General features: G+C 32.7%; 56 protein-coding genes, 1 tRNA gene and 2 pseudogenes (1 of these 59 running past the window's edge). 43 read left to right on the plus strand and 16 right to left on the minus strand.

The features are described from left to right. From J3U57_RS06815 to J3U57_RS06910, 21 genes and pseudogenes are all read left to right on the plus strand, one after another. Positions 1 to 289: pseudogene (locus J3U57_RS06815) on the plus strand (hypothetical protein); the annotation flags it as partial. Between the two features lie 183 nt (positions 290 to 472). Continuing rightward, positions 473 to 697 carry a hypothetical protein gene (locus J3U57_RS06820; RefSeq protein ID WP_267344161.1) on the plus strand — a complete coding sequence of 75 codons (225 nt, stop codon included), beginning with the start codon at positions 473 to 475 and terminating at the stop codon, positions 695 to 697. Between the two features lie 39 nt (positions 698 to 736). After that, positions 737 to 1,051, plus strand: coding sequence for a hypothetical protein (locus J3U57_RS06825; protein WP_267344160.1), 315 nt, complete (start codon positions 737 to 739; stop codon positions 1,049 to 1,051). Between the two features lie 438 nt (positions 1,052 to 1,489). Beyond that, a complete protein-coding gene (locus tag J3U57_RS06830) occupies positions 1,490 to 1,681 on the plus strand; it encodes a hypothetical protein (protein WP_267332769.1) in 192 nt (63 codons plus the stop codon). Positions 1,682 to 1,976: 295 nt separating this feature from the next. Beyond that, the gene (locus J3U57_RS06835; RefSeq protein ID WP_267344159.1) at positions 1,977 to 2,420 is read left to right on the plus strand and encodes a hypothetical protein; all 444 of its coding nucleotides are present in this window, start codon (positions 1,977 to 1,979) and stop codon (positions 2,418 to 2,420) included. Between the two features lie 174 nt (positions 2,421 to 2,594). Beyond that, positions 2,595 to 3,191, plus strand: a complete 597-nt coding sequence (locus J3U57_RS06840) for a hypothetical protein (protein WP_267344158.1) — start codon at positions 2,595 to 2,597, stop codon at positions 3,189 to 3,191. A 115-nt stretch (positions 3,192 to 3,306) separates the two neighbouring features. Beyond that, positions 3,307 to 3,903, plus strand: coding sequence for a hypothetical protein (locus J3U57_RS06845; protein ID WP_267344157.1), 597 nt, complete (start codon positions 3,307 to 3,309; stop codon positions 3,901 to 3,903). A 115-nt stretch (positions 3,904 to 4,018) separates the two neighbouring features. Continuing rightward, positions 4,019 to 4,615 carry a hypothetical protein gene (locus J3U57_RS06850; RefSeq protein ID WP_267344156.1) on the plus strand — a complete coding sequence of 199 codons (597 nt, stop codon included), beginning with the start codon at positions 4,019 to 4,021 and terminating at the stop codon, positions 4,613 to 4,615. A gap of 517 nt (positions 4,616 to 5,132) precedes the next feature. Then, positions 5,133 to 5,672 (plus strand): imm11 family protein, encoded by a 540-nt coding sequence (locus tag J3U57_RS06855; RefSeq protein ID WP_267344155.1) that lies wholly within the window; start codon positions 5,133 to 5,135, stop codon positions 5,670 to 5,672. A 70-nt stretch (positions 5,673 to 5,742) separates the two neighbouring features. Beyond that, positions 5,743 to 6,186 (plus strand): annotated as a pseudogene (locus tag J3U57_RS12825) (RHS repeat-associated core domain-containing protein); the annotation flags it as partial. Next, positions 6,160 to 6,336 carry a hypothetical protein gene (locus J3U57_RS12830; RefSeq protein ID WP_416379664.1) on the plus strand — a complete coding sequence of 59 codons (177 nt, stop codon included), beginning with the start codon at positions 6,160 to 6,162 and terminating at the stop codon, positions 6,334 to 6,336. The pseudogene J3U57_RS12825 and the gene J3U57_RS12830, both read left to right, overlap by 27 nt. A gap of 244 nt (positions 6,337 to 6,580) precedes the next feature. Beyond that, positions 6,581 to 7,078 (plus strand): immunity 26/phosphotriesterase HocA family protein, encoded by a 498-nt coding sequence (locus J3U57_RS06865; protein ID WP_267332780.1) that lies wholly within the window; start codon positions 6,581 to 6,583, stop codon positions 7,076 to 7,078. Between the two features lie 201 nt (positions 7,079 to 7,279). Next, positions 7,280 to 7,480: a hypothetical protein gene (locus J3U57_RS06870; RefSeq protein WP_267358447.1), complete on the plus strand. Its 201-nt coding sequence runs from the start codon at positions 7,280 to 7,282 to the stop codon at positions 7,478 to 7,480. Between the two features lie 948 nt (positions 7,481 to 8,428). Then, positions 8,429 to 8,890: a hypothetical protein gene (locus J3U57_RS06875; RefSeq protein WP_267332782.1), complete on the plus strand. Its 462-nt coding sequence runs from the start codon at positions 8,429 to 8,431 to the stop codon at positions 8,888 to 8,890. Between the two features lie 328 nt (positions 8,891 to 9,218). Then, complete coding sequence (locus J3U57_RS06880; RefSeq protein WP_267332783.1) at positions 9,219 to 9,653, plus strand: hypothetical protein; 435 nt, start codon at positions 9,219 to 9,221, stop codon at positions 9,651 to 9,653. A gap of 251 nt (positions 9,654 to 9,904) precedes the next feature. Next, complete coding sequence (locus tag J3U57_RS06885) at positions 9,905 to 10,279, plus strand: SMI1/KNR4 family protein (RefSeq protein ID WP_267332784.1); 375 nt, start codon at positions 9,905 to 9,907, stop codon at positions 10,277 to 10,279. 245 nt (positions 10,280 to 10,524) lie between these two features. Further along, entirely contained in the window at positions 10,525 to 11,199 is a 675-nt protein-coding gene (locus J3U57_RS06890) for a hypothetical protein (RefSeq protein WP_267344154.1), read from the plus strand. Between the two features lie 190 nt (positions 11,200 to 11,389). Then, positions 11,390 to 11,815: an NTF2 fold immunity protein gene (locus tag J3U57_RS06895; protein WP_267332786.1), complete on the plus strand. Its 426-nt coding sequence runs from the start codon at positions 11,390 to 11,392 to the stop codon at positions 11,813 to 11,815. Between the two features lie 513 nt (positions 11,816 to 12,328). After that, the gene (locus J3U57_RS06900; RefSeq protein ID WP_267344153.1) at positions 12,329 to 12,682 is read left to right on the plus strand and encodes a hypothetical protein; all 354 of its coding nucleotides are present in this window, start codon (positions 12,329 to 12,331) and stop codon (positions 12,680 to 12,682) included. Between the two features lie 318 nt (positions 12,683 to 13,000). After that, positions 13,001 to 13,300 carry a hypothetical protein gene (locus tag J3U57_RS06905; protein ID WP_267344152.1) on the plus strand — a complete coding sequence of 100 codons (300 nt, stop codon included), beginning with the start codon at positions 13,001 to 13,003 and terminating at the stop codon, positions 13,298 to 13,300. 184 nt (positions 13,301 to 13,484) lie between these two features. After that, a complete protein-coding gene (locus J3U57_RS06910; protein WP_267344151.1) occupies positions 13,485 to 14,381 on the plus strand; it encodes a LysR family transcriptional regulator in 897 nt (298 codons plus the stop codon). Between the two features lie 342 nt (positions 14,382 to 14,723). Here J3U57_RS06910 and J3U57_RS06915 read toward each other — a convergent pair whose 3' ends face one another. Both J3U57_RS06915 and J3U57_RS06920 read right to left on the minus strand, forming a co-directional pair. After that, complete coding sequence (locus tag J3U57_RS06915; protein ID WP_267344150.1) at positions 14,724 to 15,524, minus strand: PQQ-binding-like beta-propeller repeat protein; 801 nt, start codon at positions 15,522 to 15,524, stop codon at positions 14,724 to 14,726. A gap of 49 nt (positions 15,525 to 15,573) precedes the next feature. Continuing rightward, a complete protein-coding gene (locus J3U57_RS06920) occupies positions 15,574 to 16,782 on the minus strand; it encodes an MFS transporter (protein WP_267344149.1) in 1,209 nt (402 codons plus the stop codon). An 805-nt stretch (positions 16,783 to 17,587) separates the two neighbouring features. On the opposite strand from J3U57_RS06920, the gene J3U57_RS06925 reads away from it, so the two are divergent. Continuing rightward, positions 17,588 to 18,028 carry a putative T6SS immunity periplasmic lipoprotein gene (locus tag J3U57_RS06925; protein WP_267344148.1) on the plus strand — a complete coding sequence of 147 codons (441 nt, stop codon included), beginning with the start codon at positions 17,588 to 17,590 and terminating at the stop codon, positions 18,026 to 18,028. Between the two features lie 322 nt (positions 18,029 to 18,350). Here J3U57_RS06925 and J3U57_RS06930 read toward each other — a convergent pair whose 3' ends face one another. Beyond that, positions 18,351 to 19,199, minus strand: coding sequence for a LysR family transcriptional regulator (locus J3U57_RS06930; protein ID WP_267344147.1), 849 nt, complete (start codon positions 19,197 to 19,199; stop codon positions 18,351 to 18,353). Between the two features lie 126 nt (positions 19,200 to 19,325). Between J3U57_RS06930 and J3U57_RS06935 the strand changes: the two genes are divergently transcribed. The 3 genes from J3U57_RS06935 (at position 19,326) to J3U57_RS06945 (ending at position 21,349) form a co-directional block, all read left to right on the plus strand. Beyond that, positions 19,326 to 20,018: an HAD family hydrolase gene (locus J3U57_RS06935; protein ID WP_267344146.1), complete on the plus strand. Its 693-nt coding sequence runs from the start codon at positions 19,326 to 19,328 to the stop codon at positions 20,016 to 20,018. Between the two features lie 271 nt (positions 20,019 to 20,289). Then, the gene (locus tag J3U57_RS06940; RefSeq protein ID WP_267344145.1) at positions 20,290 to 20,730 is read left to right on the plus strand and encodes a hypothetical protein; all 441 of its coding nucleotides are present in this window, start codon (positions 20,290 to 20,292) and stop codon (positions 20,728 to 20,730) included. Between the two features lie 412 nt (positions 20,731 to 21,142). After that, positions 21,143 to 21,349: a hypothetical protein gene (locus J3U57_RS06945; RefSeq protein WP_065632932.1), complete on the plus strand. Its 207-nt coding sequence runs from the start codon at positions 21,143 to 21,145 to the stop codon at positions 21,347 to 21,349. 5 nt (positions 21,350 to 21,354) lie between these two features. On the opposite strand, the gene J3U57_RS06950 is transcribed toward J3U57_RS06945, so the two are convergent. Continuing rightward, on the minus strand, positions 21,355 to 21,564 hold the full coding sequence (locus tag J3U57_RS06950) for a hypothetical protein (RefSeq protein WP_065632933.1): 210 nt from the start codon (positions 21,562 to 21,564) through the stop codon (positions 21,355 to 21,357). Positions 21,565 to 22,616: 1,052 nt separating this feature from the next. Here J3U57_RS06950 and J3U57_RS06955 point away from each other — a divergent pair. Both J3U57_RS06955 and J3U57_RS06960 read left to right on the plus strand, forming a co-directional pair. Further along, on the plus strand, positions 22,617 to 22,997 hold the full coding sequence (locus J3U57_RS06955; protein ID WP_065632876.1) for a helix-turn-helix transcriptional regulator: 381 nt from the start codon (positions 22,617 to 22,619) through the stop codon (positions 22,995 to 22,997). Positions 22,998 to 23,655: 658 nt separating this feature from the next. After that, positions 23,656 to 24,078 carry a hypothetical protein gene (locus J3U57_RS06960; protein ID WP_267332802.1) on the plus strand — a complete coding sequence of 141 codons (423 nt, stop codon included), beginning with the start codon at positions 23,656 to 23,658 and terminating at the stop codon, positions 24,076 to 24,078. 439 nt (positions 24,079 to 24,517) lie between these two features. Here J3U57_RS06960 and cmoB read toward each other — a convergent pair whose 3' ends face one another. Both cmoB and cmoA read right to left on the minus strand, forming a co-directional pair. Next, positions 24,518 to 25,486, minus strand: a complete 969-nt coding sequence (cmoB, locus tag J3U57_RS06965; RefSeq protein ID WP_267344144.1) for a tRNA 5-methoxyuridine(34)/uridine 5-oxyacetic acid(34) synthase CmoB — start codon at positions 25,484 to 25,486, stop codon at positions 24,518 to 24,520. Between the two features lie 36 nt (positions 25,487 to 25,522). Beyond that, entirely contained in the window at positions 25,523 to 26,293 is a 771-nt protein-coding gene (gene cmoA, locus J3U57_RS06970; RefSeq protein WP_267332804.1) for a carboxy-S-adenosyl-L-methionine synthase CmoA, read from the minus strand. 32 nt (positions 26,294 to 26,325) lie between these two features. On the opposite strand from cmoA, the gene J3U57_RS06975 reads away from it, so the two are divergent. Together J3U57_RS06975 and rnd are read left to right on the plus strand one after the other, a co-directional pair. Continuing rightward, a complete protein-coding gene (locus J3U57_RS06975) occupies positions 26,326 to 27,474 on the plus strand; it encodes a metallophosphoesterase (RefSeq protein ID WP_267344143.1) in 1,149 nt (382 codons plus the stop codon). A gap of 19 nt (positions 27,475 to 27,493) precedes the next feature. Then, entirely contained in the window at positions 27,494 to 28,585 is a 1,092-nt protein-coding gene (rnd, locus tag J3U57_RS06980) for a ribonuclease D (RefSeq protein ID WP_267344142.1), read from the plus strand. Between the two features lie 25 nt (positions 28,586 to 28,610). Here the strand turns inward: rnd and J3U57_RS06985 are convergent, their stop codons facing one another. Together J3U57_RS06985 and J3U57_RS06990 are read right to left on the minus strand one after the other, a co-directional pair. Continuing rightward, positions 28,611 to 29,234, minus strand: coding sequence for a TRIC cation channel family protein (locus J3U57_RS06985; protein WP_267344141.1), 624 nt, complete (start codon positions 29,232 to 29,234; stop codon positions 28,611 to 28,613). Next, positions 29,231 to 29,923: a 5'-methylthioadenosine/adenosylhomocysteine nucleosidase gene (locus J3U57_RS06990; RefSeq protein ID WP_267344140.1), complete on the minus strand. Its 693-nt coding sequence runs from the start codon at positions 29,921 to 29,923 to the stop codon at positions 29,231 to 29,233. The genes J3U57_RS06985 and J3U57_RS06990 overlap by 4 nt, the downstream gene beginning before the upstream one ends. Before the next feature lie 101 nt (positions 29,924 to 30,024). Here J3U57_RS06990 and J3U57_RS06995 point away from each other — a divergent pair, with 101 nt between their 5' ends. Together J3U57_RS06995 and J3U57_RS07000 are read left to right on the plus strand one after the other, a co-directional pair. Then, positions 30,025 to 30,795, plus strand: coding sequence for an SDR family oxidoreductase (locus tag J3U57_RS06995; protein ID WP_267344139.1), 771 nt, complete (start codon positions 30,025 to 30,027; stop codon positions 30,793 to 30,795). Positions 30,796 to 30,821: 26 nt separating this feature from the next. Beyond that, positions 30,822 to 31,691: a co-chaperone YbbN gene (locus J3U57_RS07000; protein ID WP_267332810.1), complete on the plus strand. Its 870-nt coding sequence runs from the start codon at positions 30,822 to 30,824 to the stop codon at positions 31,689 to 31,691. 205 nt (positions 31,692 to 31,896) lie between these two features. Here J3U57_RS07000 and map read toward each other — a convergent pair whose 3' ends face one another. Next, on the minus strand, positions 31,897 to 32,685 hold the full coding sequence (gene map / locus J3U57_RS07005) for a type I methionyl aminopeptidase (RefSeq protein WP_065634177.1): 789 nt from the start codon (positions 32,683 to 32,685) through the stop codon (positions 31,897 to 31,899). A 215-nt stretch (positions 32,686 to 32,900) separates the two neighbouring features. Here map and rlmC point away from each other — a divergent pair, with 215 nt between their 5' ends. From rlmC to J3U57_RS07035, 6 genes are all read left to right on the plus strand, one after another. Continuing rightward, a complete protein-coding gene (rlmC, locus tag J3U57_RS07010; RefSeq protein WP_267344138.1) occupies positions 32,901 to 34,094 on the plus strand; it encodes a 23S rRNA (uracil(747)-C(5))-methyltransferase RlmC in 1,194 nt (397 codons plus the stop codon). A 297-nt stretch (positions 34,095 to 34,391) separates the two neighbouring features. Then, the gene (locus J3U57_RS07015; protein WP_267344137.1) at positions 34,392 to 36,587 is read left to right on the plus strand and encodes a TonB-dependent hemoglobin/transferrin/lactoferrin family receptor; all 2,196 of its coding nucleotides are present in this window, start codon (positions 34,392 to 34,394) and stop codon (positions 36,585 to 36,587) included. A gap of 82 nt (positions 36,588 to 36,669) precedes the next feature. Further along, a complete protein-coding gene (locus J3U57_RS07020; protein ID WP_267344136.1) occupies positions 36,670 to 38,346 on the plus strand; it encodes an ABC transporter ATP-binding protein/permease in 1,677 nt (558 codons plus the stop codon). A 56-nt stretch (positions 38,347 to 38,402) separates the two neighbouring features. Beyond that, positions 38,403 to 38,921 carry a HugZ family protein gene (locus tag J3U57_RS07025; protein WP_267332814.1) on the plus strand — a complete coding sequence of 173 codons (519 nt, stop codon included), beginning with the start codon at positions 38,403 to 38,405 and terminating at the stop codon, positions 38,919 to 38,921. 294 nt (positions 38,922 to 39,215) lie between these two features. Then, positions 39,216 to 40,778: a glutamate--cysteine ligase gene (gene gshA, locus J3U57_RS07030; RefSeq protein WP_267332815.1), complete on the plus strand. Its 1,563-nt coding sequence runs from the start codon at positions 39,216 to 39,218 to the stop codon at positions 40,776 to 40,778. Position 40,779: 1 nt separating this feature from the next. Continuing rightward, complete coding sequence (locus J3U57_RS07035) at positions 40,780 to 41,559, plus strand: endonuclease/exonuclease/phosphatase family protein (RefSeq protein WP_267344135.1); 780 nt, start codon at positions 40,780 to 40,782, stop codon at positions 41,557 to 41,559. Here the strand turns inward: J3U57_RS07035 and J3U57_RS07040 are convergent. The 3 genes from J3U57_RS07040 to rnhA form a co-directional block, all read right to left on the minus strand. Next, positions 41,540 to 42,799, minus strand: a complete 1,260-nt coding sequence (locus J3U57_RS07040; protein WP_267332817.1) for a transglycosylase SLT domain-containing protein — start codon at positions 42,797 to 42,799, stop codon at positions 41,540 to 41,542. The genes J3U57_RS07035 and J3U57_RS07040 overlap by 20 nt on opposite strands. 42 nt (positions 42,800 to 42,841) lie before the next feature. Beyond that, on the minus strand, positions 42,842 to 43,570 hold the full coding sequence (gene gloB, locus J3U57_RS07045) for a hydroxyacylglutathione hydrolase (protein WP_267344134.1): 729 nt from the start codon (positions 43,568 to 43,570) through the stop codon (positions 42,842 to 42,844). A 64-nt stretch (positions 43,571 to 43,634) separates the two neighbouring features. Then, positions 43,635 to 44,108, minus strand: a complete 474-nt coding sequence (gene rnhA / locus J3U57_RS07050; protein WP_267332819.1) for a ribonuclease HI — start codon at positions 44,106 to 44,108, stop codon at positions 43,635 to 43,637. A 238-nt stretch (positions 44,109 to 44,346) separates the two neighbouring features. On the opposite strand from rnhA, the gene dnaQ reads away from it, so the two are divergent. From dnaQ to J3U57_RS07065, 3 genes are all read left to right on the plus strand, one after another. Next, positions 44,347 to 45,030 (plus strand): DNA polymerase III subunit epsilon, encoded by a 684-nt coding sequence (gene dnaQ, locus J3U57_RS07055; RefSeq protein WP_416379549.1) that lies wholly within the window; start codon positions 44,347 to 44,349, stop codon positions 45,028 to 45,030. Between the two features lie 115 nt (positions 45,031 to 45,145). Beyond that, positions 45,146 to 45,222: transfer RNA gene (locus tag J3U57_RS07060), tRNA-Asp, on the plus strand. 101 nt (positions 45,223 to 45,323) lie between these two features. Further along, complete coding sequence (locus J3U57_RS07065; RefSeq protein WP_267332821.1) at positions 45,324 to 45,686, plus strand: YbaN family protein; 363 nt, start codon at positions 45,324 to 45,326, stop codon at positions 45,684 to 45,686. Between the two features lie 75 nt (positions 45,687 to 45,761). Here the strand turns inward: J3U57_RS07065 and J3U57_RS07070 are convergent, their stop codons facing one another. Further along, positions 45,762 to 46,817: a hypothetical protein gene (locus J3U57_RS07070; protein WP_267344133.1), complete on the minus strand. Its 1,056-nt coding sequence runs from the start codon at positions 46,815 to 46,817 to the stop codon at positions 45,762 to 45,764. Between the two features lie 522 nt (positions 46,818 to 47,339). On the opposite strand from J3U57_RS07070, the gene J3U57_RS07075 reads away from it, so the two are divergent. The 3 genes from J3U57_RS07075 (at position 47,340) to J3U57_RS07085 (ending at position 52,658) form a co-directional block, all read left to right on the plus strand. Beyond that, complete coding sequence (locus J3U57_RS07075) at positions 47,340 to 50,111, plus strand: flavocytochrome c (protein ID WP_267344132.1); 2,772 nt, start codon at positions 47,340 to 47,342, stop codon at positions 50,109 to 50,111. A gap of 27 nt (positions 50,112 to 50,138) precedes the next feature. Then, on the plus strand, positions 50,139 to 51,107 hold the full coding sequence (locus J3U57_RS07080) for an FAD:protein FMN transferase (protein ID WP_267344131.1): 969 nt from the start codon (positions 50,139 to 50,141) through the stop codon (positions 51,105 to 51,107). Between the two features lie 90 nt (positions 51,108 to 51,197). Next, positions 51,198 to 52,658 (plus strand): DASS family sodium-coupled anion symporter, encoded by a 1,461-nt coding sequence (locus J3U57_RS07085; protein WP_267344130.1) that lies wholly within the window; start codon positions 51,198 to 51,200, stop codon positions 52,656 to 52,658. A 56-nt stretch (positions 52,659 to 52,714) separates the two neighbouring features. Here the strand turns inward: J3U57_RS07085 and J3U57_RS07090 are convergent, their stop codons facing one another. From J3U57_RS07090 to pykF, 3 genes are all read right to left on the minus strand, one after another. Continuing rightward, positions 52,715 to 54,184 carry an exopolyphosphatase gene (locus tag J3U57_RS07090; protein WP_416379550.1) on the minus strand — a complete coding sequence of 490 codons (1,470 nt, stop codon included), beginning with the start codon at positions 54,182 to 54,184 and terminating at the stop codon, positions 52,715 to 52,717. Between the two features lie 66 nt (positions 54,185 to 54,250). After that, positions 54,251 to 56,308 (minus strand): polyphosphate kinase 1, encoded by a 2,058-nt coding sequence (gene ppk1, locus J3U57_RS07095; RefSeq protein WP_267344129.1) that lies wholly within the window; start codon positions 56,306 to 56,308, stop codon positions 54,251 to 54,253. 111 nt (positions 56,309 to 56,419) lie between these two features. Continuing rightward, positions 56,420 to 57,671, minus strand: the 3' portion of a protein-coding gene (gene pykF, locus J3U57_RS07100) for a pyruvate kinase PykF (protein ID WP_267332828.1). Its footprint extends 161 nt past the window's final position; only the last 1,252 of its 1,413 coding nucleotides appear in the window; its start codon lies off the right edge, out of view; it ends in the stop codon at positions 56,420 to 56,422.

The following is a 57,671-nucleotide window of genomic DNA, read 5'->3' on the forward strand; positions in this document are numbered from 1 at the left end:
CTATTCTGGTTATAAAGTATTAAATTTTCTTCGTTTAATATCCTGTATTGATATGAATAAATCTGAATATGTACCAATATTAGATGATTATCCAGATGGACCCAAAAAATTTTATAAAATGGTCTTAAAAGAAAATATAAATGAGCAATTTTGTATGGCAAGATGTGAAGAATCTATAGGGCGAATTATGATGTCAGAGTCGTTACGACAGTTTTTTATAAAAAATAAAGTAAAAGGAATAAATTTATCCAAACAGTATATTGATAATGACTTCATATTTTCGTACTGATATAGACATATTCACGTAGCCTGACCCGATAGTTAACTGTTAGTGAAATAAAATAATGAACGAAATTGATTATACTTTACATAATTTACCAATGTTGCTTACTAGAAATAAAAACAAATGGTGGCAAGATAGCGTTATGCAAAGCTCAACAGCTTTATTTGGTTTTTTAAAAAACATGAATTATTGATCGATGTTGAACCGTTTGATGAAGAGGGTAATTTAAAAACTGATACGGTTCTTAAAAAATCAAACCTTACACCAGAAGGTCAGGAGTTATTTGATATTGCTGTTGATGGATGGTTTGATTATTTAGCTAGAAGTACAGTTACAACCAAATATCAAAATCTTAGTCGGCTTGAAAAAGCTTTAGCTAAAATTCGAGAAAGTAAAAATAATGAAGTAAGATAAACATCTCACAATAGATAATAATTAAAATATGAGGTATTTATGGCTTTGGATTTTATAGCATCAAGTAATCAAAAAGAAATAGATGAAAATTCACCGATATTTTCACTTGAAAAATTTGATTACGATGAATTATTCAATAAAGCAAAACCAATAAATCAGTATTCAATAATAAAAAAACTTGATGATTATTATGCTGATACAATTATTCTATATGGGGAAATTCAGCCGTTAATAAAAGAACTTGAAAATCTTATTAAAATAAAAAAATTCCAACCGCAATCAATTATTGATTTTATTAATTTTTTAAAAGAATCTTTTAATGATGGATTAAATATATATATCAATAGTGACTAAAGGGATTGAGTGGTAGACTTTATTTTATCTGTGCTGTGATCTTAATATTGACCGATTTAATGAGTAACACTATACGGCATCGATTGAACGGCAAAAATTACATGTATCACACCGTGTCGTTGTTTTGTATGATACCTGATGGATTAAAGCGCTAAAAAATGGATGTCAAATATGAGTATGGTAGATTTAGATATCGTAGATGTTATAAAAAAGGTGGTTTTTAGCGTGTTTTTCAACTCCAGAAAATAGACATTTATTAATGATTGTCAATTAAGTGTGATGAAATCAGCTTTTTTGTATACGGCAACTTTAAATCTTTTTAATATAGAAATATGCATTCCCAAAAAACAGCGAAATGGGTATGAAACAATCGATAATAAATTGTCCAAAAACATCAATTATATAAACTATATCAATTTAAGTGATTATCACGGGATAATGAAAACAACATTTAATGATCTATTACAATCTAATACGATCTTACTGTTACCAGAATATACAATAAAACAAGAAACGGATATTGAACAAATTGAAATAGAATTTAATAGCGGCACTACTATCATTTATCAAAATAGCAATTTGCCTCCTGCAATTATATCGAATAAATTAAAAAATCTCATTTTAGAATAAACGACAAGCTTACTGGGTAGCCCACAATACCATGCCACATCAACCTACAGGATAGCGAGTTTAGACCGATCGAGTATTGAGGATGTAGTGAGTTATGCCAAACAGCAATTAGATAGCGTGACACAAGAGTGAATAAAACTTAAGCCATTATTTACCTTACTTAGCATATAAAACGCCACCAGCTTTTTCACTGAATCTCCCATTAAAAAAATTTAATTGTGCTGAATATATATTGTTGTTTAAATGGAAAATAGCACTTAAAATCAAAACAGTGATAAATCGAAAGGATGATGTAATGAAAATTGATTTTTTATTCTTGTGGGCTGAAGTTGGCGTTTGTTACGAGATTACTAATACGGTTTTAAATCCGTGGAGATCAAATCTCAATAAATTAAACAAAACACTTCCACATTATGACAAATTGTTTAAAACAACAGATTATGAATTAGTATTTACCATATCTGCTACACAAGAACACAAAAATTTAGTCTACGGTCCTACAACATCGTCAAAAAACAAAGTGGTTTATTTCACAATTTTTATACCTTATAAAACGTTTAGTTGTTATAAGCAACAAATGTTCTATGTTCTTGATACCATCGCAGAGGGAATTATTTTTGTATTTAATAAATATAAAGTGGATCCTTCAGGAATAAAAGATGTGTTTGAAACATTAAAAACATTGATTGCCAAAGATCCGGAAAGATATCAAAAATGGCTAAAAGATCTAGAGGACTGAAAATTTTAAAAATTTACAGCGCTTAAGGCGTTATTGCCTTAGATAGATTGCAAAAGTAGCTAACCATTTGATAAAAGTTCTTATCGAAAAACACAAAACTAATGCACAAAACAATACGAATATTGAAAGTGCTGTTTGGAAAAATATAAATAATGGTAAATTTAAGGAATATCCATGAAGCGTGAACCACTTTATCACCTGTATTATTCAGGAATAGACACTGTCGATATCGTTCCCGAATGGGAGCATAAAAACAGAGAGCAATTTTGTCATTATTGCCATAGACTAAAACTACCTCACGGTGGTATGGATGTGATTACGGATGGCAAAATTAGAAAAAACCTAGATATGCCCATGGTAGGCGATCTTATGATACCTAGTATTATGTCGCTGCGCTTATTGAATTTGCTGGGTGAAGAGGCTGAAAAACATTTAAATATAGGTTTTATTTATAATAAAGTGGAAAGTGAAAAGCATAAACAGCCATTTATGACTTTTATTAGTAAATATGATTACGTTGTACTGAGAGGTGAAACGCCAAATATTTTTGATGGACAGCCTGTTCCTGAGAATGATCGTCTAGTTGTCTGTCCTGAATGCCATTTCCACTCAAGAAGAGAAAGAGCGCCAAGGTTTTTACTTGAGAGCGAATATCCAAAATATCCAATATGCTGTACGGAATTGGGTTTACTAATATATGAAAGTATTTATGAAAGGCTGAAAACTATCAAATTAGTTGGGGTATGTGTAGAAAAAGTCAGGGTTAAATAGCAAGATACGTATTCTATTGAAAACAGAATAGCATGCCGGAAAGATCTGATCATGGAACTAATATTGAAAGTGCTGTTAGGGAGAATATAGATAATAATAGATATGAGAAAATTAAATGAAGCGTGAACAACTTTATCACCTGTATTGTTCAGGAATGGTTACTGTCGATCTCATTCCCGAATGGGAACATAAAAACAGAGAGCAATTTTGTCATTATTGCCATACACTAAAACTACCTCACGGTGGTATGGATGTGATTACGGATGGGAAAATCAGGAAAAACCTAGATATGGCTAATACAGGCTATTTTCTGATACCTAGTAGTATGTCGCTGCGCTTATTGAATTTGCTGGGTGAAGAGGCTGAAAAACATTTAAATATAGGTTTTATTTATAATAAAGTGGAAAGTGAAAAGCATAAACAGCCATTTATGACTTTTATTAGTAAATATGATTACGTTGTACTGAGAGGTGAAACGCCAAATATTTTTGATGGACAGCCTGTTCCTGAGAATGATCGTCTAGTTGTCTGTCCTGAATGCCATTTCCACTCAAGAAGAGAAAGAGCGCCAAGGTTTTTACTTGAGAGCGAATATCCAAAATATCCAATATGCTGTACGGAATTGGGTTTACTAATATATGAAAGTATTTATGAAAGGCTGAAAACTATCAAATTAGTTGGGGTATGTGTAGAAAAAGTCAGGGTTAAATAGCAAGATACGTATTCTATTGAAAACAGAATAGCATGCCGGAAAGATCTGATCATGGAACTAATATTGAAAGTGCTGTTAGGGAGAATATAGATAATAATAGATATGAGAAAATTAAATGAAGCGTGAACAACTTTATCACCTGTATTGTTCAGGAATGGTTACTGTCGATCTCATTCCCGAATGGGAACATAAAAACAGAGAGCAATTTTGTCATTATTGCCATACACTAAAACTACCTCACGGTGGTATGGATGTGATTACGGATGGGAAAATCAGGAAAAACCTAGATATGGCTAATACAGGCTATTTTCTGATACCTAGTAGTATGTCGCTGCGCTTATTGAATTTGCTGGGTGAAGAGGCTGAAAAACATTTAAATATAGGTTCTATTTATAATAAAGTGGAAAGTGAAAAGCATAAACAGCCATTTATAACTTTTATTAGTAAATATGATTACGTTGTACTGAGAGGTGAAAAACCATATCTTTTTGATGGACAACCTATTCCTGAGAATGGGCGTCTAGTTGTCTGCCCTGAATGCCATTTTCACTCAAGAAGAGAAAGAGCGCCGTGGTTTTTACTTGAGAGCGAATATCCACCATATCCAATATGCTGTACGGACTTGGGTTTACTTTTATATGAAAGTATTTATGAAAGGCTGAAAACTATCAAATTAGTTGGGGTATGTGTAGAGAAAGTCAAGATTAAATAGCAAGATACTTATGCTATTGAAAATATAATAGCATGCCGAAAAGATTTTCCCAATCTTTTCGGCTATCATATCCGACATTCTTACCGACCGCCGTTACCAGTACGACAATCTGGACAGACTGGTGAGTAAAAAAACACCCGTCAGGGACAGACCGATTACCATTATGACGTCACCGGCCGAATCGAAAGCTGCCGCAACTAACCTGCTGGATAAAAGACGCAACGAAGACAGCAACAGCGACAACCAAAACCTGGTTCGCTTTAACCAACTACTCCACTTCCGTGACCTGCAATACACCTACGACGCAAACAGATATCCCCACAACAAACACAGACAAGCATTATCATTATGAACAAAACACCACCTAACAGAAATACAGCAGAATCCTAAGCTATCAAGAGCAATATTTAGACAAACAAACCGGCTTACATTACAATACTTTTAAGAAGAATTGGTTTACGTCGTGGAAAAACTATTTTAAATAAAAATTCAATTAGGCCGTCTAATGGATGTTGATATGATTTATGAACTTATGATAAGTAATTATCCTAATAGTTATTGGTTCCAATATGACTCAACTGTAGTTGCCAGTTACGAATTTATAGAATTCAAGGAGATTCAATTAAATAAACCATTAGTTTTTAAATTAGAAAATAAAGTCAGTGAAAAACGTTTACTCTCTTATGATATTTATTTCAGTGATGGTCCTGTTTTTATCTCGCCTAGACTTGCCAATTTACTTTCAAACAATCAAGATTTTTTACATGATGTCCAGCTAATAGAGGCAACTATAATTGTTAATGGTTGCAGCTATTCTGGTTATAAGGCATTAAATATTCTGCGTTTAATATCCTGTATTGATATGAATAAATCTGAATATATACCATTATTAGAGAGTTTGCCTGATGGACCAAAAGAATTTTATAAAATGGTCTTTAAAGAAAATATAAATGAGCAATTTTGTATGGCAAGGTGTGAAGAATCTGAAGGGCGAATTGTGATTTCAGAGTCATTACGACAGTTTTTTATTAAAAATAAAGTAAAAGGAATAGATTGATCCATATAATTCAATTTAGTAAACCTGGCTATTAACAATAGTCAGGCAAGACATCTGATAAACAAAACGCTATCTGTGGGACGGGCTAAGCATAATTCAGGAAACCCGTACTGACAGAAGCAAAAGCGCCTATATCTACACTGATGAAAGCGGCTATGAACCCTTAGCTAGAGTAGAGACCACCGGTACGGAACAGAAAGTGCTGTACTACCACACCGATGTCAACGGTGCTCCGGAAGAACTTACTGATGAAGGCGGTCACATTGTATGGACGTGTAGCTATTAGCTATGGGGCAAACCGATACAGGAAATCGAACACAGCCAGATACAACAGAACCTAAGGTATCAGGGACAGTATTTCGACAGAGAAACAGGCTTACATTACAATACTTTTAGGTACTATGACCATGATATAGGCAGATTCACGCAGCTGGACCCGATTGGGCTATCGAGTGGGTTTAATCTGTATCAGTATGCGCCTAATGGGTTGACTTGGATCGATCCTTGGGGGTTAACATCGACAGATGAACCTGGATATTTTGTTTATGCATTATATGACCAAGGGGCTAGAGAACCTTGCTATATTGACATTACCAATGACATTGACATTGACAGAAGAACGATTGAACATCGAGAAACTGGAAGATTATCTGCATCTGGATGAATGGAAGTATTAGAAAAAATATTATATATGGGCACGCAAGAGGTTATGAACAATAGTATATTGAAACGTATGGAACGAAAACTGGTAAAATAGAAGAAAAAATGTCTTCTACAAATAGAGGAAATAAATATAATTCCTTTAACTATCAGCATAATGATGACAGAGCTAAAATATTTAAATAAGCCTATAACATTAAAAAAGCGAGTGATGTAAAGAAGGGTAAGTCAGGGAAAGGAAAGTGCTAATGAATGATTTTAAAATATGGGGTTGGGATAAAAAACCTCGTACAATGTTACGCTACATTAAAGCAGGAGACATATTCTGTTTTAAATTAGATAATCAAAATTATTGTTTTGGAAGAATTGTTATTAAATTTATAGTTGGCCATATTGCTGAGATTTTTGATATTATTTCCAATTCTCCAGATTTATCAGAAGCAAAAATTAGAAATGCTCACCGAATGATTGATCCGGTAATATTAGATAGCTATTTACTATTTGATAGAAAATTTGAAGGTGATTGGAGAATAATTGGGCATCAACAAAACTACTCACCCAGTAATATGCAAAATGTATATTTTACATATGGGATAGAGCCTTGGTTTAAAAAAGTAGACATATGGCAAAATGAAACATTGATATCTGAAAAAGAAGCTGAATCTTTGCCTCGCGTATCGCCACTCAATGATTATCATATTAAACAATTAATGAAAAATTTTAATATTAAGCTGAATATACATTAAGTTTTCTTTATGGCATCTATTTTTATTATGGATATCAATTTAGTTATCTAATGAATTAAAATAATCATTTGATATCAACTTAATTTGCATTGAAAAATAATTACTATACTAATAACTAATACTAAACATGAATATTATCTTTTTTTCATAATAAAATTGTATGTGTTTTTTAATAAATACTTAAAAAATTGGTCGAAAGAAATGTTAATCAAAAAACAACGCAGTCAAGAAAATACAGTATTCGGCGTCTATATAAAAGATGGGTTGTATTCATTAGCGCAATCCAGAAAAAACCATTGGATGGAGTTTTTTAATATATTTAATGATAAAGATGAATGGGATGGGGTAGACCTGAATAAGGTTAATATTTTATTTACCTATTCAGTAGCTGCACACACTTAAAGAGTTATTCGTTTCTATACAAGATGAACATGTACGAAAAAATGTACGCCCACAGCAGCCTAAAATTATCACTTATACAGGTCCATTAGCTGAAAAAATAGGTCTGGTGTAAATTGATGATAGATATACTTTTGTAGATCAAAAAGTTTTGATTCCACAGCTAACCGTAAAAGATCACTTAGATATTATTCATACAAAAGAGAATGTGGGAATGCATGGAGGTTCTAAAGATATCCAAATACATCTACTTAAATTCTATGAAAATGGCATTAATTGGGATGAATCTCAAAGTTTTTTTCCTCTGATGTAACACCGCCAGCACCTATCCAAAAACCTTTAACTAAAGAAGAATATTTACACTAGTATAAAGACTCGAGCGCAAGACCTTTATTAAGGTTTGGATGGAACAAGTTATAACTATAGTCTACTAAATAGGAAAAGAACGAGGTTGCCAGGATAAAGTTTGAAGGGCTAATCTGTTTTCAATTTATCATCTTTTCAAATTACCATTACATTGACCGTAGCCGAAGCCAACACATCATTTCAGCTACCGTTTTAAGGATATGCTTTTAAGTGAAACCAACGCTTAAGGCACACGCAGCCATCGATACAATTAACTAAGCAAACAAATTACCACCACCTTTATACACCTACGACGAAAACGGGATGCGCCCACAGCAAACAGACCGCCATCAGTACCTATTATTACCACTACGATGCCGTACGTCGCCTAATTGAAGTTCGTATCAACAAACACCAAATAAGACCGTGCGAACAAAGCCTACAACTGCCTTCAGGTCTTGTAATTATAGGATCATGTTAGTTTTTTATTGAAGAATTGTGTTATGCAATAGGATTATGTATAAAATGAGTTATTATAGATAAAAAGTTATAACTATCTAAAATTTTACTTAAACCAAAAACAGTGATAAACCGAAAGGCCATGTAATGAAAATTAATTTTCCATTTTTGTGGGCTGAAGTTGGCGTTTATTATGAAATTAGAAATACGGTTTTTAATCCGTTGATAGAAAATCTTAATAAATTAAACAAAACGCTTCCATATTATGACAAATTATTTAAAACAACAGATTATGATTTATTCTTTACTATCTCTGCCACACTAGAAAACAAAGATTTAGTTTACGGCCCGTTAGCCTCGTCAAAACGAAAAGTGGTTAATTTCTCAATTTTTATACCTTATAAAACGTTTAATTGCTACACACAACAAATGTTTTATATGCTTGATACCATAGAAGAGGGAATTATTTTTGTATTTAATAAATATAAAGTGGATCCTTCAGGGATAAACGAAGTGTTTGAAAAATTAAAAACATTGATTGCCAAAGATCCAGAAAAATATCAAAAATGGTTAAAAGATATTGATGCAAAAGATATAGATGAATGGTGACACTAGAATGAATAGAACTTAAGGCATTATTTACCTTACTTAGCATATAAAACGCCACCAGCTGTTTAACCGAAATCTGCATTGAAAAAATTAAACTAACCGAACGCCTATGATGCCTTAGACCCACGTATCACAAAACACCATCGGGTATTAAATAAAAATTAACACTTTATTTTATTTAAAATTTATAGCGCTAAGTCTAAAATAGTTAAACGACAAAATGTTTTTTTAAGACGATACATAGAAAACATTTTACTGAGATGAAAAAATAAACTCCAAAGCGATTGTAACAAAAATTTACTATTGTGAGTGAGTTTGAGGGGAAAATATGGAATGGACTGGTAATATGTATGGATTTTATACCGATAAATCCGTCGATGATGTATGGTTTTCATTAATTAAAAAATTATCATCTATTAATTATAAATATGAACAAAGTAGTTTTAGAGATGAAGAGTTTCTATTTTGTTATAAAAACGATGAAATGCGAGATTATCATGATAATCATGGTTACAATTTAGATTTACAAGGGGAAGGTTGTTTTTTAATTGAAGCAAAAAGCACACAGTTAAATGGAATAGCAACTTTATTTGAATTCGATAATGCTTCTGATTTTGAACCCTATGATATAAATTTGCAGTTTAACCAGGTCTTTTATTATGTACTTGTGTTACCTGATCTCATTGAGAATTCAAAATTTTGTCATGACATACATAGTTTGTTTATTAAGATTCTTCATGAGAAAAATGACAACATTAGGTAAATATCTACTTTCAAAGTTGTTATTGTTGAAATTGCATTAATCTGAAACAAGATATTTTATGAAATATCAGAGGACGCTATTCGATAGAGATGCATTAAACATACTTCATCTGAATGGTTTAAAACAATAGTCACCAAAGCTTTTTTTACAAGCTTTAAAAAAAGGCTAAAAATATTTTGATGATATGCTAACTTTAATACTAACAATTTTGTTTTTGAATTATACCCTATTCGTTGAATGGAGAATTTTAGATGGAAAAAAGAGTTATTGAAATGTTGAATATTCTTGAGCAAGAGATGAATATTAAATTTCCGAATTTGTATGTGAAATTTTTATCCGAAGAGGTTCAAGATAAAGAGCCATATGAATTAATCAATGAAAGGGAAGAGTACATATACATCTATAATATAAATAATATTAAAGAGAGAAATAGTACCTATAATATACAAGACGTTGAGCCTAATTATTTTTTAATCGGTCAAGATGGTGATATAGGCTATTTTGTATCTGTAAAAAAAGATAATGAATCTAATTATATATATAGTTTGGATTTGGGGGCGTTAGGCTGCCTTGACATGGATAAAGAAGCAACTGATATTTATCACTTAGGAAAATATGTTAAATGATGTATCTGAAAACACTATTAAAATGAATTGCTTCGTTTTCTTATACCATTAAGCTGATGATAGTTGAATATAAAATAGTGGATTGATTGGAGCAATAACTCGGTATAATGCTTTGAATATTTGCTCATGAATAATAAAAAAGAAAAATGCCCAAAGTGGTCCTAATTTTTGCGAAATATAGTCGTAAAGCTTAACTAACATAATATTATTAACTGTAGCGTATCAAAAGTTGGATAAAGAAAATAATGAATAAACCAGATCCTATTTTATATGATTTGCCCATGTTGATAGCTAAAAATAAAACAAATCTTTGGCAAGAGCATAGCACTAAAACTTCAACAGCTTTAATGCGTTTTTTAAAAAAACATGATTTATTGATTGGTGTTGAACCGTTTGATGAACAAGGAAAATTAAAAACTAATACAATAATTAAAAAGTCAAACCTGACGCCTGATGGCTTAGAATTATTTAAAACAGCAGTAGATGATTGGTTAGCGTCAGTAGACAAAACAACTGCTGCTAATAAATATCAAAATGTTAGTCGTCTTGAACAAGGTTTGGCAAAAATTAGGGAAAATAAAAACAAAGAAGTCGATTTTATCGTATACGATGTTGCTGTGTCACTGGCTACTAATAAAATCAATCAGTTACCTGAGCCTATCATACAGTCTTCAATTGCTTTATTGGTTTTTTTAAAACAACATCAATTATTGATCGGTATTGAACCATTTGATAAACAAGGAAATTTGAAGACTGATACGGTGATTAAAAAGTCAAACCTGACGCCAGATGGCTTAGAATTATTTAAAACAGCAGTAGATGATTGGTTAGCGTCAGTAGACAAAACAACTGCTACTAATAAATATCAAAACGTTAGTCGACTTGAACAAGCTTTAGCACAAATTAGAGAAAGTGATTAAGTTAATTCGTATTGAAATGAAGCGTTGTTTCTGATTTTTGTTGATTCATTTTTAGACGTTTATCGAGAAATGAATTAGCATTGGGTTATTGTTGTTAAATAAGCTGCCATAAAATAGATCGCCTTAGGATCAATCATTCAAAGTTTAAAGAAATGGAAAAAATATATATATTTGTTAGTTAAGGAATAATATGGAAAAAAATGTACAGCAGGCTGTATCAGTGTTAAAAAATTTCATTACGGATATGAATAAGTGGGAAGGATATTGTGAACCACTTTGCGAGCTAATTGAAAATGGTGAGGATGACGAGCCTTTAAAAGATAAGATGAGAAGTGAGTTAAATACTATATTCAATCAGTATTGTACTATTAAAGAAAGAAAGTACGGTCGCCAAGTTTCATTAGACTGTGGATATCCACCAGAGTATTCACCCGATGAAGAAATACTAAAAACTGAACAATTATCAGAAAACAAACTACTCATTTATACGCAACAACATACAGAATTTAAAAGTCAGTTTCGTTATTCCTTAATATATACTCATAAACAATGGCGAATTGATAAAAAAGAAATATTTGATAAGTCTGACAATAAATGGGAAAAATTTTCATTATAAAAAGGGATAACGGCTTGTAACATCGCTTTAACTTGATAAATGTCGTTATTCGATTGCTAAGCTGTATGCCTGAAATTATAGATATCACTACCAGCCAATATAAGCTCAATAAACGAAATGAATTTATTTCATTTGATGAGTTGTTATCTCTATTTACCTTTTTTTAGATACGTTAAATAAAAGCTAAAAGCCTATAGCGTATTATAAAATGAATTAAGTCGTCTTTATTACATAACAGAATAAAGACAATGAAATGGCATTTACACTTAAAATTATATTGAATAATTTTGCCTACTTTTCGATTGATGCTTATAGCATTATGCCAATGTAGCAATAAGACTTAAATTTTTAACTTACTTAAATATAAGCTATTAAATTTAATTAAATCAATGTAATGCAAAGTATTGTTGAACAACATACTGTTAAATTAAATGTTATATTGTTAACACCATATAATGTTATAATTTAATAAGTTCCAATTAATTTTAAAGAAGTTATGACAAAGTAAAAAAAATGATAACTAAAGCGATACCAATCAAATACGGCATTATTTATGCTCGAAACGCATTAATTCTAAAAAAGGTTAACTTGGATTGCTACCCGTTTACATTGATTGTTGAAACGTCACTATCGCTAGCTAATTGTCAGCCCGAAGTGTTGAACGTGCCTGATGTATGGGTAAAATTTATTTTTACTGATATTGATAACTTATCTATTTCTCAATTAGATAATTATCCTAATCAAAGATATTTAACCTCAAGTTTTGATCTTGTTGAACAAGTTCATCACAAAGGTAAAAAACGCATAATACTCAGCACGTACGATCATATTTTTGATATTGTTGGTCGTTATCGTATTGAATACTAAGCATAATCAAACGTTGCGTATTGATTAAAAATAATCGGTTTAACATGACTAAAAAATAAACTGGCAATGTTAGATAAAAGTTGTATTAATGAGCACTATAATATAGCTCGTTACTTGGTGTTAAAAATATTGCAATTAGCTTGTATTCTTACATTTATGAAAGTAAGATCACCTTCAATAATGTTTTATTCTTTTAGAAAAGTATTATCCCTACATGTATTTAACACTTAAATATGTAAGTCACAACTATTCACGGTTTGTGTGTTGGGTCTTCAGTGATGAAAATTCAATCCATTCTTGATGAACCACAATATCCAGTTGCAAAACTTAATTAAAAAATCCAAAGTTTACTGTTATCTATATGGCAATATCAACATTTATTCAGCTAATGATGTTGTCGAAGTAATCAATATTGATTTTCACGGTAATCAAGAGCTTCCCGTAATATTGGGCAAACTCGACAATTATTGGCGACTTGCAAAATGGTTATCATGGGCTGAACGTAGCGCTTGGCAAGTTGAACAGGGTAATGAACGGGTCAATTTATCTAGCAATAATTTCACCATTCAATTATTTCCAAGTTGCAAGTTAGCGTTAGTTTCACTCTACTCATCTTAAATTAGTTTGTAAATTGTAAATAGAGTAAAATCATCCCAACTTCAGAATATTTACTATAAACTTTTAACTAATCTTACTATATGTTTAAAACTTAGAAAAGTCATGAATTTATTGGTAAATTAGTGTGATAAAATACATTGAGTACCCCATCGATTTAATCATCAATTGTGAAGTAATTTAAAATATGGATATTTATAATAAAAAACTACCAACAATCAGGCAATTGCAATATTTTATTGCGATTTGTGAAATGCATAGTTTTCGTGCTGCAGCAGATAAACTGGGTGTAAGTCAACCGCCATTATCCGTGCAAATAAAAGAACTAGAAGATAAATTGCAAGTGAGCTTATTTTTAAGAAATTCTCACAACATGGTATTAACTAAAGAAGGTGAAAAATTTAAAAGCCAAGCATTGGAGGTATTAAACAGTTTATGTCAATCAGTGGATAATATTAAATCTTGTCAAGGCAATCAAGTCATGTTAGGTATGACGAAAACACTGTGTTTTGATTTTATACCTTTTTTCAAAAGGTTTTTAGCAAATTTCAATGATAATATAAAACTTTATCAACATGACTACACGTCTAAAGAGCTGTTATTAGAACTTCAAAAAGGCAATTTGGATTTTGCTGTTGTATCTGATTTTGCTTCAAGAAACCAACAAGAAAATTCGATGCTAATTTATCAGGAGCCGCTTATTTTGGTTCTTCCAGAAAGCCATCCTTGTAGCCAACAAGATTATGTTGATCTTAATGATGTCACTGATTTACCGTTATTTTGGTTTAAAGCCCATTTAAATAAGACTTTTTATGCACAGTGCGAGTCTGTATTTAAAACGTTAAATCATCCATTGGTTCGTCGAGCTGAACGACCAGACACGCTGTCTATGTTATTGGATATTGCATTAGGGAGAGGTATGATGCTATTACCTCAGTCGATGACACAGGCCAACATTGATGGGGTAGTGTATAAAAAATTGATTAGTACCCAAACCAGTAAATTATATATCGATATTTATCTTGTTTGGCGAAATAATTTACACGCTAACTTGATTTATGAACAAATTATCAATTATTTCTAATCGTTATAAGTAGTTACTTAAGGGGTATTTGACTAATTGTGATGTAAAAAGAGTGACGATAGCGTTACCAAGTGGTTTGCATGATTAAATATCGTATTCATGGCTACTGTCGTTTTTACTCTAGACCAACTCTATAACCATTAAACGTTTAAAAATAGCATTGCGATAGATTGTAAACACTTGATATTATCGTATTAAAAAATTAGAAAGATTTTTACATACTAATGATAGTATGACTAAAAGTTCGGACCTGATTTTGTTTAAAAAGGTCCGAAATGACATTGATTGAAATGATACCCTTAAAAAATTCTATCTTTGCCGATAATTAATCAAGCGTGTTTATTATGGGTTGATGTTAGTTAATTGATAAACCGATTCATCACCCCAAGTACCGATATACAATTGGTTTTTGTACAGACTTAACGCTACAGCACCAGACAATGATGTAACTAGTGTAGTGGTACTTTTGCTATTGACATCGACTTTACGAACTGCACCAGCCCCATTATCAATGACAGCAACTTCGCTAGGTGAAAGACTTACTATACCTACCCCGGGTTGGTTAAATGCACTCCCTAATTCTATCTGTTTTCCATTAGGTTCGATTAAAGTTAAGCGTCCACTATATTGTGACACAACTAAGCGATTGTCAGCTAATTGTGTTACACCGACAGGTAATGATAATCCTTTTGCAACAACCTTTTTTTGCTTTGTCGTTAAATCCAAAGCGACAACCTCGCCAGAGGAGCGATTAGTAATCAACAATTCACCTGTATTAGAAAATGCAATTCCAGTTGGCGTATGATAGTCAGTCGATATTTTTTCTACTTTGCCATCTTGGGTGATTTGTAAAATATAATTGCCACTATAAGATGAAACATAGATATTATCTTGTTTATCAATAACTATTCCTGCAGGAGAGGATATGTTGTTATAGATAGTGTTACGTTTACCTTCCGTTGTGATTTTTTCTATTGAACTTCCAGACCAATTTGTCACATACATCGAACCTTGGCTATCGAAGGCGATAGCGGTTGGCGCACTAAAAGATTTTGCAATAAGATTCAATTTTGCCATAGCTAATTCCCCATATAGAATAAAACAGATAAATAGTGCAATTTGAAAAAATACTTTTTTGATCATTGTTTTTCCTCGTAAAGTGATAGTATTGCGATATATGTTCGCCTATTGTTTAAGTATTGCTTTGTTTAATTTTGATTAATTTAATACCAAGTAAAGCTAAAGCAATATTAAGTATGGTTAAAATTAAGATAGCCACAATTAAATTAGGCCAATTTAATTGTTGATAAATGCTTCCTAATAAATAAGTGCCTAAACTGCCACCAATAAGGCATGCAAGTAAGTATAAAGACGATACCGCGCCTCGTAAGTTGAGTGGTACAATTTGATTAAGCATAGCCATGACAATGGGTTGAATTCCAAATACAAACATAAATAGACAAAAAATACCTAAACTAATCATTAATATGTTGGTACCAAAACCAATGATCATAATTGAAGCACTTACGCATAAAAGTAATAAGATGAGTAAATTGTTTTTATTGATAATCTGTGCCAATTTTCCCGTAATGATCGAACCAATTATTGCGCTGATTCCTGCAAAATTTAACCAACCAAGTTCTGTTGAGGTTAGATAAAATGGTGAACCTTTCAAATAAAAAGTGAGCAATGAAGACAACCCTAAATAAACAAAAAAGAGCAAAAATCCAACCAATAAGAAAATAATGACAGTTCGATTAAACAGCAGTTTTGATGCGTGTTGATAAGTTTCAATGATGCTGATTTTAGCCGTGTTGTTTAAAGTGTGTTTGATCGCAGATGGAATAAAAATAGTGACAATTAAAATCAGGCAAGCATAAACCCCAAAAGCAACTTTCCAAGAATAGATATCGGTTAACATGGCTGCTAAACTACGGCTGAATATCATTCCTACAATTGAGGCCGAAATTAACATCCCCATTGCTTGTGATAATTTTGCGTTGTCTGTATTTTTGGCTGTGTAAGCAAATAAAGCAGCCGGTACTGAGGCGGCAAAAAAGCCAATTAATGACATTACACTAAGATATAGATTAAATGACGTTACTATATTGGCAATGCATAGGCAAAGTACTGTGCCAAGACTGCCAAATGTCACTAACAGACGTGTGGATAGTTTATCTGATAATGGCCCATAGATAAAAAAGGCTAATGCATAAAAAAAACATGATAAGCTAAAAACTAATCTCGCATCTAAAATCTCAATGTTAAAGTTTATCGATATCTCCTGAAAAATAAGTTGAGTAATATAAACAGAACCAACCAAAAGCATAATAAGAAGTGCAGATATAATAATGCTCATTTTATTTGATAATCGTTGAGTGGATGTCATCCTTGAATTCATACGGCTAAAGTTCCTTATTAAACAATATCGTGATTGATGTGTACTGAAGGTTTAGGTCGAGAGTAAAACGATCTAAACCTTAGATTTACTATCACTGTTTTTGGCAATAAGCATAGGATAACAAGTGTAAAATATGGAAATACTTATTTTGTGATAGTAAAAAACTATCAGAGTTGAAAAGTCAGTTTAAAACGTGTTGCTTAAGTGCTTTTATTATAAATATTAATCGGTATAACAATATGTTAGCTATAAAACTTAGTTTGATCGTATAAAATCAAACAGTCTAATTGATTTCTGTTTTTGAATAATAGGGATAAGCAAAGTCGACTATTTTTATGCAAGGATTGATGATTAAAAGGCGTGGTTATTTAAATAAAACAATGTAAATTTTCATCTAGATAATTGTCTTGTAAAATAACAAAAAATGATGATTGTGCTATTAAAATGGTAATTGAAAATGTATTTATGAACAGTGAATAAATTAAATTACTTGCTTTATGCTCAATCTCTTTTTTTATTACCCGTTTATTCAGAACAAAGTTTTTAAAAAAAAGTTCAGTTAGGTCTTTCAAACAATCAATCTAAAATGACCGGATTATTCATCTCATTTTTAAAATTAATTATTGTTATGCTTTGTAAGCATAAAGCGCAGATAGTTTAATTTCAAGATGAATGATTTATTCAACTTTATGGCATGTATAAGATTGTTATACATTGTTTTTTGAATAGCTGATTGATTAAAAAATAAGGTTATTGGATAATGTGGCGACTAAATAACCATGTCTGCACTATATGGAATAACAAAATGAAATTAAATCTAATCCGTCCGTTATTTTTTATTACCATTGTTTTGTTATTAACCGGCTGTTTTTTTTGTACCTATAAAGTCAACACCGCTGAAGTTAAATTAGATCAAAATCAAAAAGTTTGCATCAACATACCAAAAGAAAAAGCGCGTTCAACTGATGTGTTTAATATTTCATCTAGCAGTATTTTTGTAACGCATATTGGGTATATTTGGGAACAGGAAGATCATGGTTCAATTTATCAAGCTAAAGCAGGTGAATGTTTACGCTTTGATTATCCTTTTCAAGTCGATGTGGATTATTCAATTAATTTTGTTTCAACCAACCTCAAAAATAATGAGGATAAACCATGGATTGCTAGTTTTCGGTTAAAAAAGAAGGCTGATGGTAATTTAAAAATATTATGGCCAAATGATCCTGATGAAACTAAAACTGAATAAATTCAGTCAATATTTAATTTTTTAACAGGTTTTATATAAAATTTGTACATTTAATAGATAGGTTACGTGATTATAGATAAAATAAAATGACATCACCATTATTAGTTAATTATGAATGTTCATATACCCATTTTTTTATGAATGATTAGCTATCAGGCAAAATCCCATAAATTATGCATACCATCGATCGCTATTAATTTATCCAATAATTATCCACACTAACAAGCTAATACATTTGCGATCAGTTCCCATATTAGCATAATAATTTGACCTAAATGATTGCTGAGTTTGAGTCGCGCTTTAGTGGGGATAAAAAACAAAACTAGCAATGATTACCCTGTATTTTACCGCTATCTTTATTCACTACATCAATAAAAATATTTCGAAAATCACACATTACTTTGTCATTCCAGGCCATTGCTATGTCCCAATGTACTGTTTTTTGTTTAGGAATGATGAGTTTTACGTTCCTTGGCAAAAATTGCTTCATACTTTGTGGCATAAAGGCAATAGCATTGCCGCCAGCAACTAACGCTAATAGTGTTGTCAAATCACCATTTATTAATATTTTATTAGTTTGAAGTTGATTTTGTATCAAAAATTGTTCGGTTTGTTCTGCCAGACATGGAAAGCGATCTTTATCGAGTTGATATAAAGGATAGTGCTTTAAAATTGCCGATAAGTTATGCCAATCGATAGGGCTACTAGAGGGAATGGCTAAGGCAAGTTTTTCGTGGACAATAAGCTGTGAACTTAGTTGATTAGTAAAAGGCATCCGTAAAAATCCGATTTGTAGGGATCCTTCTAATAGCATATTAATTTGAACACTTGAAGGAAGCTGATTGAGCGTAACTTGGCAATCGGGCCTTTGTTTGACAAATTGATCAACCCATAATGGTATTTTTTGATAGGTAGATAGACTAAACCCAATTGATAAGGTTTGTTGATACTTTTTATTTATCTGTTTGGCATAAGTAAGAAAATTGTCATGTGATTGTAGAATCGACTTTGCTTGAGCATAGAGTTGACCACCAGTTAAAGATTCTAACGCTTGTATTTGTTTGGATAAAGTCGGCTGGGTAATAAATAACGCTTTTGCTGCCAAACCGTAATTACCGGTTTCAACAAGTTTTACAAAAACACGTAATAATCTTAAATCTATTCCTTGCATTTATTGAATCCTAAAAAATTGGAATTATACAGAGTCTAAAATCAAATCTATGATAGGCGTTATTTAGTCAGGATAACAGATATGGGTTGTTTTGACTTGTGTAAGGTAAAAGATAAGGAAAAAATTATGCGTGAAACTCTTACTAAAATTACTGCGGTATTGTTTGATATGGATGGGGTATTGATTGATTCGAATGAGGCAATTGAACGAGCGTGGCGTGAAGCTGCACACATGTATGGTCGAACTATTAGTGACACAGATATGGTTAAACATATTCATGGTCAACCTGGTCGACATACGATTGCGACGCTATTTGGAGATTTGCCTATTACTGATCAACAAAAAGTTCAGGCCCATATTATTTATGTTGAAAACACTGCGATTTACAAACCAATTGCTGGCGTTGCTAAATTCATCACGGCATTACATAAAGCCGGCGTTAAAGTTGCCATCGTTACCAGCGGTTGGCTAGACAAAGTCAATTCGGTCATGAATTTATTGAAAGTGAAGGAGTGTATTTCGGTCATTATTGATCGTGACAGCGTCATTCGAGGTAAACCTTATCCAGACTCTTATCTAAAGGCTATAAAATATCTTAATATTACAGCAAAACAGGCAATGGTTTTTGAAGATTCAATCAGTGGCGTTAAATCTGCTGTGGCTGCAGGAACATATTGTGTTGGTGTTGGTCATGAATCGCTAATGACTTTAGGGGCAAAATTTACTATTGCTGATTTTTCGCTTATAGAGGTGATTATTCAACCTAATGGATGCGCAATTATTGATTTTGGTAATGCGCATCGAATATTGGTTGGATAGAATAATAACCTTGAATAAATTCGCTAAATTTGAGTAGACGATGGAACAAATTGTTAAGTCACCGGTTGATATCTTTATTAGAATAGACCAATTTTCATTAATTAATTATCCTAAGCAGGTTCGCATTTTTACTTTATATGCTTCTATTTTTGATTTTTTTATTTGTTTTTTTGTTTTATTTTGAGATAAAAGAATTTTGTTCGTCTTTTTAATTGATCCTAATTGTTAAATCACCTACTATTGATACTCAATTTATAGGTAATGGAATGATATGAATAAAAATATAATTATTGGACTAGTGTGTTTAGTCATGTTTGGATGCAGTGAAAATAAAGTCACCGAACAAATGCTTGTTGGTAGTTGGTCTTGTGTTTCGAATTTGAAGTCAGCTAAATGGCGTAATGGCGCTTTTGAGGATTATGGCGAAGTTAAAACTGAAAAGGGCAATATTCATTATCTGTTAGAAGGTGGCCAACTTTTATGGAAAACAGAAACAGATTCACACCCCTTTGATTTAAAAACTTTTTATGATAAACCTAAGCAGCTAAAAATAGCTCATGGCGGAATAAGAACTGTTCATAAAAGTATTGAGTATTATTCACAGAATAAATTTAAAATGGTTAATGTCTTTGAAACCATTTATCCAGAAGATAGCCTAAACAATCATAGAGAAAAAATTGAGTTTGAATGCTTACGTCGTTTAAATATATAAATGGTATTAAGATCGAGACGATCTTTTATGTTTAATAATCCAGTTTGGTGATTGTTTATCAGCTAAAATTGCTTAATAATTTCGTTAATTAAAGGTTGTTAAAAAATCAATTGATAAAGGTAGACTTCAGGTAAACGTATCTTTGAGCAAACTAATTCCAATTTTACTATTAAAATTGTTGTCATTTAATTAGTTCAAAAAATTTATCATGAATTAATAATGCTTGCAAATCAGATTAATTTTATTATTTTTAATAGATTACATTTTTATATTACTATTTTGCTTTTGATATCCAACCGAATGGAACAAAATAAAGTTAATACCAAGCTTGATTTTTTATTGAAACCGCGTTTATATAGTAGTGATAAGTAATGTGCTTATCGCAAACATAACCTTACTGGAGAAGCTTATTATGGTACAAAAATTTGCTGCATACGGTAGTGATGTTTCAGCTGGCACTTATAAGTGTGCCGACTGTGGTTATATTTATTCAAACCAAAGTAAGAAATCTTTACCACCTTGCCCTGATTATAATAAAAAGCCGCATAGCAAAAATGGTTGGTATGTGTTGTCAGGTCAAGGTGATTCTGTGAAAGATCCTCATCCAAATAAAAAATAATTGTTTTACGTTTCATCAAAAGGTAACCAATTTGTGTTACCTTTTTGATTGTTTGCTTGCTCGTTTAATATTTGTTGTTTTAATGGCTCAAGCAAATCACGAAACCAAAACAGCGCTATGTCTTTATCCCGTTCCCTTAAATTCAGATTTTCAGTAATAACTCTTGAAAGTAATTCAGCCCGTTCAATTGTTTTTATTTTTTCTAACTCATCCATTATTTATTACCCTTTTACTGCATTTCTATACAGTTAATAATAATTACCTTTCCGACCAACTGTTAGTTGATAATATTATTGATTAATCAGAATGTTATAAATTTTTCTGGTTATTTAACAAAATGTCATTTTAGCTAACATTAACGATACATTTGGATCGGTTTTACTAATGTTGTTTTAAAAATCACTTTCAGAACAGACCTTTAAAAAAAGCCATTGTTTGGCTTTTAACCTAGACTAATCTGCATTTACACTATACCGTTAATTTTTTATTTTTGCTATCCCGATAAATTCAAAAAAGTCGGTGTTTGGTTAAAATAAATGTGTGAAAAGATCGTTTAATTTTATTAAAGTTATATATCTTTTAATTAGTTATAATACTAACGGTTTCCAATTATTTTTTATTAAACATTTTTCTTAGAAAAAATAAAGTGAGTTTAATTTGCATTTTTAGAATTGGTTTATCTTTTCAAATGATTAATTAATGGATAAATATATCGTATATTTTTTCAAATAAGCATATTATGATGGTTATGAGATGCCAGTAAAATGGAGCATTATAAAAAACGTCTTTAATAATTTTTTTCGAAAAATTAACTATTCATAATTTTATACCCAGTTTTTAGATTAAATTTATTAATTTGTAAAAAATTAGTATTGGCTTATTCCATAATTTAGTGCTTAAATATGCGTTATGACTCATAATGGATCCTTGAGTAAGTTAAGTAAAGGATTATATACTTTAGACTTTTATGGATAAACTCAGTCATGTAGCTTATGGTTATTTTCTATTCGGCTTGTTCGTGAATCATATTCTTCACGGATATATTTTGCCTAATCAGCATTCATGCCTATATCCAAACAAGTTTGTCAATCGTAATATAACTCGCTGAAATAGAGATTGAAATTGATGTCATCATGGTGCATTATTCCTAGCTAATTGTAATTTATGATTGTGTTTTAATTTAACTTACAAAGTTAAATTGAATATAAAATTATATTAGTTTGAGTTTAATGTTTTTTTAATTATTTTTATCTGAGCTTAATTTATTATGAGTATTAATTTTAATTCTGGTGGAGCTAAAGTATTAGATAGAATCATTGAGGCTTATGGTTTTCGATCCAAAGTTGAATATAGCAATTATTTGGGTACATCTGCTGCAAGCTTATCCATTCGTTATAAACGAGATTTGTTTCCTTCTGATTTAGTCATTAAATGTATGGACGAAACAGGTGCATCATTACAATGGTTAGCATATGGTCAAGGAGAGTTTAATCAGATGGATACGGATAAAGAAGTGGTTATATATGATAAAATTTTAGATAAACTAGAGCGGCTAATAGCCTTTAAAGAAAAAGGTGATATCACACCGCAAGAGTATAACGAATTGAAAAGGGCACTTATCAAAATGGGTGATGTAAATAATGAATAGTGATTGAAAACTATTAAATAATCATCTCTTATTTAAAATAAAACATTCCAATTCAATGCTAAAATAATTTTTTTAATTTTTTATTTGATAACATGACATTATAAGATGCCCACCATATTTAATTCTTTTGCTAGCTAGTCAATTTCAAATTTGTTTTTTATTTAGTTGATGTTAGATGAGTTGAATATTATCAATCATTTAAATAAGGCAAATAATCTAATTCATTTAATTTGGACTAGCTATCGATTTTGCTAACTTTTTCTTCATTTTTATGATATTAGCTTAGTTATAATAGAATTGATTAATAATCGCCTAGCGTGTTATTTTATTTAACTTTGTAGTCTTATTCCAGCTTGATAGAGATGAACGTTTAGCTATGCTGTATATATTAACATATTGAATATATTTAAAAATTAAAGACAATTGATTTAAGCAAATCTCTATCATTAGATATCTTATTAAGATCAATTGCACAATAAAAATAGGGTAAGTTAATTAAATACTTTTTTTATAAAAAATTTTGTGTAAGATAATCATCGAATATATTAATGAATAGAATATATTGATAATAATCAGCAGTTAATAGAACACTTACTAAAAATAGTGAATGAGCATTTTTTATCGGGTAAGATTAAATAATACTATAAGGGATAGCACAATGAAAAAATTAGCGAAATCAGCAGCGATATTGATTGGATTATTGATGTTTTCATCAGCTTATTGCGATGAATTACCGCCAGTATCTAAAGTAAGTTCGGCTATTGTTAATAGTGCAAAAAAATCGATTTTAGGTGAAAACGGTAAGTTTCCATATAAGACGGCAGATGGTACCGAATTAACCAATATTAGCGCAAATAGTAATAACATTATATTTGAGTATAAAATTCCCGCAGATAGCCAAACCCTACCCGTACAGGATCTTTCTGATTATTTTAGAGTTCAGCTTAAAGATGAATTTTGTAATAAGCAAGATGTTGTCAATGTCTTAAGTTTTTATGATATTCGTTTTTTATTTCGTTTTCAGTATTCTGATGATCGTAACGTACCAGCTACGCTATCGATTAAAGAAATTTGTCAGTAATATTCTTAGTTAAGAATGCGTTAGCTAATCGCTATTGGATAAGCTTTAATAAAATAATGCCCATATTTTGTAAAAGTCTTATCCAAACATAACGTATTTATTGATACCACTTCCTATTCCACATAAAAGCCCAAACTGGCTACTAGCGTATTGGTTTTCGCCAAATCTACATCGTTAATATGTTTAAATAAGGATTGACTAACTGCTCATCAAAAACTCATTTTTCAAGTTATAAATCATGTATTGTAATATCATTCACAATATTCATCTATTACTGCTGGGTAAGGCAAAAGATCGCAGTCAGGCAATGACTATTACCGCATTATTGCGAATCATTTATTGTGCCAATTGTTAGTCATTGTCAATTAATTAGTCATTTTAAAGAGACATTTTGATTAACACTCATCATCACTATTTGTGTCTATTATTGGTTTGTAGACTAGTTTTTAGCAGTAAATACTGCCCGCATTGGGGCAGGATAGCCTTCTACGGTTTTGGTTATGTCATTGGGATCTAAAAAATCAGCCAGTGAATCAGATGTCATCCATTCTGTTTTACGTTGTTCATCCAAGCTAGTAGTCGAAAGATCAACAAGCTTAACTTCGGTAAAACCACATTTATTGAGCCAGTTAATCATGGTGGGTACTGATGGAATAAAATAAACATTACGCATCTGAGCATAACGTTCACCGGGCATTAGCGCTTGATGCAGCTCACCATCAATGACAAGTGTTTCTAATACTAATTGTCCACCCTTAATTAGCTGATCTTTTAATTGATAGAGATGATCAAGCGGGGAACGGCGATGATATAAAACGCCCATTGAAAATACGGTATCAAAAGCATTGAGTTTGGGTAACTCTTCAATACCTAGTGGTAATAGGTGGGCTCGCTGGTCATTACCTAATAATTTACGGATTGCTTCAAATTGGCATAAATAAAGCGCCATTGGATCAATGCCCACAGCTAATTTGGCTCCAGCACCAATCATACGCCATAAATGATAACCACTATTACAGCCAACATCTAAAACTGTTTTACCTTCTAAGGTATCAATATGATTGATTAATCGTTGCCATTTCCAATCTGAACGCCACTCGGTATCAATATAAATATCATATAAATTAAAAGGTCCTTTACGCCAAGGCATCATGGTTTTTAATAACTGCGTAATCCGTAATTGTTCGCCATTAGTTAGCGGTTGTTCGGTTTTTGCTGTGACACTATGCAATAAATCAATTTGATAAGGCGTGATAGACGGTAGATGCTTAATACTGTTGAGCCATTGATTAAAGCGATTATCAATGTTTTGTTTTTGCCAATTGGCTAGTTGTGCCGGTAAAACCTCAAGCCAACGACTCAGTTTACTTTTTGCGATTATCTGGTAAAAATCACCAAAGTCGATCATGTGTTATTCCTTGTTATCTGTGTTTGCATTTATACATTATTTGATTGCGATAATAGATCCAAAATTAAAACACTGGAACCAAGTGTCTATATGATTAAACCCTGCCTGAGATAAGCGTTTTTTATGCGTTTTGATCGAATCGGTCAGCATCACATTTTCTAACATGTTTCGTTTTTGACTAATTTCAAGTTCGCTATAGCCATTCGCACGTTTAAAGTCATGATGCATATTGAACAGTAATTCATCAATAGTTGGATCACTAAAACTAAATTTTTCAGAAAGGACCAAAATACCATTAGGTTTTAATGCTTGATAGATATTATTTAAAACACGTTGACGATTGTCTGGGGTTAAAAATTGTAAGGTAAAATTAAGTACCACCATTGATGCATTTTGCATACTAATATTGCAAATATCATCACAGATGACTTCAACAGGAACTTTAGCTTTGTATGCTTCGATGTGTCGTTTACAACGTTCAACCATGGGTTCGGAATTATCTACTGCAATAATACGACAATTAGCATGATTGATATTACGTCGAATAGAAAGAGTAGCCGCACCTAAAGAGCACCCCAAATCATAAACTGTTGAATTTGGTTGAACGAATCTTTCTGCTAACATGCCAATCATTGAGATAATATTAGAATAACCAGGAACCGAACGTTGCACCATATCAGGAAAAACTTCTGCAACCTTTTCGTCAAATGTCCAATCGCCTAATTTATCAATGGGTGTCGAAAATAATTGGTCTTTTTTGATATCCATAAAAGTTATTGGTACTATAGAAATTAATTCTGTTATCATACCATTTTTTAGGTTCAATTGTTCGGGTAATTATGAGTTTTATTGCGCTTATTGCCATAGTTGTTAGCATTCTGATCGCTATCTATTTAGGCAAACGTTGGCAATTTTGGTTTAAATGTCATCCACGTGGTGTATATCAAATTGCTTATTGGTTTTTTGTTGGTATCGCGAGTTTATCTTTAGTACTTTCAAAGATATTTGATAGTTTGTCTACTTATTGGCTGCCTTTATTGGCGAATGTTACTTTCGGTTTAATTATCTGCGCTATTTTTGTCACTTTATTATTTGATATTGTGCATAAACTTATTAAAAATAAATTTAGCCCCAATTTAGCGACCAAAATTATCTATATCATTTGTGTTCTCGCACTATTTTGTTATGGCCATGAGATGGCTTTCGAATCTAAAATTGTTAATTATCAAGTTAAAATTAATAAACCGGCTAATGTTGATCATTTACGTATTGTTCAGCTTACAGATATTCATATCAATGAATTAACTACGCATAGAATGATTCAACAAATGGTTGATAAAGTGAATAGTTTGAATGCCGATTTTATTGTTATTACTGGTGATACGTTAGATAAACGTTTAAAACCATTTATTGAGCAAGATTTTTATAAACAATTTCAGCAATTAAAATCAAAATATGGTACATATATCATTTTCGGTAATCACGAATATTTAGGTACAAAGGAACCGAATAATCGTGAACAAGATATCATTAATGCCTTTCAACAAGCGAATATGAAAGTGTTAAAAGATGATATAGTTTATCTGGATGATGTCGGTATTAACCTGGTTGGGCGCGATGATTTTTCATCTGCGTTATATGATGTAAAACGGGCTTCTTTATCTGACTTGATGATGTTTACTGATACGCAAAGCCCAGTTATTTTATTGGATCATCAACCGAAAGATTTAGTTGAACCTGCTTCGTTAGGAGTGGATTTAATGATTTCAGGTCATACTCATGGTGGACAAGTGTTTCCTATTAATTTGCTCGTTGCGGCAATGTATAAAAATGCCCACGGCATCTATCAAGATAATGAGAAACCTTTTGTTAGTATTGTGAGTAGTGGTTATGGTCTTTGGGGACCGCCAATTCGTTTAATGACGCGTTCTGAAATCGCAGTTATCGATATCGATTTTGCTAAACAACCAGCATCAAGCACTAACTAAACTAATTAGGAAACAGACCTTGCCATATCAATTTATTACCAATAATGCGCAGTTAAATCAATACTGCGTAAAAATTGCCAATAGCAATGCAATTGCTTTGGATACAGAATTTGTGCGCACTCGGACTTTTTATCCTCATTTAGGATTGTTGCAAGTGTTTAATGGTGAATATGCTGCCCTGATTGATCCGCTAGCAATTACTGATTGGCAGGCTTTTTTAGCTATCTTAAATAATCCTACTATTGAAAAAAATTTTCATTCTTGCAGTGAAGATATTGAAGTCTTTTTACACTTTTTTGGTTGCTTGCCAACGCCAATTATTGATAGCCAAATATTCGCTTCGTTTTTAGATAATCCAATAAGCAGCGGTTATGCCAGCTTAGTTAACAAATATTTAAATGTTGAATTAGATAAAAGTGAAACGCGTACAGACTGGTTAAAACGTCCATTAACTGAAAAGCAATGTAATTATGCTATTAATGATGTTTTGTATCTATTCCCTTTGATGAATTTACTTAAAACGCAATTAACGAAACAAGGTTATCTAACGGCAGCCTATCAAGAATGCCAAACTGTAATTAAGCGTAAGTGCGAAATCATTAATCCAGACGATGCTTATCTTAATATCAAAAACAGTTGGCAACTAAAGGGCAAAAGTTTAGGTCAATTATATAAACTGGCTCGTTATCGTTATAATACCGCTAAACAAAGCGATATCGCTTTAAATTTTGTCGTGAATGAAGAAACACTATTTAAAATAGCGCGTTATTCGCCAAGTTCCTTGGCTGAACTTGATAAATTAGGTATGAATGGCAAGGAAATACGGTTATATGGACAGGCTATTTTAGCTATTTTATTAGAACCTATTCCAGACATTCCACCTATTCGTCGAGTGAACTCTTACCCTAACTACAAAAATATTGCAGATAAATTAAAACAAGCAGCACAAGATATTGCTGAGCATACTGGGTTAAATCAAGATTTGTTATTATCAAGACGATTAATCAATCAGTATGTTAAATGGCAAATAGATAAAACCGAGGCTTTACCTGATATTTTATCTGGTTGGCGAAAGCCTTTATTTGAAAAATATATCGCGAATGAGCAGTAAAAGTTCAAGAGTATTGTGATGGCGATTATTTTTTTAATCCAACTATAGGTAGTGTTAAATTACGATAAATCGCTAATAGGCGAATAATAAGTGTCACTGAAATACCGAGCAGGGTGGATATCTCTAACGGCAAATTAAGTCCGTTATAAGCAATGACATGTGTTGTTCCACCGATTATGCAGGCAGTTGCGTAGATATCAGTTCTAAAAACCATAGGAATATCTCTGGCAAGTACATCTCGTATAATTCCACCACCAACACCTGTCATAACGCCCATACACACAGCAATTAGGCTATTGACTTGAGAGTCAATAGCTTTGTTTACCCCAATACCGACAAATACAGCAAGACCAATTGCATCTAATACCGAAAATAACCATTTAGGAATAGTAAGGGTTGATGAATAACGCAACAACAACATGGTTATTAGTGAGGCGATAATAGCAACATATAAATCTGTTGAGTCAGTTATCCAAAAAATCGGTCCATGATTTAACACCATATCTCGAATAGTTCCACCGCCAATAGCGGTAATAACAGCTAAAACAAGTGCACCAATTGGATCCATCTCTTTTTTTGCGGCTAACAATACGCCAGAAATAGCAAATACAATAGTGCCTAAAAGGTCAAACCAAAAAAGGTAACTCACGCAAGTTCACTCAACATTGATTCTACAATCAACGATGACTGTGCAGAAGCAAGTTTTAAAAATGATTGAAAATCAATTGCTGATTCATTATCACCATTATCGGAAATTGCTCGCACCACAACAAACGGCACCTTAAAAAGCCAACATACATGACCAATTGCTGCAGCTTCCATTTCAACAGCAATTGCATCAGGAAAGGTTTGTTTTATTCTATCTAAATGGTTTTTACCATTAATAAATGCATCGCCACTACCAATCGAACCTACAACTGCATTGACGCCATGTTTTTTTATGCAGTTTTCAGCAAGTAATTGATATTTTTCAGCAGATTCAAAGGTGGCAGGGCAGCCAGACATTTGTCCTGGTAGGTATCCAAAAGCAGTTAAATCAACATCGTGATAAAAAACATCCTGTGACACAACAATATCGCCAATATTAAGTTTAGATGATAATCCTCCTGCTGAACCCGTATTAATAACGGCATCGACGTTGTAATTATTCAATAATAATGTTGTGCCCGATGCTGCTGCAACTTTACCGATACCGGATTGGAGCAATACAATGTCACAACCGGCAATTTGACCTAAATGAAAATCACATCCTAAATGGTTTTCTACACGATAGTGATTGATTTTAGTTTTTAATATAGCAACTTCTTCTTCCATTGCGGCAATAATCGCGATTTTCATTTAATCCTCTTAGCTTTGATTAACTCACTTAAATTTAGATGTGCTATCATAATTGCAGAGGATTAACTTGACAATATATCATTACAAAGGAGTGACCAAATTTGCGAACAATATTTATTACCGGTTGTTCTAGTGGTATTGGTTTGATTTCAGCGATTGCTTTAAAAAAACGTGGATATCGCGTTATTGCATCGTGTCGTAAAGCGTCTGACCAGAAAAAACTTATTGAGCAAGGGTTTGAAACAGTATTACTTGATTTAGATAACCCTGAATCAGTTAAACAGGCAGCAAAAGAGGTGTTAACATTAACTGACGGTAAATTATATGCATTATTTAATAATGCAGGTTTTGGTGTTTATGGTCGGTTAAATACCATTAATCGTGAGCAATTAGAAGCTCAATTTTCAACCAATTTTTTTGGTGTTCACCAGTTAACCCAATTACTGCTTCCTGCAATGCTTGAACAAAATGAAGGCCGAATTATTCAAACAAGCTCTATTGTGGGCATCGTAGCAACCCCTGGTCGAGGGGCTTATTCTGCAAGCAAATATGCGTTAGAAGCATGGTCAGACGTATTAAGATTAGAATTATATAAAACCAATATTAAAGTTTGTTTAATTGAACCAGGTCCCTTAAAAACCTATTTTTCCAGTAATGTTAATCAAACTGAAAAAAATAATACTATAGAAAATCCACCTATTGCTAAACGATTTATGCTTCTTCCTGAAGCGGTATTACCTTATTTATATCATGCATTAGAGAGTAATAAGCCAAAAATTCGTTACAGGGTAACAAAAGTCACTAAACTTGCTGCTTTCGCTAAACGTTTGCTTCCCGATAGATTAATGGATAAAATTTTATCTAATAAATAATAAGCCGAAAAATTTAGGAAACATTTATGCAAAACCAATTTATTTTTGATGTGAATGAACACAATATTCAAGCAATTATTGAAAAGTCATCGCTATCACCGGTATTGTTTTACTTTTGGTCTGCACGAAGTCCAGAACACGAAACAATGACACAAACACTAACAAAATTAGCAAACGAATTTAATGGGCAATTTATATTAGCAAGTGTCAATTGTGATGAACAGCAAATGTTGGCGGCTCAATTTGGTTTAAGAGCAATACCAACTGTGTATCTATTTCAAAACGGCCAACCTGTAGATGGTTTTCAAGGACCGCAATCAGAGCAAGTGATAAGGGATTTTTTAGCTAAAGTATTACCAAATGAAGATGAATTAAAATTAATCGAAGCACAATCATTATTCAATGAAGCTAAATATGAACAAGCTTTACCTTTGTTAAGACAAGCTTGGAAAGCCTTGACCGATCATCTAGGTAAGCCAAGATCTGATATTGCACTAATGCTTGCTAAATCGCAAATAGAACTCAAACAATTAAGTGAAGCAAAAGAGGTACTTAGTACCATTCCATTGCAAGATCAGGATTCCACTTTTCATGGTTTACAAGCAGAAATAGAACTACTCGAACAAGCAGCTAATTCACCTGAATTACAATTGTTGCAAGCGCAATTAGCTCAACATCCCGATAATATAGAATTAATGATTCAATTGTCTTCTCAATTAATGCAGGTAGGGCGTCATGAAGAAGCGTTAGAATTATTATATCAACCGCTGACCAAAGATCTCAATGCTGGAGATGGGCAAGTGAAAAAAACATTGCTGGATCTATTAGCGGCTCTTGGTACCAGTAATCCTCTGGCAAGTGCTTATCGACGTAAACTTTATACATTATTATATTGATAGATAAAGTGTATCGAAAAAGATCAATATTTATTGCTATCTATTGTTTTATTGACTTTAATCATTAACAGTATAACTAACTAATAAAGTGAATTGTTTGGTATTGGTTAGTTAAACAATAGATAGCGAATAAAAAATGGTGGTTTGCTAAAAATAATAAGTAATGAAAGATTCAACAACTGTATCATTGTTGAATCTTTTTTATTTAGTGTTCAATAATGCGAGGAAAGTTTTCATCTTTGCGTAAGGTTAACACTTCAACGCCGTTATCGGTGACTAAAATAGTATGTTCATATTGTGCAGAAAGACCATGATCTTTTGTTTTAACTGTCCAACCATCTTTCATTGTGCGAGTACGCCAATCGCCGGTATTAACCATTGGCTCGATAGTGAAAGTCATTCCCGGTTTTAAAATCACTCCGCCATCGTCAGCATCATAATGTAATACCTGTGGTTCATCATGATAGACATTACCAATACCATGACCACAATATTCTCTAACTGATGAAAAACCGAATTTTTCAACATATTTTTGAATCGTTTTACCAATTTCTTTTAAACGAATACCAGGCTTAATAATTTTTATTGCTTCATATAAGCTTTCTTGAGTGACTTGACATAATTTTTCACCGGCAATGGTCGGTTTACCCGCAATATACATTCGTGAAGTATCGCCATGATAACCATCTTTAATAACAGTGACATCAATGTTAAGAATATCACCATCCTTAATTTTTTTTTCAAAACTTGGAATGCCATGACAAACTACATCATTGATTGAAATACAACTAGTATGTTTATAGCCACAATAACCAATATTGGCAGGAATTGCTTTTTGAACATTAACAATATGCTCATAACAAATTTGGTCAAGTTCACCTGTACTTATACCGGGTTTAACATAAGGTTCAACTATTTCTAATACTTCAGCGGCAAGTTTACCAGCTATACGCATTTTTTCGATTTCATCGGGAGTTTTTAACTTGATAGACATTAATTCGTTCCTATAATATTAACGGCATTATCCTATCATATACCGGTATTTCGTCAAATCATAGCTATTAGTATATTTACAATGAATCGAAAAATGTTGAAATGTTTGGTAAAAAAATTAAGGTAAGCTGATGTTTTAGTATAAAATTGAATAGAAATTATCACTCATAAAAAATTATCAATAAAATATACATTAAAAAAATAGGTTTTATCATCATGCAATGTCGCTATTATCAGCAAAAAAAGTGTTTATCGTGTCCATGGATTGAACGACCTTATCAAACACAACTCGATGAAAAACAACAACAATTGATTAAACAATTAACACCTTTCCAACCGTTAGAATTAAAAGCGCCTTTTGCCAGTGAACAAAAAGGGTTTCGTAATAAAGCAAAAATGGCAGTACTTGGAACAGTTGAAAAACCAATCTTAGGTATACAACACCAGGGACAAGCTGTTGATTTATGTGATTGTCCACTTTACAGTGATAGCATGCAAAGCATTCTTAAAATTGTACGTAGCTATATTCGTAAACAAGGAATAGTTCCCTATAATATTAATAAACGAAAAGGTGAATTGAAATTTATTATTATTACTGAAAGTGCTAGTAATAATCAAAACAGTTATATGTTGCGATTTGTCCTAAGATCCTCAAAATTTGTTGAACAAATTAAAAACACAATCAGTCAGTTACAAAATTACATACAAAATTTACACGTAGTATCAATTAATATTCAACCTAATCATGCCGCAATTTTAGAGGGTGAACAAGAATTGGTTATTACTGAAAATCCATATTTACCAATAAAATTAAATAATATTGAACTCTATATCAAATCGAAAAGTTTTTTTCAAACTAATACCTATGTTGCTGAAAATCTGTATAAAACTGCAAGTGACTGGGTCACTCATTTACCAATTAACTCTATTTGGGATCTTTTTTGTGGGGTAGGTGGTTTTGGGTTAAGTTGTGTGACAAATATTGATCATACTATCTGCAATGACATTAAGTTAACAGGGATTGAAATCAGCAGTGATGCAATTGAATGTGCCAATAAATCTGCTCAAAAACTTGGGTTTAAACATTTAACTTTTAAATCACTCGATGCAACTCAATATGCCATTAATCAGCACGATATTCCTGACTTAGTGTTACTCAATCCTCCTCGACGTGGGGCAGGTAAAACGCTTATGCAATATTTAGAACAGGTTGAGCCAAATTACATTTTATATTCGAGTTGTCATTTGACGTCATTAGTAGATGATTTAAATGAATTATCTAACTATAAAATCTTAAAAACTCAATTATTTGATATGTTTCCACATACCTCTCATATGGAAATATTAGTCTTATTACAAAAAAAAATTAGTTTTCCCATAGCCAGTTCTCAATTTTCTTTATGCTATTAACCACGCATTATTAATGGTAATTATTTTTCATCACTTTTATGAACGTTATACAAATTACCATTTTTATTGCACGACTACTTCTATTTTATTAAGCACAAAGCATTTTTATATAACCTATTAATTTGATTGAATATAATTTATATATCGGCACATGATAATCATTATCATATGTAAATGGTAATTATTATCATTGATAATTTTAATTAAATTTGTTAGATTAAAAAATAAAAAATGATAATTATCAAATATTGGAGCAATAGTTAATATAGTTCATATGGATAGGGTTTTTAAAACAGGATGAAAGTAAATAAAGTATTGTTAACTATTCTGGCTGCTTCAATGACATTTCAGGTTTATGCTGAAAATGATGATTTAGATACCATTACGGTAACAGCTAGTCGACAAAAGAAAGCAAAATTGGCCATTCCCGAAACGGTTGATGTGATTAATAAAAAAAATATCGAAGATCATCAAATGTCAACAATGGAAGATGTAGTTCGCTATCTTCCCGGCGTTACTGTTAGCAGACAAACCTCGGGGACTGATCCTTTTGGTAATTTAGGTGGAATTAGAATACGAGGAATGACAGGTAACCGCATACAAATGCAAGTTGATGGTGCGAGAGTCATAGAAGGGTTACAAGATGGCAACCGTAATTTTATCGATTTATCAACAATAAAAGCGGTTGAAATTGTTCGTGGTCCGGGCTCTGTATTATGGGGAGCGGACGCACTGGGCGGTGTGGTTGCCTTTAAAACATTAGATCCAAGTGATTTATTGCAGAATAAGCCTTATGCAGTGCAAATTAATGGTGCTTATGATAGTTTAAATAAACAAAATACTAAAACGGGTATGCTTGCTTTCGAATTAATGCCAAATTTAGAAGCTTTACTAAGTTTTAGTCGGCGTGATTATCAAGAAGCTAAGTTAAGAAAAGCTAAAGCTAATGGGGGAATTTGGGGGTGCCCAAGAGGGGATGAAGCCATCGGATGTAATAAACTTAATCCATTAGATGCTAAAGCAGAAAACCTGTTATCTAAGTTGGTTTTCCATAATGATAACCGCGAAACAAAATTAACTTTTGAACATTTTCGTTCAAACTCTTATGTAAAACAGCTGTATGATTATGGTTTGCAATCTTCGGGAACCTTTAATGGCGACTATAAGCGCACTCAAATACAAACACGAAAACATTATGCCATTGATGATACGTGGTCACCTTCGGTAAATTTTGTTGATCAAATAAAAACAGTGATTTCTTATTCACCCCAAGAGCGATATTTAAAATCTCATCGTGAACAGAGAGATAAGAAAAATAAACCTATCTATACTTATACTACTAATGATTATAAAGAGAAGTTTTTACAGTTTGATTTACAATTAAATTCTAGCTTTGATTTTTTAGATACAGCGCATGATTTAGTTTATGGTTTTCAAGGTGATATAACCCGCAGCCATTATCGTAATGAGAGCACTAAAAATGGTGTAAAAACAATTGGTGGCGGATTTAACTTTGCCAATGCAAAAACTCGTCGAGCAGACATCTATCTTCAAGATGAATTTCATTTAATTACAGAGCGCTTTAAAATCAAACCGGGGTTACGTTATGCCACTTATGAAATCAAACCCAATATTGATGATTACTATGTGGTGATTAAAGACAAAGAGCCTCGTAAATTGACTTCACATCGTTTAATCCCACAACTCGGTACACTTTTTTCCATTACTGATCAATATTCAATTTATGCACGTTATGCCGAAGGTTTTAAAATGCCAACGGCGCAACAGCTATATACCTCATTACCTTCGTCTTCAATGAATTTGATTCCTAATCCTAATTTAAAACCCGAAAAAGTAAAATCGTATGAGACGGGGTTACGCGGTGATTTTTTAGAAGGCTGGTTTAGTTTTGGTCTATTTAAAGCCAATTATAGTAATTATATTAAAAACTTTATTCAGGTTGGGCCTAAAGATTATACCTACAAAAATTTATCTAACGTTAATATGTGGGGGATAGAGTCATCTGCTGAGTGGCATTTTCTAGAGAATTGGTCTTTGAACGCTTCGGCCTCATACCAGTATGGTAAAAAGCAATCTTCACCTGGCGAGAAAAAATCTTACTTTAACGAAGCGATGCCTTTACAAGGTAATCTTGGCATTAAATGGCATCAACCCGACCTTAACTTAGATAGTGAGATTGTGAGTTCGTTTTCTAAAGCGGTTAGCCATGTATCAAAAGATGACGAGACAGCAGGCGACGTATTTAAACCTCAAGGGTATGCCATTTATGATGCCTATTTTAATTGGCATCCTAATCAACATATCACGTTAAGAGCCTCAGTCTTAAATATTTTCGATAAACGTTATTTTAAATGGCCTATGTTCAGTACTTATTATAAAGATCCGAAAGATAATGTGAAAGCAACCAATCCATTGGAATTGCAAACCGCACCGGGACGAACATTTGGTTTTGATATAGCGGTTAGTTTCTAAAAAATTTAAATCTAATTAATGATCAATTTTTGTTTAAAGAATTGATCATATTGATGAGTAATAGGCAGTATAGAGAGTAAAGATGTTGCAAACCTTAAAAAATATTTTTTTGCTCATTAAGTTATGTTGCAATACAAAACAAGGTAAGTTGGGATTTGGTTATGCATTTATTGTCATTAGCTTGAATATTATTCTAATAAAAATCAGCCTCGAAATGATAGGTTGGAATAAAAACTTCTATAATGCATTAGAAAAGTATGATATGCAGGGTGTTTTAAATCAAATAATGGTTTTTATTTTATTAACTTTTTTAGGGGCGATGACTTATCTTATTGCTGATTATTTAAAAAAAGTTTTGACTATTACTTGGCGTAATACACTTAATAATAAGATTTTAGATTATTGGATTGATAATAGAGCTTATTGGTATCTTAATAACAAACAACAAAAAATTGATAATCCAGATCAAAGGATAGCTGAAGATTGTCAGTTATTTGTTGAGAAATTAACCAATGAAGGGTTTTCATTTATTACACAGTTAATAGGACTTTTTTCTTATTTTGTCTTGTTATGGCAAATTACCGACAGTTTTGTATTATCTTTTAGTATTTGCGGTATCAATATCAGTATTTCTCATTATCTGATTTGGTTAGCGCCGTTGTATGTATTATTTTGCTCATGCCTTGCCCATTGGTTAGGAAGACCTTTAAAAAAACTCTTAGTTGAACAACAACATAAAGAAGCAAATTATCGTTTTGCTTTAACGCGGTTTCGAGAATCGAAAGAGCCTATTGTTTTATTAAAAGGTGAAAATGTTGAAAAGCAAATTTTAAATCAGTATTTCGATGAAATAAAAAACAATTGGTATCAATTAATTAAGCGTCAATTACGATTAGGTTATTTCACAAGACCTTATAATTTGACTGTACTTCAAATTCCCACTTTTTTTGCATTACCGATTTATTTGATTGGCAAAGTTAGTTTAGGTTCATTGATGCAAATTAGCAAAACTTTTAGTAATGTTGTGGTTAATTTATCTTGGTTTATTTTTAATTATAATAAATTGGCTGAACTGATTGCTTGTAGTCACCGGTTGTATCAATTTGTCAAATATACACAATCTGTTACGGAAATACATCGTCAATCCCATCAACCTGAAGATACGATAAATACTCTGCAAATTAACAATTTGATCATAAAAACTCCGCAGGGCAAAGTTTTACTTAAATGCCCAACATTTCAGCTAAACCAAGGTGAATCGGTAATTTTGTCTGGCGTATCTGGAGTGGGAAAATCGACACTGTTAAAAATATTATCTGGCATTTATCCTTATTATGAAGGAACAGTGCAATTACCCGCATCAAAAATACTCTTTTTATCTCAGACACCTTACTTTCCAATCGGTGGATTAGCGCATGCAGTTAGCTATCCCGAGCCTTTACTCGAAAAAAATTTAACACATATTAAAGCACTTTTATTAGTAGTTGGTTTTTCGTCAGAAAATATCGAAAATCAATTACTTGATTGTGATTTTAACAAACTATCTGGTGGTGAAAAGCAGCGCTTAGTAATCGCCAGAATATTGATGCAAAAACCTGATTGGATATTTATGGACGAAACAACCAATGCCCTCGATAAAAAATCAGAACAACAACTATTACAATTATTACAACGTAAGTTACCCTCAAGTAGCTTTATTATTATTTCACATACAGATGTCTCAAATTATTTTACCAATTGTTATCAATTGATTTTATAACACATGACAGTAAACATAATTTGAAGATTAAATTAAAATAAAAAAGGAGTTTTTCTATGGCTGAGTCCACAAATGATCTTGTACATAATACTTTAAATAGTTTGCATGAGTCAGTTTTAACCTTGATATTATCAACAATAAATAAAGATACTGGTATTGAAACTAGCTATTCACCTTACTTTTTTGATGGGAATGATTACTATATTCTGATCTCTAATTTGGCGCCTCATAGTCAAAATATTAAAACAAATCCTAACCTATCGTTTTTAATTATTGAGGATGAAACAAACACTAAAAACATTTATGCTCGTAGGCGTATAACATCACAAGCGACAGCTAAGATCATAGAAAGAAGTTCAGATGTGTTTGAACACATTATTGATAATTTGGCTAAGCGAGTCAGTAAAATGGTTTATATGTTGGCTGAAATGAATGATTTCAATTTATACAAAATCACACCAACAGTGGGTCGCGTTGTAATTGGTTTTGGCCGAACATTTATTTACGATCATCAAACCAAAGCGATAACGCCAGTTGATGAAAGCTATCTTGCTAATCAAAAAGCACAACAATAAAAGTAAAATCAGGGTTCAGTTTTAAAAATAGTTAAAATTGAGTAGGCTAATAAAGTCTACTCAATTTATAAACAAATAATAACGTTGCATTTTATTTTCTATCTATCAACATCTTTACATTAGCAGTTTGATTATTGGAATCGGCACTTTGTTCAATCAATGTTACCATTTTTGCCGATATAACTCTATAAAAGCTTATTTAATGATTTTAATAATATCAAAATTGCATTTAGCATAAGGCAAATTGTGTTAATATGATATTAATAAAAAATATGATTAAGGAAGCACTAAACTATGATTCCTGATGTTTCTAAAGCACTCAACTGGTTAGAAAAGCATTATACTATTTTACAAGGTATTCAACGTGGTGTTGAACGTGAAACGTTGCGTATTTTACCTGATGGTACACTATCTAAGACCCCATTTCCTAATAAAATTGGAGCTGCTTTAACTCATCCATGGATCACAACAGATTTTGCCGAATCGATGTTGGAATTTATTACGCCAGTTAATACCAACATCGATTATATGCTAACGTTTTTACGTGATTTACATCGTTACGCTAGTGTCAATATTGGTGATGAAATGATGTGGCCTTTAAGCATGCCTTGCTTTGTCGCAAATGAAGATGACATTATTTTAGCGCAATATGGTAAATCAAATGAAGGACGCTTCAAAACAACATATCGAGAAGGTTTAAAAAATCGCTATGGCGCGATGATGCAAACCATATCTGGCGTGCATTATAATTTTTCATTACCAATGGCTTTTTGGCAAGCTCGTGATGGTGTTAAAAATAGTGAAGAAGGTAAAGCGGTCATTTCTGAAGGCTATTTTAGATTAATTCGTAATTATTATCGTTTTGGTTGGGTCATTCCTTTTTTGTTTGGTGCATCACCCTCTATGTGTTCTTCTTTCATTCAAGATCCCCAAAAAGCCAAAGCGTTTATTGAACAAACCAATGGTAATTGCTATTTACCTTATGCGACCTCATTAAGATTAAGTGATATAGGCTATACCAATAATGCTCAAAAACAATTAGGTATTACTTTTAATCATCTTGAGACTTATGCCGAAGGATTAAAACGAGCAACGCAAACTAAATCCCCAGAATTTGCAAAATTAGGTATCAAAGTTGACGGTCACTACCGTCAATTAAATGATCATGTATTACAGATAGAGAATGAATTCTATGCGCCAATTCGACCAAAACGCGTGCCTAGGGCTGGTGAAACCCCATCAGATGCTTTATTACGTGGTGGAATAGAATACATTGAAGTTAGAGCCTTAGATGTAAACCCATTCTCACCGATTGGTATTACTGAGGAGCAAATTCGTTTTATTGATCTATTTTTAATATGGTGTGCCTTAGCACCCGCACCCGAAATGAGTAGCCAAGAGCTTGAATGTGCAAAATTAAACTGGAATCGTGTTGTCATAGAAGGGCGTAAACCTGGGCTTGAAATTGGTATAGGTTGTGATAGTTATCATGAGCCGCTTTCTAAAGTTGGTCATGATTTATTTAAAGACTTACTGCGTGTTGCTGATGTTTTAGATCATAAAGATGATCAACAGCAATATCGTAAAGTTTGTGAACGATTAGAATTGATGTTTGATCAGCCAGAGCTAACACTTTCAGCAAGAACATTACAGGCTATTAGTGATTTAGGTACGTCTGAATTTGGTTTAGTACTTGCAACTCAATATAAAAAACAACTTATTACCGAACCACTATCGTTATTAACCGATGGTGATTTTGTTCAGCAACGTATTTTATCTATTGAAAAACAGCAAAAGAAAGAGCAAAGTGATACATTATCATTTGATGATTATTTGAAACAAAAAATGACCGTTTAGTATGTTTAAAAATCGTGATTATACATTAAGATATCAAGGAAATAATGATGTTGAATTGATTTTACCTAATCATCATATCATCGTAAATCAACCTTTAATTGACCAAAACTCTTTTTCAGTTTTAGTTTGGAATATTTTCAAGCAAAAAAGGGCGGATTGTATTCAAATTTTGGAGCAATATGCAAAAAGTACCAAAATAATCTTATTACAAGAGGCCCAAACCACACCACAATTATTAAACTTTGTTGCAAAGCATAATAAAATAGCTGATCATGTTCCGGCTTATTGTTTAAATGATATCTATGCAGGCGTTATGACCATAACTGATAGTTTACCTACTGCCTTATTATCTTTTAAAGAGAGAGAGCCACTAATTAGAGTACCTAAGTCAGCATTAATTACCTATTACCCGATTGAGCACTCTTTAGAGCAATTATTAGTCGCCAATATACATGCTATTAATTTTAGTTTGGGGGTAAAAGTTTATCGCCAACAAATGTTCATATTGTTAAATCGTATTAAAGAACATCATGGACCGGTCATTTTGGCTGGGGATTTTAATGCGTGGAGTCGTCAACGTTTAAATCTTTTATATCATCTGATTCGTTCTATAGGATTAAAACCGGTCAATTTTTCTGTCGATATTCGAAAAACATTTATGGGCAGACCGTTAGATTTTATCTTTTATCGAGGATTACAACTTGATGCGGCTGAAATTATTAGTACAACGGCATCCGATCATAATCCTCTATTAGTGAATTTTAGATTGGGTTTGCATTAGCAAGGTTGATAGTTAAAATATCGCCTTCTTTTACACGCGAATTTTTTAACTTATTCCACTCAAGTATATCGGTAATTTTTACACGATAATTTTGTGCGATAGAGTAAAGGTTATCACCCGCTTTAACAAGGTAGGTAATTTTTTTACTGCTATTACCATTTTTACCTAAAATAGAATTAACCGTTTTATTATTTGTTGAACTATACTTAATCGTTGACGATTTCACTTCAAATGGCATTGTAGCATGCGGTACGTCTTGTAATAGTTCAGTTATTTCATTAGCAACCAGATTCTCTGCTTGTAATTTTTTAAATAAATCTTCAGCATGAACATAAGGAACTAGCAGATGGAAAGGACCATTTACCGTTTGTTGTACATACCCTGCATTATATGTCATTAAATCATTGAGTGATAACCCAGTATATTGGGCAATTTTAGCCAATGAGATATTTTTAGACATATCGATTCGAACTAAAGAATTTTCATAATTACAATCGGGTAATTTAATACCATATTGTTGATTATTTTTTACAATATCAATGATGGCTAAAATCTTAGGTACATAGTGCATGGTTTCACTAGGTAAATCTAAAGACCAATAATTGATTGGTAAACCTTTAGCTTGATTTTTTTCTATTGCTTTTCTAACTCGACCTTCACCCGCATTATAAGCAGCAAGAGTTAATAACCAATCACCATTAAATTTGCTATTAAGGTTTTGTAATAGTGATATAGCTGAATTAGTTGATGCAATCAAATCACGGCGACCATCAAAGTAATTGCTTTGCTTTAATCCATATTCTTTGGCTGTAATTGGCACAAATTGCCACAATCCCGCAGCTTGAGCAGAGGAGGTTGCCATCGGATCGTATGAACTTTCAATTAAAGGAATTAATGCCAACTCAACCGGTAAATTATTTTTACGTAATTGGTTGATAATATAGTATACATAAGGTTCAGAACGTAGTGCGATAGTTTCAAATCCTTGAGGATCACGTAATAAACGTTCTCTTTCAGCTTTAATTCGACTATTCTCTGGCACATTAACATTGATTTGCGCTAACATAAATTGCCAAGGATTTTGAGTCACTGATGAGTAATTTACACCACCACTTTTGATACTCGTTGTCATTATTGATTTAGAGTTGTGCTTTTTATAAGTGCTATTATAGCGAGCTCCGTGATTTTGACATGCACCTAAAAAAGAACATAACACAGTAAAAATTATTAACTTTTTCATTAGTTTACAAGATTTAACATGAATTTAAGTTGAGTATTATACCTAAAAATTGTCTTTTTGGCTCCTAAAAAAAGTAAACAATTCTAACTCATTGTTAAAATTGAATTTACTTTGTAAGTTTTTTTCATTACATCTCAAAAATAAATTAATTTGTCTTTCATTCAACAACGTTGAAGGTAAAGTTATTGTTTTATTTGAAATATAATTTAAATATTGCGTAATATTTTTGTCTTCCGGTACCATGTGTGTAGCAAATTTTAAATTCGATAAAGTGTACTCATGACCTGCACAAATTAATGTGTTATCAGGTAACTTTTTTAATTTATTGAGTGAATCTAACATTTGCTGGTAGTGCTGCTCGAAAACTCGTCCACATCCGGCCGAAAACAATGTATCACCACAAAAAAGATAGGGCGCACAGTAATAGGCTAAATGTCCTAAAGTATGGCCTGGTACTTTTAATATATCAAATTTAAAATCAGCAATGGTAATTGTGTGCTGATTAGATAGTGATATTAAAGGTAGATTAATTTCACTTGGCCCATAAATGGCTATATCAGTATAGTAATCTTGCAGTAATTTAACACCACCAAGGTGATCAATATGGTGATGAGTAAGTAAAATTGCAAGGGGGGAGAGTTGGTGCTGGTTTAGATAGTTAATAACAGGTTTGCCATCACCAGGATCAACGATAATCACTTGCCTATGGGCATTTTCGAGCAACCAAATATAGTTATCTGCTAATGCCGGAATAATATGCAATTGAAACATTTGACCTAACTCCTTTCAACAAAATTTATTAAATATTATCACGCTATTTTTATTGAATTAACACTTAGTCAACTGCAGATTGTTCAAATAGCGTGTCATGCATAGTTGGATTTTCAGCCATACTTTTTGCAATGACATCACAACGTTCATTTTCAATATGTCCAGCATGTCCTTTTACCCAAATCCATTCAATTTTATGCGTTTGTACTAGTGAATCTAGTCGAGTCCAAAGATCGGCATTTTTTACTGGTTTTTTATTAGCTGTTTTCCAACCGTTTTTTTTCCAAGCATGGATCCAGTTTAAAATGCCATTACGCAAATATTGACTATCGGAAAATAATTCAATTAAACAAGGTTGTTTTAGCTCTTCTAAAGCAACAATTGCTGCAAGTAATTCCATACGGTTATTTGTTGTTTTATAAAAACCTTTTGATAAGATTTTTTCTGTTTGTTTATATTTTAATATCGCGGCATAACCACCAGGACCGGGATTGCCTAAGCAAGAACCATCAGTATAAATTTCTATTTGTTTGAGCATGTTAATAATCTTTTAAAATGATATTAATTGTTAGCTATCTGCTAAAGATAAAACCAAAACGAGTGTTTGTTACTATAAATGAGTTAACCCTCTATACTATTGGGTCTCAACATTAGAAGCGTTTAGTGCTAAACTATACCATTATTTTGATCATTCCCCAATTATTGATAAACAAAAAGAGAATAACGTGATAACCAATTGTAATCGCCAAATTGTATTAGATACAGAAACCACTGGTATGAATCAAGAAGGCAATAATCATTATGAAGGACATAAGATTATTGAAATTGGTGCTGTTGAAATTGTTAATCGACGATTAACAGGAAATCATTTTCATGTCTATATTAATCCCGAACGTTTAATCGATGAAGAAGCCTTTAAAGTTCATGGTATTAGTGATGAATTTGTAAAAGACAAACCTATTTTTAAAAATATTGCTCATGATTTTATCAAGTTTATAGATGGTGCTGAGTTAGTTATTCATAATGCTTCGTTTGATGTCGGCTTTATGGATTACGAATTTCGCCTTTGTGGCTTAAATTTCAAAACAGCAGATCACTGTATTATTACCGATACCTTAGCAATGGCAAGACGCTTGTTTCCGGGAAAACGTAATAATTTAGATGTGCTTTGTGAACGTTATCAGATTGATAATTCTCACCGAACGCTGCACGGCGCTTTACTTGATGCCGAGATCTTAGCAGAAGTCTATCTTGCAATGACGGGGGGGCAAACCACCTTGTCATTTAGTAACGATGATCATCTTTCATCTTCCACTGATGCTAATGCTGTTAAGAAAATAGATCGTAATGGTAATCGTTTAAAAGTAATCAAAGCGTCTGATGATGAACTTGGCCAACATAAAGCTATTTTAGAAAAAATAGACAAAAAAAGTGGTGGGGCGTTATGGAACTCACAATAATGATGGTTTTATATGCAATTAAACATTAATTTGCAAATTATTATTGACGAAAATAAAATTTATCTTTAACATCACGCCTACTTTAATGTTGTTGCATTAAAGAAAGCTAAAAAGCGGAGCGGTAGTTCAGTTGGTTAGAATACCTGCCTGTCACGCAGGGGGTCGCGGGTTCGAGCCCCGTCCGTTCCGCCAATTCAATCTTGTTTTGGTCCTTATTTGTTACCTAATTATACTATATCTACTTAGTATCCATTCTATTAATCAATATTTAGTCGAAATAGAGCTATATTCTCATGTTAAAAAAATGGTTATTTATCATCGGTGGTGGCATGGCTTTTACATTAGGGACAGTTGGAATTTTTGTTCCTCTTCTACCAACAGTACCTTTTTATTTATTAACTGCCTATTTATGGCTTAATAGCTCTGATCGTCTTTATCACTATTTTACCAAAAGTCGTTATTATCAGATTTATATCCAGAAGATGCTAATTGAAAAACAAGTTACTAAATCAAGCCTGCTAAAAATGTTAATAATGGTGTTTATTGTTTTGCTAATTCCATTTATTATTTTTAATTCATTACATGTTAGAATTATCTTAGCGGTAGTCTTTTTAGCTCACCTTGTTTTTGGTTATTATTATTTTAATAAGCAGTAATAGCTAAGCGGAGTGTTTATAACAAGCAAATAAATTACAGGGCAAGTTACCCTGTAACAATATGCAAGTTAATGGTTATTTTTGCAGACTCTTTTTAATTTCGATTGCTAACAAAGGATTCCACATAGCACCAGTAGCACTCATTACTGCATCAGCTCCAACGTTTAACAACTCATTATAATGTTCACTATTGCTAACCCCACCAACGCCAATGATGCTAAATTTTAAATCCATCTGTTTACGATATTTAGCTAAACGACTCACCATATCTAAACCCGCCCAACGAATTGCATCACCACAGATTCCTCCTTCTTTTCGATTATCACCTAAAGCCGGATGACCTTTGGCATCAACTGGTTTAGCGGATAACGTGTTAATTGTACTTAAACCGTCGATAATAGAACCAACACGCGTTAATAAAGAAACAATTCTTTCATCATCAGGAAAATAAGCTAGTTTTAAGATAAGTGGGCGATCTGGTACTGCTGTTTTAATTTCATTAACGATACGTTCAACTTTATCAACATCAAAGCACAGTAATTTACTTGCCCCTTCATTTGGGCAACTCAAGTTTGCTTCGAGTATTGGTGCATTGGTTTCTCTTACTAATTTTGCAGCTAAAGCATAATCTTTTTCAATTTCACCTTGACCTTGTGTACCTTGAAAACTACCAATAACGCATTGACCCTGTCCCGCTGAATTTACCGCATCAGCCATGTCAGGCTGCCAAATATCTGGCGCAAAAGAGGGCACGCCAAAGGAGTTAGTAATCGATAAAGGTTGTTGATAATTAGTATCAGCTAAAACAGTATCAAGATTACTTGATAATTTTCCTGTAGGATGAACTGATAAAACATTTGGTAAAGGATGGCATTTATGGAATTTTGTTCTAACTGTTTTATATACACATAAATCGAATCCATAAGCAAAAGCAGCTTTAATATAATTGGCATTTAATAAAGGTCCAGCAGGCTGACCGAAAGGTAGGTTAACATTAACATTTAAGAATTTAGTTTGTTTAGTCGGCACGTGTTCTGCTTTGTCCAATTCGGCAAAAAGTCCAAAAGGTCCTTGAGCATAATTATCTTCATAACTGATGTTCGGATTATAAAAAGGGATTAAGGCGGTCATATCAGCTCCTATTTATGTGTGTTCTTAAAATCAATTTGGTTTATAATGGTTGAGGAAAATAAATTTAAGAGATGCTTAAAATAAAAAATCCTCCATAAAGGAGGATTAATAATTGTAATTAAAAAAGAATGAAGATTTAGTTTTTCGTTCTGTTTGGGTATCTGGACCACTAACATTTATACATTCCTTTTTATATGAGTTGCTTGGCATTGTAGCTGAATTAAAATAAAGCACAAGCCAAAAACAAGAAAAAATATCTAAGTAAATGAAATAGTTATAGTGTTTTTTTTGAGACAAGTAATTAAATTATATACACTACTATAACTATTTAACTGTCAAAAAAAGCAATTTCTAATTATTCTGAATAATAAGCTCTTATAAGCTATTAATAAAATTGAATAATTTTTGTCGAAAAAATGATACTGACATAACTGATCAGACCATTGTAATTGGAGAACAGTTATCAGTAATGATATTATTACCAGTAACAAATCAATTTAAGTAATTATTAGGTAACTAACGATGAGAAACGAAAATACTTTTAAACCTTTTATTTTGCCCAATGGGGTTGAATTAAAAAATCGCATAATGATGGCACCAATGACTACTTGTTCAGGTTTTCATGAAGGATCGGTAACGCATGATTTAATTCAATATTATCAAGTTAGAGCGGGTGATATTGGCACTATTATTGTTGAATGTGGTTTTGTTGATGATAAAGGTTTGGCTTTCCCAGGTGCAATTGGTTTAGATAGTGACGATAAAATTGAAGGATTAGCTAAAATAGCTGAGGCGATCAAATCTAAAGGATCGAAAGCTATTATACAGGTTTATCATGGCGGTCGAATGGTTGAACCTAAATTAATCGGTGGCCAGCTACCTGTCGGTCCGAGTGCTATTGCAGCGCCAAGACCCGGTGCCGCAACTCCAATTGAATTAACGAGTGATGAAGTTGAGCATATGATTGATAAGTTTGGTCAAGCCGTGCGGCGTGCTATTCAGGCTGGATTTGATGGTGTCGAAATCCATGGTGCCAATACTTATTTGATACAACAGTTTTATTCACCTAATTCAAATCAACGAAATGATAAATGGGGTGGAAGCCGTGATAACCGAACTAGATTTCCTTTAGCCATTTTAGATATTACTCATAGCATGGTTAAACAATACGCAAATTCTAATTTCATTATTGGTTATCGTTTTTCACCTGAAGAATTAGAAGTTCCTGGCATTCGTTTTGATGACACGATGTATCTACTTGAGAAATTGGCTGAAAAAGGATTGGATTACATTCATTTTTCAATGGGAGCAATTCTTAGACCGTCTATTGTCGATACCCAAGATCCTACGCCATTAATTCGAAAATATGTTGCAATGCGTTCTGAAACATTAGCAAAAATTCCTGTTGTAGGTGTGGGAAACGTAGTAAATCAAACCGATATCGATGCCGCGTTAGAAAACGGTTATGATTTAGTTGCAGTTGGACGAGCTTGTATTGCATATCCTGATTGGGTAAGCAGAATTGAAAAAGGTGAAAAACTTGAGCTAGTTATCAACAGTGATAAGCGAGAAGCCCTTAAAATTCCAGAACCTTTATGGCATTTCTCTTTGGTTGAAAGTTTAATTCGAGATGTTAATTTAAGTGTAAAAAAATTTAAACCAGGTGATTACCAAGAGAAAGTGAACGATGAATCATATGAATTTGTCATTAATGTAGAATTGGCCAAAGATTTTATCAAAGACATGCAATTAGTTAATGCTAATGAATTTGATAATGAAGTTATAACTCATTTTTCCGAAATTAAACATCGCATCATTGAAGCCAATAGTCCTTTTGTCGATGCTATTTCTGGCGCAACATCGCAATGTGAAGCATTTAAAAAAGCGGTAACCAAAGCTATGGCTAAATCAAATAAAGCTGCGATAGTGGCTGAAGGCGGTGATCCAAATGATAAAGCTTATGATATTGTTGTCGTTGGTAGTGGTGGAGCGGGACTTGCAGCAGCTATTCGAGCTCATGATTTAGGCGCAAATGTTGTGATTGTTGAAAAAATGTCTGTTATTGGTGGTAATACCAATAAAGCCTCAGCCGGAATGAATGCAGCAGAAACTAAGTTCCAAAAACTAAAAGGTATTGTCGATAGTAAAGAACTTTTTTATAAAGAGACGTTGATTGGCGGTAAAAACAAAAATAATCCAGAATTATTACGTTATTTTGTTGAAAATGCACCTGAGGCTATTGATTGGTTGGATGATAATGGTATTGAACTTAGTGGTATTACAACAACTGGTGGCATGAGTGTTGATCGTACCCATCGACCTGAAAGTGGGGCTGCTGTAGGGGGATTTTTGATTAGTGGTTTAGTTAAGAACATTAACAAACGAGGCATTGAAGTTTTATTAGACACGAATGTAACTGAAATTATTACCGAAAATAATAAAGTGATGGGTATTAAAGCGGTTGATGACGATGGAACTATTCAAACCATAAAAGCTAAAGCGGTGATAATTGCAACGGGTGGATTTAGTGCAAATCGTGAAATGGTCGAAAAATATCGTCCAGATCTTAAAGGATTTGTGACAACGAACCATAAAGGTGCTACCGGTTCAGGCATTATGATTTTAGAAAAACTTGGTGCAGGGACAGTGGATATGAAAGAAATTCAAATTCATCCAACTGTTGAACAAACAACATCGTATCTCATTTCGGAATCTATTCGAGGTGGCGGTGCAATTTTAGTATCACAAAATGGTGAGCGTTTTGTTAATGAATTGGATACACGAGATAAAGTGTCTGCCGAGATCATCAATTTGCCTCAACACTATGCTTATATTTTATTTGATCAAAAAGTGCGTGATGAAAACAAGTCTGTTGAAGAATACATATCGCATGATTTGGTTATTCAAGCTAGCAGCATTAATGAATTAGCGCAAAAATTATCAATTAATGTTGATTCATTAACTAAAACCATAGAACGTTATAATCAATTTGTTTCAAATCAACACGATGAAGATTTTGGACGAACAACGGGTATGCGTCATCCTATTAATACTGCGCCATTTTATGCAATAAAAATCGCACCCGGTGTGCATCATACTATGGGGGGCGTAACGATAAATACCCAAACGCAAGTATTAGATGTCGAACATCACGTTATAAAAGGTGTATTTGCTGCTGGTGAGGTTGTTGGTGGCGTACACGGAGCTAATCGAATAGGTGGTAATGCTGTTGCTGATATTATCATATTTGGTATGCAAGCTGGAAAAATAGCAACAGATTATATTCATCAGTGATTGTTTTATACTTAGGGTATATTTAGCATGGTTAATTCAAGCTATGAAAGCTATGAATATGTGCAAAATTTATTAGGCACAACGGTTTCATTAATACTTTGTGAACCTAATGAAAACGTTGCTCATAAAATATTTGAGTTAATAAAAGTGCTTGAAAGTAAGTTAACCGTTAATCGCCCTGTATCTGAGGTGATGTCTGTTAATTTGGCTGCGGGTCAACAACCTGTTAAAGTGAGTCATAGTATTTTTTCCTTAATTGCACAAGCTAAAGATGTCAGTTTAATGCCCGGTAGCTGTTTTAATATCGCTATTGGGCCATTAGTTAAGTTATGGAAAATAGGATTTAATGGCAGATTTCCACCCAGCCAACAACAAATTGATGAAAAGCGCTTATTAATCGATCCACAAGATATTGAACTCAATGTTGAAGATCAAACAGTTTTTTTGAAAAAAAAAGGCATGGAAATCGATATGGGCGCTATCGCAAAAGGCTATATTGCCGATATTGTAAAAGCCATTTTGCTACAAAATGGAATCAATCAAGCTATTATCAATTTAGGCGGCAATGTTGTGGCTTTAAATCAATCACCGGCAAATGCCGAAGGTTTTTGGCATATAGGATTAAGAAAACCTTTCTCTAACAATGATGAATTAGTCGGTTTTTTGAAGGTAATAAACAAATCTGTTGTGACATCAGGTATATATGAACGCTATTTTGTACACAAAGATACTCTCTATCATCATATTTTGGATTCTTCAACGGGGTATCCTTTGAATAACGAATTAGAAAGTATCACAATTATTTCTGATACGTCTCTTGAAGGGGATTTATTTTCAACGCTTTTATATGGATTAGGCTATGAGCGTGCTCATAAATATTTACAAAAACACCGCAATTTATCAGCAATTTTTTTATTAAAAAATAAAACGATAAAGTTAGCTAATCCCCACAATTTTGCTTTTGAATTAACGAATCATCAATATGTAATGCGTTAATGCCTTAATTGAAATGATTATTGAATGTTGAATTTAATGTTTGTTAAGAATTAGATCATGAAATTTTAAAATTAAAAAAGGAAAAATCCCATGAATACAATAAATAAGCCACCAGTAAAATGGTTACCTTTAATAATTATTGCTGCGCTATCAGCAATATTATGGTTATTTGTATCCCCCCCGCAGGGTATCAGTATAGAAGGGTGGCGAACAAGTATTATTTTTGTCGCAACCATTGCCTGCATTGTTGCTGAAATTATGCCTATTGGTGCCATTGGTTTATTGGCTATTACGGTTTTTGCAGTATTAAGACCTTCAGGGGCTATGTCTGCGGCAGAATCGATAAAAATATCGTTAAGTGAATTAAATAGTAGCCTAATTTGGCTTATTGTTATTGCCTTTATGATTGCCCGTGGATTTATTAAAACAGGACTGAGTAGACGCATTGCTTACTATCTTGTTAAAATTTTAGGTAAAAATACGCTTGGTTTAGCTTATGGTTTATCAGTAACAGATATGGCTTTAGCGCCGGCTATTCCAAGTACGACAGCTAGAGCTGGAGGCGTTATATATCCAATAGCTGAAGCGCTGGCGATTAATTTTAATTCAAACCCAAAAGATGAATCAAGAAACCGCATTGGTACTTTTTTGATGTTAACTATTAGCCATGTTAACGACATCACTTCTGCTATGTTTTTAACAGCTTTTACAGGAAATTTGTTAGCCGCTAAATTAGTGACAACGTCACTAGGTATTACTTTAGGCTGGGGGCAATGGTTTGTAGCAGCGATTGTACCTTGTTTAGTTTCGTTTGTTGTTATTCCATTAGTTATCTATTTTTTAACTAACCCTGAACTGAAAAAAACGCCAGAAGCGCCGACTTTGGCTGTTGAAGAACTAAAAAAAATGGGGACGGTTTCAAGAAAAGAAATTATCATGGGCTGCACTGTCATATTATTATTATGCCTTTGGATTTTTGGCAGTAATTTTGGTATTGACTCAACAACCACTGCATTTATCGGCTTGTCTATTTTGATTTTATCCGGTGTTCTCAGTTGGGATGATATAAAAGGAGAGAAAGCAGCATGGGATACTTTAATTTGGTTTGCTGCATTATTGATGATGGCCGGCCAAGTTAATAAACTTGGTGTAACTAAATGGTTAGGTGACACCATTGGTAATGCAGTAAAAGGTCATTTAGGTGATAGTAGCTGGGTATTTGTGATAATCATTTTATGTGTGGCTTATGTTTATCTACACTACTTTTTTGCAAGTGGAAATGCACATATTGCAGCCTTATTCCCTGTTTTTCTGTCAGTTGCTATTGCACTGGGCGTACCACAAATGATTGCCATTTTTGCTCTTGTGATTTGTACTAATTACTTTGGATCAATTACACAATTTGCTAATGCGAGAAATCCTTTACTCTTTGCTGAAGGTTTTGTGCCAGTAAAAACATGGTGGAAAGTGGGCTTTATATGTAGTGTTGTGAATTTAATTATTGTCTTTACCATCGGTATTTTATGGTGGAAGATCATTGGATTAGGTTAATCACGTTATATTATGACCGCCAGTCATATCTGGCGGTAAGTTATAGGGTTTATCTTTTAAAACGTTTCAATGGATAAATCCCAATCATTGACTGATTTCCAATATTTTTGCTCTTGTTCTAAATCAAGCAATATAAGCTTATTATTTTCAATGAATTGTTGATCAACTTCTAAGATGATATGGGTTAGCTTATCTTTTGTAAGCTTTAAACGAAAAGCCTCTACATTAAGATCATTATTACGTTGATTATTAATTAAAATTGAAAGCCTTAAAATTTGTAACAATGAAACAATATGTTTATATTCAAAAAGGCTAAAATAGGGTAAATCATCAATATTAATTGACTTTCTGTGGTAACGTACCAGCGTTGATAAAAGTAGTTGTTGTTCTTCATTAAATCCTGGCAGATTGCTATTTTGCAGTATATAGCTTGAATGTTTATGAATTGAAGAGAAATTAATTTTTAATCCCACTTCGTGTAACTGCGCGGCCCAATATAAAATTGCTTCAACATTGGTTGGTATAATCATCAAGGCTTGCTTTTTCCATTGCGAAAATAGATGTTTGGACGTTTTTACAATTTGTTTTGCATGGCGCTCATCAATATTATAGTGTTGCGATAATGATTCTGCTGTCGTTTCTCTAATATCACGGTAATTGGGTCCATCAATTAGCTCATATAAAACACCTTCACGTAGTGCAAAAGGACAATAGTGCAATGCTTGCAATTCTAATGCATCAAAAATACCGCTAAATATTGCTAAACCACTAACAAACACTTTTTTTCGTTCATCTGAAAGAGAAGGAAAATCGATATCCTGAAAAGATTTAAATTCTAGGACATAGCTAACTAAGTCGTCCAAACGTTTTGGTGTGATAATTCCGTCGCTAACACCAATATCGAGTAATATTTTATATATACTTTTAATTGTACCGGAGGTACCAAAAGCGACACTAATATTTTGTTTTTTTATCGTATTTATAATGTTTTCAATTTGCTGCGTTGCTGCGAGTTTTGCTCGTTGAAATGAAGCTTTATCAATTATCTTATTTGGAAAAAATTGTTTAGTGTAAGTAACACATCCCATAGGACGACTGGCGACTATCGAAGGTTTAAGATCATTGCCTTTACCTATAGCGATCTCTGTCGATCCTCCGCCAATATCAATAACAAATTTAGTATCAAATTCAGAGGTGGATTCAGAACTCATGGCGCCTAAATAAATCAAACGCGCTTCTTCTTGGCCTGAGATAATTTCAACAGGATAGGGTAAAACTTTAGCGGCTGCAGTTAAAAACTTTTGTCTATTTTTAGCAATACGTAACGTATGTGTGGCAACAATTCTCACGTTTTCAACAGGAAAACCATTTAACCGCTCTGCAAATAAAGCAAGGCATTCCACACCACGACTGATACTTGATTCACTTAGCTCATTTTTATCATTTAAGCCTGTCGCTAAATGGATATTTTTTTTATTTTTATAAATAATTTGAGTTGCACCATCAATACAGCGCGCAATAACCATATGAAAACTATTTGATCCTAGGTCAAGAACCGCATATTCATTGAATTTATTCACTGTTTGAATTCCTTATTCATGTGTTTCTAATTGTTTTAAATAATCATAAATTGCATGTTGAGCTCTAATTTTTTTCTTATTGCCTCGTTGTACATAATTATTCATATTATCTTTATCAATTACACGGGCTTTAACATTATCATTACATTGAATATTAAAAATATCATGGATAGTTGATCTTAAAATAGGATCGAAAATTTTAACGCCGACTTCTATGCGATTATCCAGATTTCTTGGCATCCAGTCAGCAGAAGAGATAAATGTATCTTTTTTACCCTCATTTTCAAAGATATAAACCCGAGCATGTTCTAAAAACTGATCCACAATACTCGTTACATAGATATTTTCGCTGAGATTTGCAATTTGAGGAACTAAAACGCAAGTTCCACGTACGATCATCCTAATTTTGACTCCTGCACATGAAGCACGATAAAGTGCATCTATCATTTCTTTATCGGTTATTGCATTAAGTTTTAAATAAATAGCGGCATTTTTTCCTGATTTTGCATGATTGATTTCTCGTTCAATAAATTCATGGAACCGCAAACGTGTGTTTTGAGGCGAAACAAGCAAATAATTGAAAGAGACGGGTTTAAATGGATTTTCAATAAAATTGAAAACTTTTCTCACTTCATCTGTTATGGCAGGATCGGCGGTGAGCAGTGAAAAATCTGTATAAATTCTAGCCGTTCTTTCATTAAAATTACCAGAGCCAATATGGGCATATCGAACAATGTCGTCATTTTCTTTACGATCAATTAAAAATAATTTCGCATGAATTTTTAATTTTGGTTGTGAATAAATAACTTTAATTCCACTACTAATTAATCTTTTAGCCCATTTAATGTTTGCTTCTTCATCAAAACGCGCTTGTAACTCAACGACTACAGTGACTTTCTTTCCGTTATTAGCTGCATTAATTGCAGCATGAATAAAACGAGAATCTTTCGCTACTCGATAAATATTCATTCGAATATGTGTTACAGCTGGATCAAAAGAAGCTTGACGCATAATTTCAAGTACATGGCCAAATGAATAATAAGGGTAGTAGAGTAGAACATCGCGGTCTTTGATAGCTGCAAAAGCATTTCTGAACTTTTTAAATCGATTATAGGCAAGACTTGGCAATCGTTTATTCAACAAATTTTTTACGCCAAGATCTGGAAATTTGACTAAATCCTTAAAATTAGGGTAACGTCCACCAGGCATTGCATCTTGTTCAGTTAATCGTAATTTATTTATCAATAATTCAAATAGTGCTTTAGGCATGTCTTTTTGATAAGTAAATCTTACTGGTTGGGCAGTTAAACGTTGCTTTAATCCTTGTGACATGAGCTCGAGTAAGCTATCTAATTCAGTATTCAATTCATACTCGGCATCACGATTAATATTGATTGAATAAGCATTAAGTTCCTTGGCATCAAAAAATACTTTAAAAATTTCGGATAAGCAATAACGCAGAATATTATCTAAAAATATGATTGATTTATTTTTGGTTGAAACTTCAGACGGAAGTAAGACAAAACGTGACACATTGTCTGTCGGTAATTCGAGTAATGCATAGCTTATGCTATTTTCACAAATTATCTCAACAGCTAAGTAAGCATGATCGTCCTTTAAAAACTGAATTAATTCAGTATGACTATCTAACAAAATTGGCGTAATGTACTGGCGTAAATTCTGTTTATAATAATTTTTTATCCAATTTTCTTGATACGAGGTTAATTGCCTTTCATTGATCAAAAAGATCTGATTTCTTGCCATTTCAAGTAATAATTCATTATAGAGCTGATCGAACTGTTGTTCTAATTGAATAACTTTTTGATTAACTTGTCGTAATAGTTGTTTTGCATTGGATGAGGTTTGGGCTTGTTCTTGTTCAATTAACACATATTTTTTTAAATTAGCAAATTGTACTTTATAAAATTCATCAAGATTACTCGAATATATGCCTAAAAATCGAATTCTTTCAATCAGAGGATTATTTTTATCCGCTGCTTCTTGTAAGACTCGTTGATTAAAGGATAACCAACTCAGTTCTTTAGGTGTATATACTTTCTCTTCAGGCATTTTTTATCTCTTACAATTTATTAATTTTAATGATAACAGGATAACTTAAGATAAAAAAAAAGCTAGCATCTAGCTAGCTTTTTATAATTAAGTTAATAACCCTTAAGTGGATTAAATACGATGTACAGAAGTTGTATTAGTTGTCCCACTTGGTACCAATGCACCTGATACCATTACAATCGTATCACCTTGTTGTAGACCGCAAACTTTTACCGCCATTTCTTTACCTAATCGGTAGAAATCATCAGTAGAATTAATTGCATCAATTAAAATTGGCTCAACACCTTTTGATAGTGCTAATTGGTTCACTGTTTTTTGGCTAGAAGACAGTGCTAAAATACGTGCTCTAGGGAAATAATGACGAACTTCACGTGCTGATTTACCACTCCGTGTTGCTACAACGATCAATGGTACATTTAAACGTTCTGCAATTTCAACTGCACCACAACAAACAGCTGCTGTAATACGTAATTTTTCTTCTTTAGCAGTTAATTCTAACGAAGCAGGAATCGTGCCATCGGTACGTTTACAAATAGTTGCCATGACGTTGACGGTTTCTAATGGATATTTACCTTTAGCACTTTCACCAGATAGCATTACCGCATCAGTTCCATCAATGATTGCATTTGCCACGTCACCCGCTTCAGCACGAGTAGGGCGAGGATTTTTGATCATTGAATCAAGCATTTGTGTCGCAGTAATTACAGGTTTCGATGCTCTATTACATTTTTTAATCATCATTTTTTGGGCAAAAATAACTTCTTCAACCGCGATTTCAACGCCTAAGTCACCACGTGCAACCATGATACCGTCAGAAGCTTCCAGAATTTCATCAAAATTGTCTAAACCTTCTTGGTTTTCAATTTTAGAAATAATCTTAATATCTTCTCCACCATGAGTTTTTAAGTGAGCTCTAATATCTTCTACATCAGAACGCTTACGAATAAAAGAAGCTGCGATAAAGTCAACACCTTGTTCACAACCAAAAATAAGGTCATTTTTGTCTTTTTCTGCTAGAGCAGGTAATTTAATAGAAACGCCTGGTAAATTAATTCCTTTATTTTCACCTAAATCACCATTGTTCAAAACAGTACAAATAACTTCGTTGCCTTTAATTTCTTTTACATCCATAGCAATTAAGCCATCATCGACTAAAACGCGATTTCCTGGTTTTAAGTCATGTGCAAAGCCTTTATAAGTTACGGCTACACGCTCAGCATTACCAATGACGGTTTCATCAGTTGTGAAGGTAAAAGTTTGACCTGCCACAAGTGAAACATCATTGCCACCTTCTAATTTAATGGTACGAATTTCTGGACCTTTGGTATCTAGCATGATAGCGGCTTTTAAACCTGTTTCTTGC

It is taken from the genome of Gilliamella sp. B3464 (assembly GCF_026536145.1).
In the GTDB taxonomy this organism is placed as follows: Bacteria; Pseudomonadota; Gammaproteobacteria; order Enterobacterales; family Orbaceae; genus Gilliamella.

What these genes read in the sequence shown, in the direction of transcription:
- J3U57_RS06930 (WP_267344147.1), bottom strand. Translation starts at nt 19,199, where the DNA reads ATGCAAGGAATAGATTTAAGATTATTACGTGTTTTTGTAAAACTTGTT.
- J3U57_RS06920 (WP_267344149.1), bottom strand. Translation starts at nt 16,782, where the DNA reads ATGAATTCAAGGATGACATCCACTCAACGATTATCAAATAAAATGAGC.
- J3U57_RS06825 (WP_267344160.1), top strand. Translation starts at nt 737, where the DNA reads ATGGCTTTGGATTTTATAGCATCAAGTAATCAAAAAGAAATAGATGAA.
- J3U57_RS07080 (WP_267344131.1), top strand. Translation starts at nt 50,139, where the DNA reads ATGGTTAATTCAAGCTATGAAAGCTATGAATATGTGCAAAATTTATTA.
- J3U57_RS06925 (WP_267344148.1), top strand. Translation starts at nt 17,588, where the DNA reads ATGAAATTAAATCTAATCCGTCCGTTATTTTTTATTACCATTGTTTTG.
- J3U57_RS06900 (WP_267344153.1), top strand. Translation starts at nt 12,329, where the DNA reads ATGATAACTAAAGCGATACCAATCAAATACGGCATTATTTATGCTCGA.
- J3U57_RS06950 (WP_065632933.1), bottom strand. Translation starts at nt 21,564, where the DNA reads ATGGATGAGTTAGAAAAAATAAAAACAATTGAACGGGCTGAATTACTT.
- J3U57_RS07020 (WP_267344136.1), top strand. Translation starts at nt 36,670, where the DNA reads ATGTTGCAAACCTTAAAAAATATTTTTTTGCTCATTAAGTTATGTTGC.
- rnhA (WP_267332819.1), bottom strand. Translation starts at nt 44,108, where the DNA reads ATGCTCAAACAAATAGAAATTTATACTGATGGTTCTTGCTTAGGCAAT.
- ppk1 (WP_267344129.1), bottom strand. Translation starts at nt 56,308, where the DNA reads ATGCCTGAAGAGAAAGTATATACACCTAAAGAACTGAGTTGGTTATCC.
- J3U57_RS07070 (WP_267344133.1), bottom strand. Translation starts at nt 46,817, where the DNA reads ATGACCGCCTTAATCCCTTTTTATAATCCGAACATCAGTTATGAAGAT.
- cmoA (WP_267332804.1), bottom strand. Translation starts at nt 26,293, where the DNA reads ATGATAACAGAATTAATTTCTATAGTACCAATAACTTTTATGGATATC.
- J3U57_RS06855 (WP_267344155.1), top strand. Translation starts at nt 5,133, where the DNA reads ATGATTTATGAACTTATGATAAGTAATTATCCTAATAGTTATTGGTTC.
- J3U57_RS06870 (WP_267358447.1), top strand. Translation starts at nt 7,280, where the DNA reads ATGTTAATCAAAAAACAACGCAGTCAAGAAAATACAGTATTCGGCGTC.
- J3U57_RS07040 (WP_267332817.1), bottom strand. Translation starts at nt 42,799, where the DNA reads ATGAAAAAGTTAATAATTTTTACTGTGTTATGTTCTTTTTTAGGTGCA.
- J3U57_RS07000 (WP_267332810.1), top strand. Translation starts at nt 30,822, where the DNA reads ATGCAAAACCAATTTATTTTTGATGTGAATGAACACAATATTCAAGCA.
- J3U57_RS06915 (WP_267344150.1), bottom strand. Translation starts at nt 15,524, where the DNA reads ATGATCAAAAAAGTATTTTTTCAAATTGCACTATTTATCTGTTTTATT.
- rlmC (WP_267344138.1), top strand. Translation starts at nt 32,901, where the DNA reads ATGCAATGTCGCTATTATCAGCAAAAAAAGTGTTTATCGTGTCCATGG.
- J3U57_RS07035 (WP_267344135.1), top strand. Translation starts at nt 40,780, where the DNA reads ATGTTTAAAAATCGTGATTATACATTAAGATATCAAGGAAATAATGAT.
- dnaQ (WP_416379549.1), top strand. Translation starts at nt 44,347, where the DNA reads ATGAATCAAGAAGGCAATAATCATTATGAAGGACATAAGATTATTGAA.
- J3U57_RS06955 (WP_065632876.1), top strand. Translation starts at nt 22,617, where the DNA reads ATGAGTATTAATTTTAATTCTGGTGGAGCTAAAGTATTAGATAGAATC.
- J3U57_RS07075 (WP_267344132.1), top strand. Translation starts at nt 47,340, where the DNA reads ATGAGAAACGAAAATACTTTTAAACCTTTTATTTTGCCCAATGGGGTT.
- J3U57_RS06890 (WP_267344154.1), top strand. Translation starts at nt 10,525, where the DNA reads ATGAATAAACCAGATCCTATTTTATATGATTTGCCCATGTTGATAGCT.
- gloB (WP_267344134.1), bottom strand. Translation starts at nt 43,570, where the DNA reads ATGTTTCAATTGCATATTATTCCGGCATTAGCAGATAACTATATTTGG.
- J3U57_RS06845 (WP_267344157.1), top strand. Translation starts at nt 3,307, where the DNA reads ATGAAGCGTGAACAACTTTATCACCTGTATTGTTCAGGAATGGTTACT.
- J3U57_RS07085 (WP_267344130.1), top strand. Translation starts at nt 51,198, where the DNA reads ATGAATACAATAAATAAGCCACCAGTAAAATGGTTACCTTTAATAATT.
- J3U57_RS06875 (WP_267332782.1), top strand. Translation starts at nt 8,429, where the DNA reads ATGAAAATTAATTTTCCATTTTTGTGGGCTGAAGTTGGCGTTTATTAT.
- J3U57_RS06885 (WP_267332784.1), top strand. Translation starts at nt 9,905, where the DNA reads ATGGAAAAAAGAGTTATTGAAATGTTGAATATTCTTGAGCAAGAGATG.
- J3U57_RS07090 (WP_416379550.1), bottom strand. Translation starts at nt 54,184, where the DNA reads ATGGTTATTGCGCGCTGTATTGATGGTGCAACTCAAATTATTTATAAA.
- J3U57_RS07025 (WP_267332814.1), top strand. Translation starts at nt 38,403, where the DNA reads ATGGCTGAGTCCACAAATGATCTTGTACATAATACTTTAAATAGTTTG.
- J3U57_RS06960 (WP_267332802.1), top strand. Translation starts at nt 23,656, where the DNA reads ATGAAAAAATTAGCGAAATCAGCAGCGATATTGATTGGATTATTGATG.
- J3U57_RS07065 (WP_267332821.1), top strand. Translation starts at nt 45,324, where the DNA reads ATGTTAAAAAAATGGTTATTTATCATCGGTGGTGGCATGGCTTTTACA.
- J3U57_RS06895 (WP_267332786.1), top strand. Translation starts at nt 11,390, where the DNA reads ATGGAAAAAAATGTACAGCAGGCTGTATCAGTGTTAAAAAATTTCATT.
- J3U57_RS06935 (WP_267344146.1), top strand. Translation starts at nt 19,326, where the DNA reads ATGCGTGAAACTCTTACTAAAATTACTGCGGTATTGTTTGATATGGAT.
- J3U57_RS06990 (WP_267344140.1), bottom strand. Translation starts at nt 29,923, where the DNA reads ATGAAAATCGCGATTATTGCCGCAATGGAAGAAGAAGTTGCTATATTA.
- cmoB (WP_267344144.1), bottom strand. Translation starts at nt 25,486, where the DNA reads ATGATCGACTTTGGTGATTTTTACCAGATAATCGCAAAAAGTAAACTG.
- J3U57_RS06945 (WP_065632932.1), top strand. Translation starts at nt 21,143, where the DNA reads ATGGTACAAAAATTTGCTGCATACGGTAGTGATGTTTCAGCTGGCACT.
- J3U57_RS06835 (WP_267344159.1), top strand. Translation starts at nt 1,977, where the DNA reads ATGAAAATTGATTTTTTATTCTTGTGGGCTGAAGTTGGCGTTTGTTAC.
- J3U57_RS06830 (WP_267332769.1), top strand. Translation starts at nt 1,490, where the DNA reads ATGAAAACAACATTTAATGATCTATTACAATCTAATACGATCTTACTG.
- J3U57_RS06865 (WP_267332780.1), top strand. Translation starts at nt 6,581, where the DNA reads ATGAATGATTTTAAAATATGGGGTTGGGATAAAAAACCTCGTACAATG.
- gshA (WP_267332815.1), top strand. Translation starts at nt 39,216, where the DNA reads ATGATTCCTGATGTTTCTAAAGCACTCAACTGGTTAGAAAAGCATTAT.
- J3U57_RS06840 (WP_267344158.1), top strand. Translation starts at nt 2,595, where the DNA reads ATGAAGCGTGAACCACTTTATCACCTGTATTATTCAGGAATAGACACT.
- J3U57_RS06940 (WP_267344145.1), top strand. Translation starts at nt 20,290, where the DNA reads ATGAATAAAAATATAATTATTGGACTAGTGTGTTTAGTCATGTTTGGA.
- J3U57_RS06975 (WP_267344143.1), top strand. Translation starts at nt 26,326, where the DNA reads ATGAGTTTTATTGCGCTTATTGCCATAGTTGTTAGCATTCTGATCGCT.
- J3U57_RS06910 (WP_267344151.1), top strand. Translation starts at nt 13,485, where the DNA reads ATGGATATTTATAATAAAAAACTACCAACAATCAGGCAATTGCAATAT.
- J3U57_RS06880 (WP_267332783.1), top strand. Translation starts at nt 9,219, where the DNA reads ATGGAATGGACTGGTAATATGTATGGATTTTATACCGATAAATCCGTC.
- J3U57_RS07015 (WP_267344137.1), top strand. Translation starts at nt 34,392, where the DNA reads ATGAAAGTAAATAAAGTATTGTTAACTATTCTGGCTGCTTCAATGACA.
- J3U57_RS06850 (WP_267344156.1), top strand. Translation starts at nt 4,019, where the DNA reads ATGAAGCGTGAACAACTTTATCACCTGTATTGTTCAGGAATGGTTACT.
- map (WP_065634177.1), bottom strand. Translation starts at nt 32,685, where the DNA reads ATGTCTATCAAGTTAAAAACTCCCGATGAAATCGAAAAAATGCGTATA.